The following is a 57,671-nucleotide window of genomic DNA, read 5'->3' on the forward strand; positions in this document are numbered from 1 at the left end:
GTACCGAAACAACTGGACCAAAGATCTCCTCACGGGCCGACCGGTGATCATCGTCGATCGGGTGAAGCACGGTGGGTGCAAACCAGAAGCCGGGACCGGTCGGTGCCGAACCACGGAAGAGCACCGGTGCGTCGTCGACGTAGCTCTGGACGGTCGCAGCATGTCCTGCCGAGATCAGTGGACCCATCTGCGTGTTGTCCGAAAGTGGGTCGCCGACAATGATGTTTGCGACAACTTTCTCCAGCTTTTCCAGAAACGCGTCCAGTGCCGACCGTTCGACGAAAACCCGCGAACGGGCGCAGCAGTCCTGGCCCGAGTTGCCGAAGACAGCACCCGTGAGGCCCTCGGCCGCCGCGTCGAGATCGGCGTCGGCGAATACCAGTGCCGCGGACTTGCCGCCCAGTTCCAGCGTGACGCGCTTGATGCCGTCGGCGGCCCGCCGTGCGATGTCCTTGCCGACGTCGGTCGATCCGGTGAACGCGATCTTGCCGACGCCGGGATGCTCGACCAGCTGGCTGCCGATCGTGCGTCCCGGGCCGACGACGACGTTGAACAGGTCGGAAGGCAGCCCGGCTTCGACGGCGAGCTGTGCGAGCCGCAGCGAGGTGAGCGGCGTGAGCTCAGCCGGCTTGAGCACCACGGCGTTGCCGGCCGCCAACGCCGGCGCCACCTTCCAGGCGGCGATCGTCAGCGGATAATTCCATGGTGTGATCAGGCCGACCACACCGATGGGTTCGCGGAACGTCATGTCCACGCCGCCGGCGACCGGGATGGTTTGTCCGAGAAGACGTTCCGGCGCCGCCGCGTAGTAGCGGAATGTGGCGGCCACCCCGGAGATGGCGCCTCGTGCATCGCTGATGGGCATGCCGACGTTGCGGGCTTCCAGCTGGGCCAGGGCTTCGCGGTTGTTGTCGACCGCTGCGGCGATGGCCAGCAGAACCTCCGCGCGGAATTGGGGTGGCTGCGCGGCCCACTGCCGCTGTGCAACGGTTGCGCGGGCGATCACGTCTTCCAGCTCTGCGGGAGTGATCTGCTCGAGTGACTCGATGACCTGTTCGGTCGCGGGTTCGATTACGTCGATGACGGCCATGTCAGTGGTTTCCTCCGAGTGCGTGGGCAGCGTTGTCGATGAAATCGGTAAGGGCGTGCTGCAGTTCTGCGGCCTCGGGATGCCACTGCACACCAAGCACATACCGATGGTCGGGCCATTCGATTGCTTCGGGCAGTTGGTCGGGCAGCGATCGCGCCGTGACTACGGCACCACTGCCGAGCTGATCCACGCCCTGATGGTGGTGGGAGTTCACGGTTTGGATTCCACTGCCGCACAACATCGCCGCGTGGGTTCCGCAGTCCACCTCGACTTCGTGAAAGGTCTCGTGGTTGAGCTTCCCCTGGCTCGGCCGGTGTTCGGCGTAGCCGGCGTCGAGCAAGTGTTGATGCAGTGTCCCGCCTGCGGCGACATTGAGAATCTGCATGCCCCGGCACACACCCAACACCGGAACATCGCGCCGCAGGGCTTCCCGTGCCAGCGTCAACTCGAATTCATCGCGCAGTGGTTCGGTCGCTTCGGTGCGGCCGTTGTCTGTCGCTCCGTACGATGACGGCTCGACATCGACCCCGCCGATCAACAGCAATCCGTCGATGCGGTCGACGAGGAGGCCGGGGTTTGCGACAGCGCTGGTGTCGGGTATGAGGCCGAGCGGGATCCCGCCTGCGGCATGGATTTTGCTGAGATAGGTCGCCGGAATGATCGCCGCCTGCTGGGTCCAGAAGCCCCAGTTGGCGACCTCGAATGCCGTGCAGACTCCGATCACGGGTGCGGTCATGCCGGATCAGCCGATCTCGGCCGCGAACTTCGCCTCTGCCTCGGTGAGGCAGCGGTCGACGATCTCGATGGCGCGCTCGGCTTCACTGCGGGTCAGCACGAATGGCGGCGCGAGGTGCAGAACATCCCACACCCGGGTGACCAGACCCTCTTCCTGGGTACGCAGGGCGAGTTGCTTGATGAACGGATGCGCAGTGCCCCACGCCTCGCGGGTTTCCTTGCTCTTGACGAAATCGATTGCGCACAAGAGACCTTTGCCGCCGCGGACATCGCCCACGGTGGGGTGGCTGCGCAGTTCGTTTGCCAACTCGAAGAGGTAGTTTCCCATCTCGGCCGAGCGTTCGACCAGGTTCTCCCGTTCGAGGATCTCGATGTTCTTCAGCGCGGCGGCAGCGGCCACGGCATGGCCACCGAAGGTGATCAGGTGGCCGAGCGCGTGTCCGTCGGGACGGAAGTCGTCGAAGATCGACGACCGGACCGCCACAGCCGCGACCGGTGCGTAACCACTCGAAAGGCCCTTGGCCATGGTCATGATGTCGGGAACCACGCCGTAGTGCTCGGCGGCAAACACCTTGCCGGTGCGTCCCCAGCCGGTGATGACCTCGTCCATGATGAGTAGAACGCCGTACTTGTCGCAGATTTCGCGCAGCATCTGCCAGTACACCGGGCTGGGCAGGTGAGTGCCGTTGGCGACCGAGATCGGCTCACCGATCACCGCCGCGACGTGTTCGGGGCCCTGGATCAGGATCTCCTGCTCGACGTAGCGGGCGCACATGATGTCACCGGCCTCGCCATCGAGCCCGAAATCGTTGCGATAGTGGTTGGGGTTCGGCACCTTGCTCACTCCGGCCATGAACGGTCCGAAGTACTTCTCGCTGGCGCTGCCCGTCAAACTCGCCGCGCCGAAGGTGGTGCCGTGGTACGAGCCGCGGCGGGCAATGATCTTGTAGCGCTTGCCGAATCCGCGCATCACCTGCACCTGCTTGGCGATCTTCATTGCGCTCTCGACTGCCTCGGATCCGCCCGAGCACAGGAACACCCGGTCGAGGTCGCCCGGGGTGAGTGAGGCGATTTTCTCGGCGAGCTTGATCGCCGCGGGATTGGCGGCGTTGGATGCGGCGGTGTAGGCGATCTTCCCGGCTTGTTCGGCCATGGCTTCGCCGATCTCGGTGCGGCCGTGGCCTGCCGCGACCACGAACAGCCCGGCGAGCCCATCGATGTACTCCCTGCCGTGGACGTCGATCAATGTCGAGCCGTGGCCTTCCACGAAGACTCGGAGCCCGCCTTCGATCAGTTCGTTCCATTCCAGGTCGTTGCTGTGCAGCCACAGGTGGTCCAGCGCAGTGGATTCCAGGTCATGCCGAGTCTCAAGTGATGTCATAATCTGTTCCTTTCCTTGGGGTTTCAGTCCGTTTACCAGCCGCGTTCGGCGAGTCTGTGCGGTTGGGGGATGTCGTCGACGTTGATGCCGACCATGGCCTCGCCCAGGCCGCGGGAGACCTTGGCCAGCACGTCGGGGTCGTCGTGGAACGTGGTGGCCTTGACGATCGCCGCGGCCCGCTGCGCCGGGTTGCCCGACTTGAAGATCCCGGAGCCGACGAACACACCCTCGGCGCCGAGCTGCATCATCATCGCCGCATCCGCAGGCGTGGCGATGCCACCGGCGGTGAACAACGTGACCGGCAACTTGCCCGCCTTGGCCACCTCCACCACCAACTCGTACGGGGCCTGCAACTCCTTGGCCGCCACGAACAGCTCGTCGGTGCTCATCGAGGTGAGCCGGCGGATCTCGCCACCGATCTTGCGCATATGCGTCGTGGCGTTGGAGACGTCCCCGGTGCCGGCTTCACCCTTGGACCGGATCATCGCCGCGCCCTCGGTGATCCGCCGCAGCGCCTCACCCAGATTGGTCGCCCCGCACACGAACGGCACGGTGAAGCGCCACTTGTCGATGTGGTTGGTGTAATCGGCCGGGGTGAGCACCTCGGACTCATCGATGTAGTCCACCCCCAGGGCCTGCAGGATCTGCGCCTCCACGAAATGCCCGATCCGCGCCTTGGCCATCACCGGGATGGTGACCGCGGAAATGATGCCCTCGATCATGTCGGGATCGCTCATGCGCGACACCCCACCCTGGGCCCGGATATCGGCAGGCACCCGCTCCAACGCCATCACCGCCACCGCACCGGCGGCCTCCGCGATCTTCGCCTGCTCGGGGGTGACGACGTCCATGATGACGCCGCCCTTGAGCATCTCAGCCATCCCGCGCTTCACGCGCGCGGTACCCACATCGCCCGGCGGGGAGGCTAGCGACTCACAATTGGAGTGGGACACGCTCCATTTTCTACTCTCAATGATGGTCGCCCGTCAAGATGTGGCCGTGGAAACCTCGGCAACGCGTGAACCTGTTGATATGCAAGGGAGTTTGTCCATGCGGCAGCCGCGTATGGCGCCTCGGGTATTGCCAAGTCCACGAACCTTCTGATAAAAAGGCGCTCACCTAACTCCATTTAAGGATGCTGCGATGCCGATCCACACAGTCCTTGGCCCGATTGAACCGTCCGAGTTGGGCGAGACCAGCATGCACGAGCACCTGCTGATCGACGGCCGTGTCTGGTACGAGCCAGCACGTGAACCTGTGCCGGACCCACCGGCGGTCAGTCTTGAAAGCTTGGGCTTCGTGCACTGGAACCTGGTCAGCCTCGAGGACAATCTTCTGATCGACGACGTCGATCTTGTTGTGCGCGAGCTCGATTACCTCTCCGCCGTGCCGAACGCCGGTATCGTCGACCTCACCAACGTCGGCCTCGGCCGTCGGATCGAAGACCTCGCGACAATATCCAAACGCGCAGGCGTCCACGTGATGAGCGGGTGTGGCTTCTACATCCACAACTCACATCCCGACTACGTCGGAGAGTCCACCGTGGACCAACTTGCCGAACTCCTGATCATGGAGCTTCGCGAGGGCGTGGATGGCACCGGGATCAAGGCGGCGCTCATCGGCGAGATCGGTACCAGTTCACCGGTGACCGACCGGGAAAAGAAGGTGCTCACGGCAGCCGGAATAGCCGCGGTGGAGACGCAGGCATCGGTGAGCATTCATCTTGAGCCGCGTGGCGCGGAGGCGCTGAACGTCCTGGAAATCCTGCTGGCTCAGGGTATGTCGACCGATCGGGTGATCATGGGTCACCTCGATGAACACCTCGACCGCGGGTACCACGCCGATGTTGCGCAGTCGGGAGTGGCCATGGCCTTCGACACATTCGGCTCGGATTTCTATTTCAGCGGATTGTTCAAAGATCCGACCGACCTCGAACGCATCGATCACCTCCTGCCCCTGTTGCACGAAGGTCACGCCGGGCAGATCGTGCTGGCATGTGACGTATGGACCAAAGCGAATCTCAAGAACTACGGCGGTTATGGATACGACCACCTGCATCGCCGCATCTTGCCGCTACTGCGTGACGAACACGGGGTCGACGACGACACCATCGCGCAAATGATGGTCGAAAATCCCCGCCGATTGCTTGATCGGCCTTGAGCCCGTCGATTCAGAGGAAAATCAGTTGTCCACAATGTATGCCGAGTCGGTGACCGCCGACGTCGTGAACGGCCTTCCGGCCGACGCACATTCAGTAGTTCCGTTGTTCCCGGATATCCACGGAAACCTTCGTGGCAAGCTCGTGGAGCCCAGAGTGATCAGCACGGCCGAGGCGCTCAACGAGGGAATTCCGACAACCGATCTGCTGCTGGCGGTCGATCCCCTCGATGAGCCGATCACCACGCTGGCCACCATGGGTCTCAGGGGTGGAGCAAAAGACCTGCTGCTGCGTCCCGATCTCAGCACGCTGCGTCCGATGCCGTGGTTCCCGGCCGCATATCTGCTGCTGGGTGATCTCTACGAAACCGGTGGTGCGCCGTGTGCGGTCAGTCCTCGTCAGGTTCTGCGTAACGCACTCGGTGCGCTGTCCAGCCATGGACTGCAGATGAAGGCGGCCTTCGAATTCGAGTTCCGATTGTTCCGGGAAGGGACGTGGGAGCCCGCGACTGTGGGCTTGAGTTACAGTCCGCTCACCCTGTCTCACGTTACCGAGTTCATCGGCACCCTCAGGCGATACGCCGACGACCTGCGGCTTGGTTTGTCGGTGGTGCACAGCGAGGGCGCGCCGGGGCTCATCGAGGTCAACGTCGATCCACAGGACGGTTTGGCTGCTGCCGACACTGCGGCGCTGCTGCGACTCGCTGCAACAGAGGCCGCTCGCCGACACGGCCTTTGCGCGAACTTCATGGCGAAACCTGTCGCTCACGAGGAGGGTTCGAGCGCGCATGTGCACTTCTCGATGTGGGACGAAGGCGGAGAGAACGCATTGGGTTCGGCTGCACGGAACCCGGACGACGAATTCTACCGGCGCGCAGCGTGGGGGATGCTCACTCATCTTCCGGCGCTGAGCCTCATCTACAACCCCACGATCAATTCCTACAAACGGCTTGTGCCGGGCTTTTTCGCTCCGGTCAGCGCGGCGTGCGGGCCCGACGACCGTTCCTTTGCCTTGCGCGCGTTGTTGAAGACCCCGACGTCGAGCAGATTTGAACTGCGTCGTCCCGGCGCTGACTGTAACCCTTACCTGACCTTGGCGGCCATCGCGGCGTCGGTGCATCTGGGCTTGACCGACCAATCTGTGCCGGACCGGAGTCACATCGACCGGCACGACGGTGCCCTGCCCGCCAACCTCGCGGGTGCGATCAGCGAATTCCGCAGGCGGGATGAGCGTTTGGACACTGTTCTCGGTGCAGAGTTCTGTGCACATTACCTGCAGACGCGTGAATGGGAGCTGCACGCGTGGCAGAACGCTGTCAGCGAATGGGAGCGGCAGCGCTATGCCTGACCGCTTGTCGAAGAAAACATCGGAGGTCACGCCGAAAGCCGAGCGTTATGAGCAGGAACTGAGTCGCAGCCTCGGTCTGTGGGGCAATGTCGCGTTGTGCGTCGCTGCCATCACGCCTGCGGTTGGCGTCTTCGCCATCGCTCCGATCCTGCTCAACATGGCGGGGACCGGCGCGGTCTGGGCGTTGGTGATCGCCGGCATCTTGGGGCTGTCGATGGCTGCGTGTTACGGGGAGCTGGGCAGCGCCTATCCCATAGCCGGTGGTGATTATTCCATCGTCTCGCGTACGCTCGGCAACGCGGCAGGATTCGTGTCCCTGGTCTTCACCGGACCGGTGTGTGCCTTCCTGATTCCTGCGGTGGTCGCTCTGACCATCGCCACCTACCTCAACGTCGTCATCCCGTTGGATGCTCGTTGGGTCGGCGCGGCGGTGATCGCTGTCGGTACCGTGGTCGCCATCCTCGGCGTCCGGTTGAGCGCCCGTCTGGTGGGTCTGTTGCTTGCGGTCGAACTGCTTGTCGTCGTGTTCGTCACTGCGCTTGGATTCGTCAAGACTCAGCACTCACTGGCAGAGGTGCTGACGCCTACCGTGTTCGGCCCCGACGGTGCTCAGGCTTTGGCGGTCGGTGCTCTTCTCGCGGCAGTGGCTGTTGCTGCCTTTACATACAACGGTTTTCAAGGCGCTCTGTTGTTCTCCGAGGAAACATCGGGTGGCGGCCGCAATATTGCTCGCTCCGTGTTCATCTCGTTGGCCGTCGCAGTGTCTTTCGGTGTCATACCTGTCCTCGGTGGGCTCCTGGGTGCCCGGTCGCTTGCCGAATTCACCATGTCACCCACACCGTGGCAGCAGTTCCTCACCGATACCGGAGGCGCATCGTTCAATACGATTGTCAGCCTTGGGATCGCGCTTGCGGTGACGAACGGGGTCATGGCGCTGACCCCGTACTTCGCCCGCGTGATCTACAGCTCGGGCCGCGACATGATGTGGCCCGCGCCGATCAGCCGGGCTCTTGCCAAGGTGCACCCGCGATTCGAAACACCCTGGTTGGCAACGCTTGTGATCGGCGTGGCAGGCGTGATCTTGATACTCACGACGGATGTCGAAGCCATGGCGACTGTCATCGGTACGGTTATCGCCCTGGAGATGATCCTGGTAGCGCTGTCATCGATCGTCAGCAGGGTTCGTTTCCCCGGGTTGATCCGTCCATATCGGATGCCGCTGTGGCCGGCGGCGCCGGTGTCCGCGATCGCGCTGGCCATCGTGGTTCTTGTCGAGCAGTCGTACACGGATCAGCTCACAGCGCTCGTCATAGTCGTGACGTCTCTGTTGTATTACGCCTGCTATCTGCGGCCCCGCAAGGCCACCCACATGAAGATGCTCGATCCGGCCGAGTCTGATTAGGGAGTCGATCGATGATGTCGGGCGGTGTCGGCTGGGTAGCATTGTGCGATGAGCCATCGGAGGCGAGCGGGTCAGCTGAGAGCATGAGTCTGCTGATCAGTGGGATATCGAGCGGGGCGGTTTCCCTGCCCCCGTCCCATGTGGACGTAAATCGGTACGTGGCCGACCTCGTTCGCAGGGAGATCCGCCTTGGCCTGCTACCGCCCGGCTCGGCGCTGCCCTCCGAGCGTGACTTTGCCGAGATGCTCGGTGTGGGCCGAACTCCTGTTCAACTGGCTTTCCGCCAGCTGCACTCAGAAGGGCTCATCGAGCGCCGTCGTGGCCGCAACGGCGGCGCGTTCGTTCGCGGTGCGGGCGAAGACGAATCGCGGTTTCACGACGTGATCATGGAAGCCATCGAGAACCGCGACGAGATACGGCTGGCGATGGAGTACCGCTGCCTCGTGGAGCCCGCAGTGTCACGGCTGGCAAGTGAAAGACGCACCGCGACAGAGCTCAACGAGTTGGAGGCCGCGCATGCGTTGCTGAAGGAGGCGTCTGACGATGCGTCCTTCATGAGAAGTGACGCCGTCTTTCACCTCACCCTGGCTCACATCACCGCGAACCCGTTCTTGATTCGCGGCATCGAAGAGTCCCGACAGTGTTGCCATCCCGCGCTGGCCCTCCTGCCCGAAGGCGGCACATTCCACGAGGCCACCATCGTGGAGCATCAGGAGGTTTTGGAGGCAGTGCATGCGCGGAAACCCGATGAAGCCGAGCGCGCGATGAGCGCCCATGTTCAACGCAGCATGTGGAGCGTGCAGAAGTTGCTCGCGACGCTCAAGGATCGGCACGCCGAGTCTTCGGTGGGCTGATGACTGCTCTCGGTGTTACTCGCCGGAGTAACCGGCGAAGTAATCGATGAGCATTCTCCTGGCCTCCGCGATGGTGGCCGGATCGCCTTCGGCGTGGTCGGTGAACGCCAGCTGGAACAGACGTTCCACGGCGTGCATGGCAACTCTGCACTGCAACTCGGTCAGTGAGTCGAACAGTGGTGTGTGCCTTCGGAACTCGGCCAGCACAATGGCGGCGAAATCGTTTATCGCCAGGTGATCCAGCTGTCTCACGCGGTGGGTCAAGTTTTGGCGGACCCACAGCTCTCGGATCAATGGAATGCGGTGCTCGGCGGTGTAGAAGTCGATGACGGCATCGACGATCTCGATCCATCGGTTGCCGGGCCGGCTGCGAAGTGCTTTCTCGAAGGCGGCAGCCGACTGTTGGATGCGCTGGTATGAGAGTTCGTCGAGCACCCGCTCCGGCGTCTCGAAGAATGCGTAGAACGAACCGCGGCTGATGCCCGACCGGTCCAGCAGCAGGGTGGGGGATCCGACGACGGCTTCATAGCCGACCTCTTCGACCAGTTCGGCCGCCGTGTCGAGAATCCGCTGGATCATCGCCCTGGACCGTTCCTGAAGCGGCCGCTTTCGTAGTCCGCCGGCAAGTTCGTGGTGCCAGGCGGTGCTGACCGCCGGACTCACGGACTGTGTCACGTGTTCCCCCGTTCTTGGCTTTCGCGCGCCGGAGTGGCGCTTGTAACGCGAGTGTAACTGGGTCGCGATCTCAGTCGTGTTACCGGTGAGTGGGCAGGGTGTCGCTACTGGAAACTACTGGTGCCCAATTGCCTCAAAAGCGGCCGCACATCTATGGACATGTGGAGGCGACGGGCCTATATTCGACAGATACGCGACTCTAGTCGCGTCTCTAGTCTAAAACTTGGATCGGCTTTCTTCTGCCGCTCTCCCTGAGGTGAATCAAATGTATGACGCCACCCTTGCTGCCGCCCCCGCGGCAAACCTGATCCGTCCGACAATCGCGGTCGTCGGCAGCGGGCCTTCGGGCTGCTACGTCGCTCAGTTCCTGGCCAAACAGTGGCCCGATGCCGAGATTGCCATCTTTGAATCGCTGCCGGCCCCGTACGGCCTCATCCGCTACGGCGTCGCCGCCGACCATCAGGGCGCGAAAGGGGTGGCGCGGCAGTTCGATCGGATGTTCACCAAGGGCGGGGTGCGGTTCGTCGGCAACGTGTCGGTCGGGCGCGATATCGAATTCGATCAGTTGGCGAGCAACTTCGACATCGTTGTCCTTGCTACCGGCCTGCCGGAGGACCGGAAGTTGGACATCCCCCAGGAGTCGGCGACCCGTGTGATCGGTGCGGGAGCTCTTATACGGGCGCTCAACGGTTTTCCGGCCCGGACGCTACTCCGACACCAGGCCGGTGCGCACGTGCCACTGGGCCGCCGCTTGGCGGTCGTCGGGATGGGAAACGTAGCCGTCGACGTGGTGCGGTTGCTGTCGAAAAATCATGACGGCTTCGTCGGATCCGACATCGACGACGAGATGCTGAGGGAACTGCGTCCGGAGCCGCCCGAGTCCATCGACGTCATCAGCCGATCGGCGGTGACCGAGGCCAAATGCGACCTCGCGATGCTGCGCGAGGTTGTGTCGTTGAGCCACGTCGAGATCGTGGTAACCGGGCTTCGCGACAACGACGGCGGACCGATCGCAGATCTGTTGCGCCCGTACACGTATGCAACATCTGCAACGGCGCCGGATCTCGGCGCCCAGCATACGCGATTGCGACTGCACTTCGGCGTCGCGCCTGAACGTATCGAGAACAGCCACGGCTGCACGCTCCTACGAGCCCGGAGGCAGTACGGTGACCGCCAACCGGTGACCTTCGCCGCCGACACGGTGATCACCGCAGTCGGATTCACCGGGGGACCATCAGACGACCGGTCCTGTCCGTCGTCGGCCTGGTCTGGTCCGCATGTCTACCGCGTCGGCTGGCTGCGTCGCGGACCGAAAGGGACGATCCCGGAGAACCGCAAGGATGCGCAGCAGGTTGTCGACGCCATCGTCAACGACGTGTCCTCCGGGCGAATCGCCCTGGGCAGACCGGGTTTCGATGCCGTTGCTCCGCGGCTCGACGGTCAGGTGGTCAACTTCGCCGGCTGGCAACGCATCGAAATGCACGAGCGGCAGGCGGCCCACACAGACCGCTGCCGCCGCAAGATCATCGACATCGACACCATGCTCTCCATCGCGACTTCCGGCGAGAAGTCGGCCACCACAACGTAAATCGAGTCAATTCTCAGACATTCAGCAGAAAGGCTGGCAAGTGGACACAGTGACGATCCTCTATGGTACGGAATCGGGCAACTCCGAAATGGTCGCCGATGACGTCTGTACCGCCCTGGAGCGCACCGGCATCAAGAGCGAGGTCTTCGACATGGAGACCTACGATGTCGCCGATCTCGGTGCGCAGAAGCTGGTCATCGTCGTCTCCTCGACATACGGCGAGGGCGATCTGCCTCAAACGGCGTTGCCCTTCTTCGATGCGCTCAACGAGCTTCGACCTGACCTCTCGTCGATGCGGTTCGCCGCATTCGGCCTGGGCGACAGCACCTACGAGACGTATAACCGTGGTATCGCACGGTTGGTCGCTGCCTTCACAGATCTCGGTGCCACCCAGGTAGGAGAGACGGGGCACCACGACGCAGACAGCGGACTCGATGCATCTGAGGTCGCCGCCACCTGGCTGACCACAATCTTCGCTGCCGCAACCGCCTAGACCACGGAGCCCACACACTCAACGTCCACACCGACCCAAGGACCCACATGTCATCTGACGCCGCCGCTGCCAGCCCGCGCATCACAACTGCCCAACCCGACTCAGGCACCGAACTCTCCGGGCGTATGGGAGCCACCTCCCTCATGCTCACCGTGCTGGCGTTCTCCGCGCCGATCGCCGCCGTCGCCGGTTTCATCCCGTTCTGCATTCAATTCGGTGGTCCCGGCGCGAGTTTCATCTTCGCCGTCGCGACAGTTAGCCTGCTGCTGTTCGCCGTCGGCTATGTCACCATGACCAAACACCTGCCCAGACCGGGATCGTTCTACGCATTCATCACCGCCGGCTTGGGCAAGGTCACCGGCCTCGGCTCGGCCTTCTTGGCGGTCGTGTCCTACGTTCTCATGCTCGGCGGCTGTTTCCCCTTCATCGGCATGACTCTGACTGAACTGATCAGCAGCATGGGCGGACCCGAGACACCGTGGTGGCTGTGGACGATCATCGCCTGGACCATCGTCAGCGTCCTCTGTTACTTCCACATCGAGTTGTCGGCCAAAATCCTCAGTGTTGCCATGGTTTTGGAGGTCACCATCGTCGTGATCTTCAACGTCGCCGTACTGGTGCATGGCGGCGGACCGCAAGGATTTGCCCTCGCGCCGCTCAACCCCGCCTCCCTGTCGCAGGGCGACGTCGGCATCGGACTGCTCTTCGCCATCATGATCTTCCTCGGCTTTGAGGCCACCGCAGTATTCCGCGACGAAGTCCGAGATCCGGATACGACCATTCCGCGTGCCACCTACGGCGCGGTTGCCTTCGTCGGTGTCCTCTACACCGTGTCCTGCTACCTACTCACCACCGCCTACGGATCCAACGCAGTCCAGGCCGCCACCGACGACCCGAAGATGATGTTCCCCAGCGCCATCGGTCACCTCGCGGCCGGGTTCTTCACGCAGCTGACCTTCATGATGATCATCACCTCCGAGTTGGCGGCAGCGATCTCCGTGCACAACGTGGCATCCCGCTACTTCTACAACCTCGGCCGCGACAAAGCGCTGCCCGCCTTCTTCGCTCACGTCCACCTGCGACACCACTCGCCGGCCCGGGCCTCGGTCGCCGTGGCAATCGTGGTCGCCGCACTGTTGATCATCCTCGGCATCACCCACCCCGAGGGTGAAGGACTCGATGCGCAACTGTTCGGCCTCGCCACCGTCGGCATCCTGACCCTGATGGCACTGGTCAGCTTCGCAGTCATCGTGTGGTTCAGCCGCAAGGGGATCCCCGCCGACGCCAACGTCTTCAAGTGCTACGTCGCACCCGGCCTGGCCACCATCACGCTCGGTGGCACCGTGGTCCTCAGCGTGCTGCACTTCGACCTCGTCGTCGGCGGAGAACCCGGCCAGAACCTCGGACTGCTCATCGTGCTGGCCGCCTCGCTGGTGATCGGAGCCGGCTTGGCCCTCTACTTCCGTTCCGCCAAGCCTCGCATCTTCGCCGGGCTCGGCCGGGCCGACACCGGAGAAGCCGAGGCGCCCGACGCCGTCATTCCCACCCGCATGTGATCACGAAACATCAAGGAATCCATCATATTTGAAAGGAATTCGGCATGACAGTGACCGAGACGCGGTCAGCGAGTGACTGCCCGGCCACCCGGGACTACCTCCCGTGGAAGGACCCGGCGCTTCGCGTCGACCCGTACCCGTTCTACGCCCGGGCGCAGGCTGAGGCACCGGTCTCGCGGGATGAGGACGGCACCTTCGTGCTTACCAAGTTCGAGGATCTCATGCACTACGGCCGACTCCCGTCCGTTGTCATCGCGCCCGAATGGGAGAAAGCCGGTGCCTGGAGAGTCCTCAAGGACATGGCCCTGGGCCACGACGAGCCCGACCATACCCGGCTGCGCCGGCTGACCAGCAAATGGCTGACCCCCAAGCAGATCCGGGAATGGGTCAAGATCACGGCCTCGGTCACCGACGAGATCCTCGATCGCATCGGTGAGGACGGTCTCGTCGACGGCTCCGATCTCGCGGTCGAGGCGACCCACATCACGGTATGCCGGCTACTGCAGGTACCCGAAGACGAGATCGAATCGGTCCGGCGAGAGATGCGCAACGCCATGCCGGTCCTCAGCGCCGTACCCGATGCCAGCGACTTCGAGGCCTGTGAACGAGCGCACGAATATCTACGGGCGCGCACGGCCTTCCTGATCGAGTACAGCCGGGCGAATCCGGGGAGCGGGTTGCTCGACTATCTGCTGGATCTGCAGGACAGCGGCGAGATGACCGAGGCCGAAGTCTTTGCCACGACACTGTTCTTCTACTTCGTCGGCCACATGGACGCCAGTTACCTGATCTCGTCCGGCCTGCATCTCTTCACCCGCAGGCAGGACATCTTCGACGCGTTCCGCGCCGAACCCGATGTGCGGCAGGCCATCGTCACCGAGCTCGTCCGCTTCGATGCGCCCGAACCGGTGATCACCCGAACTACGACCGAGGACTTGGTCATCCGCGGAGTCCACGTCCCCGCGGGCAGCGTTCTGCGTTTGGTGATGGGCGCGGCCAACCGCGATCCGGATGTCTTCGACAATCCGCACGAGTTCGACTTCAGGCGGCCCCCGGAACAGTCGCGCAATCTGACGTTCAGCTTCGGTAGCCACAGCTGCCAGGGCCGGCTGCTGGCCGAAGCCGAGGTCCGGGTGGTGTGGGAACGCATCGCCGCGCGCTACTCCCGTGTCGAACTCGCCGCGCCGCCCGTCATCAAGAACACCGACGCGTCGCGGCACTACCACACCCTGCCACTTCGTCTGCACCCGTAGTGGATTCACATCAACAAGGAAGGCAATCAATGACCACGCCAAGCACTGCATCGGAGACCGCGGTAATCCTGAGTGACGCGAGCTCGGTCGAACTCGAGGACTGGGGCCCGCTGCCCGAGGCGACCGGCGCCCCGATGGCCACAGCGGGAAAGAAACTGTGGACCGGCGAGGGTATCCGAGAAGTCGGCATCTGGCAGTGCGCCCCCGGGCCGTCGCGGTGGGTGTTCGAGACCAACGAGACCATCACCATGCTCGCCGGCAGGATGACCGTCACCGAAGACGGCGGAGACCCCTATGAGGTGAAGGCCGGGGACAACGCGGTGTTCGCCAAGGGCTGGACCGGTACGTGGGACATCCATGACACGGTTTTGAAGGTGTACACGGTCTTCTGACCGACCGGGAGCGGACACAGGCTCGCACAAAGCACAGCTGTTGCGTGCGAGTCTGTGTGCGCTTGCCCAGTGAACGTCAGCGGTCTCGCCGGCGCCACCACCAGACGAGCCCGATCGCCGCGAAAACCGCGACCACGGCAGCCGCCGGCACTGCGGGTGTGGATTTGGCGGCTTCGGTCGCCGCGTGCGCGCGTTCGACGACGGCCTCCTTGGTTTCGGCCGCCTTGTCCTGAGCGCGGCCCTTGACATCCAATTTGTCGGACATGGCCGCGACTGTGTCGCTGAGCTCGCTGCGCGTTTTGGCGATGTCGGATTGCAGTTCATCGATTCCGGCGTCTGGACCCGGTTCCTGGGGCAGTCGATCAGCGTGTGCCATGCCGCGCCTCCTTGATGTCGTCGAAGTCGTGCTTGATGCTGTCGGCCGATGTGGCTGCCGGCGGCGGCACCTGTTGGACTTGTCTGCGGCTGATCAACGCCGCCACGCCGGCGGCAATGAACAGCACGGCGGCGACGATGATCGCGGCAGCCCACACAGGCAACACCAGCGCGATCGCTGCGACCACAGCGGCGATTGCCGTCATGAGACCGAGCACCGCAAGCAAGCCCGCGGCGCTGATCAGTCCGGCGCCGATTCCGGCGTGCCGTGCGGACTCCTGGAATTCGCGCTGGGCCAGCCGTATTTCGTCGCGCACAAGCCGCGTCGTCTGCTCCTGTAACTGGCCGACAAGCTGAGGTATGGACGCTTCGCTGACGGGTTTCTGTTGGGTGGTCATTCGCTGGACCCTTCTGCAGGCGTTCTACTACTCCACAGCAGTGCCCGACAGCGCGCCGCCCGAAACGTGTGTTTGCGTCCGTTCTGGGTATTCACGGGGTCAGCCCCCAATGGAGGAGGATCCGTGAGCCGTATGTCGAAGGTGCTGTACCTGCCGCTGTCGATCGCGACGAGTGTGGCGGGTGGCCTGCTGGCGAGCGCGTTGTTCAGCCAGGTGTGGAAGCGTATCGACGAACCCAACCGAGAACCGCCCGACCCCAAGGATCTCGATCGCCCGGCGTCCAAGGCGCTGACGGCCGCGGCCATACAAGGCTTGGTGTTCGGTTTGGTGCGAGCCGCCGTCGACCGGGCCGGCGCCAAGGGCTATCACGCGCTGACCCACGAATCCCCGGTGTGAGGCTAACTGCGTGAGTACAACCCGTTGAGCGCCCAGATCGTCAGGTACGCCAGGCCGAAGAACGCGGCCACGGCCATCGCCACGCCGGTCGACTGGACGTAGGACAAGGGTGAGCGCACCCACTCGAACGTCGCCGCCACGACCGCGTCGGGACGGGTCACCAGATCCCATGAGTTCCACCGCTGAAACCGGCCGATCACGACGCCGACGGCACACAGACCGACCGACAGCACGGCAACCAGCCAACCCCAGATGCCGCCGAAGGTGCGTTCGATTCGCTTGTGCACCAACAGTAGTGACACGACGCCGAGCAGGATCCCGGTCCATGCGGCGAAGCCGTATTGCAATACGTGCCGCCACAATTCGTAGCCCTCGCCGAGGTGCACGAGATCGGTGACCAGGTAAGGCGCGTTGGGCAGGAATGCCAACCATCCGACTCCGAGCGGCAGTAACCACAGGCGGCGCTCCACGAGATCGAACGCCACCGCGAAGATCATCGGAATCCAGGCCAGCACCAGGTTCCACACCAGGAACTTGGTGGGGTAGGACATCGGGGCGGCGGGATCAGTGATCCCAAGAGCGAGGGTCAGCGCCGTCGTCGCCATCAGAGCGACGACCAGCAGGATGCCACGGGCTTCGGTCACCGCACCAGTTTGCCGGATTACGGGCACGAGGGCCTTGTTCGCCGGAGCGTCGCTAAAAGGTGCCGTACAGGCCCCCGTCGGCGTAGACGACTTGGCCGGTGATGTAGGTGTTCTCGCGGCTGGCGAGCCACGCAACCGGCCGAGCGATCTCATCCGGGGTGGCGGCCCGGCCCAGCGGTAGACGGCCGCTGGCGACGTAGCCGTCGGTGAACCACGGTTGTGCCAGGCGCTCGTCGGTGCACATGGCCGTGCGGACGAAGCCCGGGGCTACCGCGTTGACGAGCACACCGCGCCGCGACCATTCCGTGGCCATGGTGCGGGTTGCGTTGTCGAGACCGGCCTTTGATGCGTCATAGGGCAGGCAGCCGATTGCGCCGGCGCGGCCGTGGATTGACGTGATGTTCACGATGCGGCCGTATCCACGCTCAAGCATATGGCGCCCCACGGCAATTGAGAGCTCGATGGGGGCGACGAGGTTGACGGCGAGAACCCGCTCGATTTCGGGACGTCTGAGGTCCTCTGCGGGGGTATCGACGCTCACGCCTGCGCAGTTGACGAGCACGTCGGGCGCCTTGCCGCACACTGCCTCGGCATCGGCCACGAGCTTGTCCATGTGTGCAGTGACCAGGTCTGCGGTGATCAGATGGTCTTCGATCCCGGACGCAGTGCCGGCGCTGTCAACGCCGACCACCGTCATTCCGCGGCTTTTGAGTTCCGTGACGATGGCAGAACCGATTCCACCGGATGCTCCTGTGACAAGGGCGACATCGGGCACTGGGTTATAATAATCACTGCAGACCATACACTCATAATATCTGTTGGCTGGCATGAGGCCGGTCCGGAGGGGCGAATGTCGATTTCCTGGGACGATGAAGCCATAGAGCAGGAACGGCTGCACGAGCGTGTGGCGCGCAGGATGGCCCGCGACATCGTGTCCGGCCGACTGCAAGAGGGCGACATCGTGCCTCCTGCAGAGCTGATCGCGCAAAAGTTCGCAGTGTCACGTACGGTCGGCCGTGAAGTACTGCAGGCGTTGTCCGCCGCCGGGCTGATTGACGTCAAACACGGACGCAAATCGACGGTCGCGCCCGCCAAAGAATGGCGCTTTCTGGAAGACCTTGTACAGCAGGCGATCTCACGCGAGCAACTGGCAGGCTCGTTGGCTGCGGATCTTTACGAGGTCCGCCGTTTGGTCGAGATCGCGGCCACCGAGATGTGCGCTACGCGCGCAAGCGACGAGCAGCTCGACCACATCCTGAGTCTCGCGCAGCGCATGCATGACGAGGCCGAAGACGACGAGGACGAGCCGCTGGACCTACGCCGCAGGGTCACTGAGGATCTGGAGTTCCACGGCGCCATCGCTGAAGGTTCCGGAAACTTGGTCTTGGCCCGGCTTGTCGCCGACGTCCGACGCGAACTGGTTCCCACCTGGGCTGTGGACCAACTGGACCTGAGTGAAGTTCGCGACGTACACGACGCGCACCTGACCATCGCGAAGGCGTTACGAGATAGGGACGTGGCGGCGGCGCGCAGTGAGATGGCGCGGCATTTGGATTGGTCGATCGGGACGACGCTTCGTCGCGCACTGAGCGAGGAGCAACTCGAAACGGTCGACGACCGGTGGCGGCCGGATTGGCGGACGACGAAAAAGCCCCGGCAACGCTAGATCTGAGAGACCTTGTTGCCGGGGCCGGTGAAGTGCAGTGTCGCTACGGGGCCAGTGCGATGGCGTCGATCTCGACGAGGATGTCACCGAGGCGCGAACCGACCGTGGTACGCGCCGGACGATGAGTGCCGAATCGCTCACCGAAAACCGAATCGAATTCCGCCCAATCCCGTTCGACGTCCTCGAGGTGCACCGTGACCTTGACGATCCTGTCGAGGTCTGAACCGGCGGCTTGGAGCACGGCCTGCAAGTTGTCCAGGGTGTGTCGCGTCTGCTCACCGATGCCGGTGCCGATGACTTCTCCGGTCTGCGGGTCGACGGGGGCCATGCCTGCAGTGAAGACGAAACCTGATGCGACAACGGCCTGCCCGTACGCGCCGGCGGGGCGGGGTGCGAGCGTGGTGCTGATGATGTCCATCGATGATCCTTTCGTGGGGTTAGAAGTACGTGTGTACGTACCTGACAACTCGGTTATCAGCATCGATGACGGGCAGCGCCCGCCATTTGTCCATGGTGGTACAGGGATGTGAAAGACCCAGTGCGACAATCTCACCGACCGCCAGGTGGAAGTCGAGGGGTATCTCCAGGTAGGCGTGTTGATCGTTGAGTTCGGTGATGGTGCCCGCCGCGGTGCGCTCGGCGCCCGAATTGGGGTCGATGACGCGTAGCGGTATCGGCAGTCCCAGGTCGAAACCGATGTCACGACGTCCGGCATTGAGAATGGCCAGTTGGGCTTCGGGCCGCGAGATCACCTGGGCCCAGACCTCCAAAGCAGGCCGCAGGCCGGTGCTCCACGGGAAACTGGGCGAACTGGAGGCATAGAACTCGTGATCGTGCAAAAGGTAACACCCACTGCGCAGGACGGTCGTGACCGGTCGCGTCAGCGTCCAGGCATGGCCGAGTTCTTCGGCCACAAGGTCGAAGAACGTGCTTCCGCCGCAACTGACGACGAAGGAATCACGGTCGGCACCAAGCAAGCCGGCGGCATCCAGTTCTTCGGTAGTTGCGCGTAATCGGCGAAGATAGGCCGTGATCGCGGTTTCGACTTCAGTCGTCCGCTGCGCGCCGATCGTCCCTTCATATCCGGCGATGCCGGCAATGGACAGCCCCGCGTCGACCGCAGCCCGGGCGACCGCGTCTGCCGATTCGGCGTCACGCACGCCCGCTCGGCCACCCGGATGCCCGATTTCGATGAGCATCCCGGCCTGGCGTCCAATTCCGGCCAGATGTCGTCCCGCCACCTCGGCACCCCTGACCGAATCGATGAACAGGTAGAACTCGAACTCCGGGTCGTCTTCGAGCTGGCCGCGTAACCACCGCAGAAATTCGGTGTCGACTGACTCCGCGGCCAGTACGAGGCGGCGAGTTCCCCAGGACCGCGCAAGGCGGAGCTGTGACGGTGATCCGACAGTGAACCCCCACGCCCCGTGCGATGCCTGTAGTTGCGCCAGTTCCGGCGACATCGCTGTCTTCAGGTGCGGTGCGTGCTGGATCCCGAAGCGCTGGCAGACCTCGGCCATCAGCGCGGCGTTGTTCCGCAGCGCGGAGTCATGGATCACCGCGACAGGCCACATGAACCCGCTGGCCAGGGCGCTCACGGGCTCGGCACTGAGGTGAGAAGCCTTGTGGGGCAACCCTTTGAACACGGCGTCGACGTGTGCGACGTCGGCGCCGCTGGATAGTGGTGCGGACACAGGCTGCCTCATCTTCGATTAGTAGTCACAGTAGCTTTCACTATCATCATCATATAGTATCTCTTTACCGCACACCTTCGACCAAAGGAGTTCAGTTACATGGCCGACCGACTTGCGCTCGTCACCGGCGCCGCCTCAGGGATTGGCCGCGCCAGTGCGCAGGCCCTCGTCGAGGGAGGGTGGCAGGTGGCGTTGGCCGATCGCGACCCCGCCGTGGAACAGGTCGCCTCGGAATTGGGCGCCCAGGGAACGATTCTCGACGTACGAGACACCGCTTCTGTTGATGCTTGGGCGAATTCGCACCAGGATGCTGTCGCCCTGGTCAACTCTGCGGGAATTTGCGCCGGCGAGTACCTCATCGATTCCACCGATGAGGACTGGAACACCGTGATGGACATCAACCTGATGGGTTCGGTGCGTGTGCTGCGGGCCTTTGCCCGCAACCGCGTCGCTGCAGGCGGTGGCGGAGCGGCCATTCTGATCGCATCGAACAACGCATTCTGGCCGTGCCGCAGCATCAGTCAGTACTGCGCGTCGAAGGCGGCCGTGACGATGCTGGGAAAGACTGCGGCGTCCGAACTCGGCGAGCACCAAATCCGGGTCAACGTCGTGGCTCCCGGCGAGACCGACACTCCGATGACCCATGAGGCGCTCGAAGACGAGGACGAGATGCGGGAGATCGTCCGGCGTACGCCGCTCGGCCGCATCGGTTATCCCTCTGATATCGGGGCAGCCGTGCGCATGCTGCTTTCCCCCGACGCATCGTGGATCACCGGCCAGCTGATCTCGGTCGACGGCGGAATCAGCCTGCGTGGCGAGTCCGACCTCAACCCCGTTCACCAGGAAGGTTGAGTCGACCTGTGAACCAACGTGTTTCGCAAGCCGACAGTGAGACCACATTGCGCGCAGACGCGATGCTGAGCGAGTCGGGGTTGCCCGCCGAACTCGTTCCCGCACCAAGTCCACGACGCTTCGCCGACGGAGCCGATTTCCGCATCGAAATCCCATCAGTCGAGGGACCGCAGGTATTGCGAGCCCTCCTCGACGAAGCGGACCTGCGCGGCGTGACTGTCAACCGGGTGTCACAGGGCAGCGGGGCCATGACGTTGACTGTCGCCGAGCAGACCGAGATGGCACAGATCGGGGCAGATCGGGCCATAGAGGTGTGCCTGTTCGTCGGGCCCCGTGAGGAGTGGGGGATCGCGGCGATGTCACGTGCCGACGACGGAGGTGCCATGCACGGGTCGATTCGTGGTTTGAGGCAGCTGCGCTACGCCGTCGAGGATGTGTTCCGTTCGATCGAATGCGGCATTCGTAGTTTCTTGATCGCGGATCTCGGACTTCTCGAGGTCCTGGTCGGTGCCCAGCGAGCCGGCACCATCCCCGGCGATGTGGTGTGGAAAGGTTCGGTCCTGTGTGCGCCGTCTAATCCCGCGTCTCTGGTGCTGCTGGAGCGGTTGGGCGCCACGACGGTGAATCTGCCGACGGACATGTCGATCCACGAACTCGCCGAGATGCGTGCTGTCACAACGGCCCCGCTCGATCTGTATGTGGAGGCCCCCGACCCGATGGGCGGAGTCGTGCGCGGTGAGCAACTCGCCGACCTGGTCCGCATCACCAGGCCCCTGTACGCGAAATTCGGTCTCCGAAATTCGGCCGGGCTGTACCCGAGTGGATTACACATCGTCGACCAGGCATCCGTCATCGCCCGCGAGAAAGTGCGTCGAGCCGCTGTGGCACTGGAGTGGGCGGACCGTTGTGGTGGCGGTTTCGCGCAAACCGTCGGTGCTGCCGCCGACCTTGGCATTCCCGTGCGGTGACCGTGGCGCTCAAACACTCCACCCCACAGGCCAATCCACCGTGGCAGGTTGCGGTGCCGGCGCGGGCGGAGCTGGGGGAGCATCCGCTGTGGGACAGTCGGTGGCACCGACTGTTCTGGACCGACTGCGCGGCAGGCACGGTGCACTGCAGCAATCTGCCACAAGACACCGTCGTGTGGTCTGCGCCGGATGGCGCGCCCATCGGGGTCGCGTTGCTTCGTGCCTGCGGAGGCCTGGCAATCGCGACAAGCGACCACATCGTGTTGCTCGGCAGCGATGGCCGGGCCGACCGCGATCCGATCGAACTGCCGATCGACACCGCGGCCGTCAGGTTCAACGACGGCTCGTGCGATCCTGCCGGGCGGCTACTCGTCGGCACAACCGGTGGCCATGCCGACGGATTGGGAGAGTTGTTCTCTGTCGACGCCAACGGTACGGTGCGCCGTCTGCTCGACGGTCTCACCGAAGCAAACGGCATCGGTTGGTCGCCCGACGGCCGAAGCATGTACTTCGTCGATTCGGGTGAACCCGTGATGTACGTCTTCGACTACGACGTAGTCGGTGGCCGTCTCGGAGAACGCAAGGAGTTCACGCGGATTGACCCCACGCTCGGCTACCTCGATGGGCTCACGGTCGATGAGGCGGGTGACGTGTGGGTTGCCATCTGGGACGGGGGCCGGTTGCACAAGTACACGCCGGACGGGCGCTTACGCGCCGTTATCGACGTTCCGGTCAGTCGTCCCACGTGCCCGGCGTTCGGGGGTCGCGACCTCGGAACGTTGTACGTCACCACAGCACGCGACGACGTCGGCGGGGAATCCCGGGCGGGCCAGGTGCTGGCGTGGCCAGGAGCCGGGCGCGGCATCGCGCCCTACCGGTTCGCAGGCTAGGGGCGCCGCACGTTGCATTACAGCGTTGATGAAAGGGAACATCCATGACATCAGATCGTGCCGGCCGGGGCCCGGGAACGACACACGCGAGTGGGCTCGTCGAGACATCACCAACGGAGCATGGTGAAGTCATGCAGCGGGCGGCGCAGGCCAGCCACGCCTGGGCAGCGACCCCGGGCTACCGCCGCGCAAGCGCACTCCGTGCCATCGCCGAAGCCCTCGATCGGCAGACAGATGACCTCGTCGAGATCGCTGAAGCCGAAACCTGGCTTGGCGCAACACGACTGACGGGTGAAGTCGCCAGAACTACGGCACAGTTGCGGATGTTCGCCGAGGTCATCGAGCACGGCGCTCATGTCGTTCAACCTGGCGTGACCGTCCCCGGCCGCACCGACGCCGAACCGACCGGGCCGGAACTCCGCCGCTGTCAGCTGCCCGTGGGGCCCGTCGCTGTGTATGCCGCCAGCAATTTCCCGTTCGCATTCAGTGTCGCTGGAGGGGATACCGCCTCGGCATTGGCGGCCGGCTGCCCGGTCATCGTCAAGGCTCACCCCGCGCATCCGGAGCTCTCGTGGCACACCGCGCGCATCATCGAGGACGCTTTGTCCACGGCGGGGGTTGGCCCCGGAGTCTTCGCACTGGTCTCCGGTATGGAGGAGGGAACACGGCTGGTGCAGGACCCGGTGATCCGTGCAGCGGCTTTCACCGGGTCGTCCGAGGGAGGTCGCGTGCTTGCCGATCTCGCCGCGGCCAGACCTGATCCGATCCCGTTCTATGGCGAGTTCGGCAGTGTCAACCCGGTTTTCGTCCTGCCCGGGGCCGTTGTCGACGTCCCAGGATTCGTCACGGAGTACCTTGACTCGCTGACTCTCGGCGGCGGTCAGTTCTGCACCAATCCGGGATTGCTCATCGTGCCTCGACAGCTCGACCTGCTGCCCGAGGTTGCACGGCAGGTCTCGCAGCGACCCGCTGCGGCGCTGCTGAGCGCCGGCATCCAGCAGGCATTCACGACCAAGGTCGATCGACTGCGGACCATCTCGGGCGTCACCGTTCATGAGTCGCGAGCGGCTGTTCCCGCGGCTGGATTCCACGTTCGCCCGGTTGTGCTCACCGCCGGCGGTCATACGGCCATGCGCGACCGTACGCTCATGGAGCAGGAAGTCTTCGGTCCCGCCGGGGTGATCGTCCAGTATGAGGACGCCGACGAACTGCTTGCGCTGTGCGCGGGATTGCAAGGCTGCCTTGTCACTTCGATCCACGGCGGTGGTGACTCCGCCCTCGTGCGTGAGGTGATCCGTGAGGCGTCCCGGCGCTCAGGGCGTGTCGTGTGGAATTCGTGGCCTACCGGGGTCGTGGTCGGTACCGGTCAACACCACGGCGGGCCATTCCCCGCCACCTCGAATGCATCGGTCACCTCCGTCGGACCCGACGCGATCATGCGCTTCCTACGGCCGATCGCCTTTCAGAATCTGCCTGTCGAGCTGTTGCCGTCTGAGGCGCAACGGTAGTGCCGGGGGCGAATATGCCGGCGGACGCGCAGTCGGCACTGGACAGCTTGGTCACTGCCCGAGTGATGTCGGAGACGGTGCCTGGCGCGGTCTACGTGGTGTTCACCGCAGATGGACCCGTGTTCAGCGGTTCAGCCGGTGTCGCCGGAGGCGACGGTCGTCGTCCATGCCCCGACACCGCCTTTCGTATCGCCTCGTGCACGAAGAGCTTTACCGCGGCGGCAGTTCTGCGCCTCCGTGACGCCGGGGTCCTCTCGCTCGACGACCCAGTTGCCAAGTTCATCGACATCGGGCCTTGTGAGCTGCCCGGCGCACAGAGCGCGCCTCAGACGGCGACTATCGGTGCGCTACTTGCCATGTCAGGCGGACTCGCCACCGACAATCCGTGGGCTGACCGCCAGGAGTCCATGTCTGAATACGAGTTCACCGCATTATGCCGACGCGGTTTCACACTCACCAGCGCCCCAGGGACCCGCTACGAGTACTCCAATCTGGGGTACGCACTGCTGGGTCGAGTCATCAGGCAGGCCAGCGGGGCGAGTTACCGCGAGTACGTGACCGACAGTCTGCTCCGGCCACTGGGGCTGTCGCACAGTGCGTTCGACGCAGCGCAGTGCACCGCACCGGGCGGCGTCACCGTGGGCTTCCACCGGGTAGGCGACCAATGGCGGCCGGCTGCCGTCAGCACCCCCGGCGCGTTCTCGTCGATCGGCGGGCTGTACATGACCGCCAACGAGCTCGCCGCGTGGTGCAGCTGGCTGGCAGCCGGATACCCGTGGGGTGCGATCGGTGATGACGTCTTGGCCGCGAGCAGCCGCCGGGAAATGCAGCAGCTTCATCAACTCGACCCGGTACGCGTACAAGGCCAAGTGCGGGCCGGCGGTTATGGCTACGGGCTCGAAGTCGAACTACACGACTGCGGAGTCGTGGTCTCGCACCGCGGGGGTTACCCGGGATTCAGCGCCCAGATGGCGTGGCACCCTGAGACGCAACTCGGAGTCGTCATTCTGGAGAACGCGTCGTATGCGCAAACGCCGGCGGTCACGGCGCTGCGGCATGTGCTGGCCGCCGCGGGGTTGCCGACCCGCTCGGCGCTCTGGCCCGCGACGATTGCGGCCCGTGACGAAGTGGAACGCCTCTTGGCCCGGTGGGACGACGCCGTAGCGGACCGACTCTTTGCCGACAACGTCGACCTGGATCTGCCGCGACAGCATCGTCGTGCCGAGATCGTCAGCGCTGCAATGCGTATCGGGTTCTGCGAGGAGTGCAGACATCGACCCCTTGCGTCATGCGAGCCCACCAGTACGTCACCCGCGAATCTGGAGTGGACAGTAACCGGACAGCGTGGCGAGTTGCGCTGCGCGATAACCCTCACTTCTGTCAATCCACCCAAGGTGCAGTCGATCACGTTGTCGTCGAAAGGATCTGACTGCCAACAGGATCGAGACGGCGGTAGGTGACGACTCGGTGGGCTTCGCTATCAACGGTATGAGTGGATGGACAGGATGAGAACATGCAATTGAGACGTGTATCCGCACGGTTTGTCGCGATCGTCGCCGCGAGTGGTGCAGTGCTCTCCGGCTGCGGTGGGGGCCACCAGCAGGGCGCGCAGAACGCCGGTACCGCCGACACCACCGGTGCTCTCCCGGCGGTCATCCCCGACACCGTTCGCATCGGTGTCGGAGCGTCGACCGTGTCGATCGACCCCGATCGCGCGACGCAGGAAGTCGATGTGATGGCACTCGCGATGATATCCGGCACGCTGCTGACTCAGAGCGGCGGAAAAGCTCAGCCGGGCCTGGCAAGTGGCTGCGAATTCGACAAGTCGCAGCTGCACTACACCTGCACACTGCGAGACGGGCTGAAGTTCTCCGACGGAAGCGCGCTCACCAGTGCTGATGTCGTCGCGTCCTTCGAGCGTGCCCTTCACGATCCCGCCAACGCGAACGCCGGCATCATCGACTCGTTGGAATCGGTGGCGGCCCCGAGTCCTACCAAGGCCGTATTCACCTTGCGGCAGCCGACCGCGAGCTTTCCCCTGGCTCTGACAGAAGCCCCAGTCGGGATCTTCCCGGCCGCGGCTGCGACCAATCCGCAATTCTGGCACCAGCCCGTATCGGCCGGACCTTACAGGCTGGTGTCCAACACCCCCAACGAAGTGGTGTTCACGAAGAACGGCAACTATCCCGCGGAGTTGCAGCCGGTGGTGCCCAACATCGAATTCAAGGTCATCGTCGACACCAATACTCGCCTGGCACAGCTGAATACGGGACAAATCGACATCGCGAATCAGCTGTCGGCGCCGTTGGCCAAGCAAGTGAAGCCGCCCGCCAAGACGTTCGCCACGCCACAGTACGGTGGCGTCTACCTGTACCTGAACAACCTCAGCAAGCCGCTCGACGATCCCAAGGTGCGGCAGGCTATTTCGGCTGCGATCGATCGCAACCAAATCAACGACATCGCCTATCTCGGCCAGAACAAGGTGCTCGGCAGCTTCCTGCCGTCGTCGATGGAGGGGCATGACACGGCCGCTTCCACCGGTCGAGACATCGAGAAGGCAAAGGCGTTGCTGCGGGGGACGGCCTGTCAAGACGGGTGCGAACTCAGCATCATGGTTCGATCGGGTTTCGCGCCTTACGACGCCATCGCCACCATCATCCAACAGAACCTCGCCGACGTCGGCATCAAGGTCTCGACGCAACTGGTAGATCAGGCGACCGCCGATACGAACGAACAGAACGGCAATTTTCAGATGGAGGTCGGCAACCTGTTCGATCTCGTGAACGCACCGGAATTGGTGATGCTGCCAATCGGTTTGACGCGTGAGGGCGGCATCAATTCGCTCTATTCCTCCTACGCGTCGCCCGAGATGAACACACTGGTGAGTCAACTGTCGGCGGCGGCGGACCCGGCTGCGCGCGCCGACGTCCTCGCCAAGGTCAACGCGCTGTTCGCGCGCGACCTACCGTTCGTCCCACTCGTCGATCAAGCCAACATCTGGGCATCATCGATATCGCCACGGATCGTGGCGTTCACCCCGGCCGGGGTGTATCAGGTCGGCACCGCCAAAACCGGGCCTGGGCAATAGGTTCCGGTCCCAGGAGCTGGATCCCCTGCCCATGTCCGCAGTGTCACGTCACGCTGCGGAGGGTGCGAGGCCGACGCTCGAGCTCTACGGGTTATCAAGTGCGCCAAAGACTTTCGTTGACACTGCGAGTGTGCTGTAGTTCACTACTAGAGATAGTATCAGTTGATGACGGGATGTGTTTATGACTGACGGTCAACGGCGTCGTGGTCCGCGGATCTTGGCGTGGCCGATTGTCGTGTGCGTGGCAACGCTGGTTGCCGCCTGCGGTGGCGCTGCGCCAAGCCAGGACTCGGCGTCCACGACGGCCAGTGTCGACGGCGCCCTACCGGCCGACGTTCCCTCAGCGGTGTCGATAGGTGTCGGGGCGCCGCTGGGCACCCTGGACCCCAACCGTGCTGTCGCCGACGTCGATGTCATGGCGCTGTCTCTGATCGCCGGCACGCTCGTCGAGCAATCCCCGGATGGTGGGGTCAGGCCATCGCTGGCCAAAGAGTGCACACTCGCAGGCGACGGGCTGTCCTATGCATGCGAGCTGCGGCCGGGCTTGAAGTTCTCCGACGGTAGCCCACTGACGAGCACTGACGTTGTCGCGACGTTCAGCAGGGCACTGGCTGATGAGGCGAATGCCAACGCCGGACTCATCGCCCCGCTGTCGCGTGTGACGACGGTCGGCGAGTCCACGGTCGTGTTTCACCTCAAGTACCCGGCGGCCAGTTTTCCGCTGGCCTTGTCCGAACCGCTGCTGGGCATCTACCCGGCGGGGCGGATGGACACGCCTGGCTTCTTCGTCAATCCCGTATCTGCGGGTGCATACCGTCTGGATCGCGGCGGTAACTCGGAGATCGCGTTCGCCAAGAACGCCGAGTACCCGCGTGAGTTGGCTCCGGTGATCGACAGGGTCATGTTCCGCGTCGTTGTCGATGCCAACACGCGTCTGATGCAGCTGCAGACCGGGCAGCTCGACATCGCCCACCAACTGCCTGCAAACCTGGCTACTCAGGTGACTCAACCCGCCGAGGCCTATGTCGCAAGCCGCTACGGCAGCGTCTTCCTGGAAATGAACAACAGGTCTGGGCCGTTGCGAAACGTAAAGGTACGGAAGGCCATTTCGGCGGCCATCAATCGCGACCAGATCAACGACATCGCTTACCTGGGGCGAAACAAACCGCTCGGCGGGTTCCTGCCCTCCAGCATGGAAGGCCATGATCCGAACGCGGCTACCGCACAAGACCTTCCAAAAGCGAGGGAACTCCTTCGCGGCACGGAATGTGAGGATGGCTGCACGTTGGAGATCATGCAGAAGTCCGGGTTCCCTCCATATGACACCGTCGCCCAGATCATCCAACAAAATCTGGCGGCGATCGGAATCAAGGTGAACATCAACACAATCGACGCATCGACCCTGGCTGCCAATGAGCAGAACGGCAACTTCCAGTTGCAGTCCAATGATCTGTGGGATGTCGTCAACTCGCCGGAGTTGGTCATGCTGCGGTACGGGCTCACTCCCAAGGGCGGCATCAATTCGCTGTGGTCTGGCTACGATTCGCCGACGATGACCAGGTTGATCGACGACTTGTCCGCCACGTCCGACCCGGTTCAGCGCAAAGCCCTCCTCGATCAGATCAACGTGACCTTTCAGCAGGATCTGCCATACGTACCGTTGACCGACTTCGCCACCACGTGGGCGTCGCGAATCTCACCGCGCTTGGTGGCTTTGACGCCCAGTGGCGTCTACCGGGTTGGTACCAGCCAGCGGGGTCCGGGACTGTGAGCGTGACGGTGGAGGCCCCAGACAGCCCTTCGGGCGATCTCGAAGGCCGAGCGGGCAGGCGCGCCGGTCGCGCCAGAAGTATCGCGATGGCCGTGGGTAAACGGCTCTTCGACTCGGTCATCGTGACCATGATCGTCGTGATCCTGAGCTTCATGCTGGTACACCTCGTCCCGGGCGACCCGGCCCGAACAATTCTGGGATTTCACGCTTCACCGGACAAGGTCGCGGCGTTGCACAAGTCCCTGGGACTCGACCAACCACTGTTCGCTCAATTCCTGAGATATATCGGTGATGTCGTCCGTGGGAATTTCGGCGAGTCCGTCGCGCATCCGGGACAGTCGGTGGAGAGCCTGCTCTTACCTCCGTTGGGGGTCACCCTCTCGGTCATCGCGGTCACTGTGGTGGTCTCCGTTGTTGTCGGATCATTCAGTGGACTTGTTGCGGCACTGTCGAAGTCAGCGCTGCTCCGCAACGGGCTGGAAGTGGTGTCGACCGCGTCGCTGGCAACTCCGCCGTTCCTGCTCGGGCTTGCCATGCTGTTGTTCGTCGCCGTGCGATGGGGCATGGCGCCCGCCGGCGGGTGGGCCGGAAGTTGGCCTGCCAACGCTCAGTACGCCTGGCTGCCGGCACTGGCACTGAGTGCGTATCTAGGCGCGCTCGTGCATCGCGCCGTTTGGACCAGTGCTCGGCAGGTGATCAATGAGGACTTCATCGAAGCCGCTGTCCTGCGCGGGCACAGCGCGCTTCGCGTGTCGCTCCGCCACGTGCTGCCGAACAGTTTGATGCCCACCATCTCGGTGGTCGGCATGAACATCGGCACCCTGATCGGGGGAGCGGCCGTGATCGAGGCTGTCTTCGACCTCCCCGGCATCGGGACACAATTGGTCAACGCGGTTTCGCAGCGCGACTATCCCACCATTCAAGGCGCCGCTGTCATCACCGCGCTCATCGTCCTGGTCGGCAACCTCATCGCAGACCTCTTACACGCCGTCGTCGATCCAAGGGCACGTTCATGACAGACCTGGCGCAGACCGCCAAAACCATTCGCATACCGCGTATTTCGCTACGCGTCAACCACGTCTTCCTTGCCGGGGCCAGCTTGCTGGGTGTCATCGTCGCGGTATGCACCGTCGGCCCACTGCTGATCACCACGTCGACCACGGATTTCGTCGGGGTGCCGCTGACAAGCCCCAGCCCGGCGCATCCGTTCGGCACCGACGCCTTCGGGCGTGACGTCTTCATCCGGACGTTGGCCGGTGGCAGGCTCGACCTCGGTGTGGCTTTCGTCGGCGTCGCCGTGCCTCTGTTCGTGGGCACACTGATCGGGATCGCATCAGGACTGGTGGCCGGGTCACTGCTCGACCGGGTAGTGATGCGCACGGTCGACGCAATCCTCGCATTTCCGTTCAACATCCTCATCCTGGCGCTGGCCGTCGTGATGGGCCAGTCCACGACTTTCTGGTTCCTGCCGGCGGGCGTCCCGGGAATCCTGGTGGCACTGTTCTTGACCAGTTGGAGCGTGTACGCACGCATCGCACGTGGTGAGACGTTGTCCATCCGCCGGCGTGACTTCTTGGTGGCCGCTCAGGTGAGCGGTTTGAGTTGGTGGACCGTCGTACGCCGTCACATCTACCCCAACGTCCTGCCCGCTACTTTGACCTACGCGCTGTCCGACGCCGTCCTTGTCATCGGCGTTATCGCTGCCCTGCCATTCCTCGGGGCAGGGGTGCAACCACCGACACCGGAGTGGGGCAGCATCATCTACGACGGCCGCTCGGTGCTCAGCGACGCGCCGTGGGTTTGTTTGGGTCCGGGCACCTTCATCGTGCTGACCGGTATTGCCGTTCGCTTGATGGGCCAGGGATCCCGTGTCCTTTCCGAGGACGCGAAATGACCGTTCGTGCGTCGGCCACTCTGGAGAATCCAATGCCCAACATTCCCGTCGACGCAGGCAGCGGCGTATTGCTGTCCGCTCGCGAATTGGTGATCACCGCTGGCAATTTGCCCATCGTGGACTCTGTGAGTTTCACCGTCGCGCCGGGGGAACGACTCGGCATCGTCGGCGAGACAGGGTCGGGGAAGTCGATCACGTGCCGGGCTGTTCTCGGCGCGTTGCGGCGCAAGGGGATGACGGCGTCGGGCGAACTTCGCTACCGGGACAAGGACTTACTGGCGCTCGACGATCGGAGCTGGCGGCAGATTCGTGGCCGTGAGATCGGCTTCATCCCGCAGAGCTCGCTGAACTCGCTCAACCCGGTCATGCGGGTGGGCCAACAGCTGATCGAGACTGTGCGACTCTTCGGTGTCGCAAAGAGCGATGCACACCAGCGTGCGGAAGAGCTGATGGCCGCGGTCCAAATGCCGGATCCCAAAGGCGTACTCGCCAAGTACCCACACGAGTTGTCCGGAGGAATGCGGCAGCGCGTCATGATCGCGCTGGGCATCGCCGGCCAACCGCGTCTGCTCGTGGCCGACGAACCCACCACCGCCCTCGATGTAACAGTCCAGCGTAGATTGCTGGAATTGCTCACCGGGCTCTGCGAGTCGACTGGTATGGCGCTGATACTGGTGACCCACGATCTTGGCGTCGTCAGCGATGTCTGCGACAGCGTCCTGGTCATGTACGCCGGACAATCCATGGAAACCGGGTCTGCCGGAACGCTTTTCGGCCGCTCGCGCCATCCCTACACCGCCGCGCTGATGCAGGCCCGCCCGTCGATGGCCGACACTGCGGACTTCCGGTTGCGAGGGCTGCCCGGGCGTCCGCCGGCCGTCGGCGCCTGGCCGTCAGGTTGTCGATTCGCCGACCGATGCCAGTTCTCCACCCATCGATGCACACGCGAGCTGCCCGCCATCGTCGAGATCGAATCAGGACACCATGTCCGCTGTGTCCTTCCCGGGGAGGGTATGGATGTCTGAACAACTCGTTGACGTCGCCGAGGTGACCGCCGGATATCGGCCTGACGAACTCACTCTCCACGGCGTTTCTCTGACCATCGGGGCGGGCGAGTCGGTAGGACTGGTCGGTGAAAGCGGCAGTGGAAAAACGACTTTGGCGAAAGTCATCATGGGTCTGGTGGCCATCCGCTCGGGTTCCATGCGTATCTGCGGTCGAGAGTGGGGTAAGCGACCCGCCCGCGATCCGATGCGGCGAAGGGTGCAGATGGTCTTTCAGGATCCGTACGGGTCGCTCAATCCGAAGCTCACCGCGGAGGAGGTCGTTGCGGACTCGTTTCATCGCTGGAACCAGGGTTCACACCGCAGTGCGCTAGAACAAGCCCGCCGCCTGCTCGATGAGGTGGGGCTGCCGACTCGAGCGTTGCAATCGCGAACAGCACGACTCAGCGGTGGGCAATGCCAACGCGTCGGCATCGCCCGGGCCCTGGCATGCGGACCGGACCTCCTCGTGGCCGACGAACCGACTTCGTCCCTTGATGTTTCGGTGCAAGCACAGATTCTCAATCTGATGCGCACGTTGCAGGAGGAGCGGGGCTTGTCGCTGCTGCTCATCAGCCACGACCTGGCTGTTGTCCGGTACATGACCGAACGGGCAGCGGTCATGTACCGCGGCCGAATCGTCGAACAGGGCTCAAGTGACAAGCTTTTCACTCAACCAGAGCACCCGTACACCGCGCTGTTGGTCGATTCCATACCGGGCAGTGGTCTGAGTGGACGACGTGCTTGCGAGAGTTGAGCGCGATACGGCATTGCGCTCACATTGGGCCATGAACAAGAGCGCCCCCGGGGAATTCCCCGGGGGCGCTCTCGTGTGTACGGCCTGTTAGAACGCCGCTTCTTCCAGCTCCATCACATCGTTGTCGAGGGTCTCGACAACCTGGCGGGTGCTGGTGAGCAGCGGCAGCATGTTCTTGGCGAAGAACGACGCCGCGGCGATCTTGCCGTCGAGGTACGCCTTCTCGTCGCCGGTCACGCCTGCGTCGAGCTTTTCGATGGCCACCGCGGCCTGGCGCAGCAGCAGCCAGCCCAGCAGCAGGTCACCAACCGACAGCAGGAAGCGGACCGAGCCGAGGCCGACCTTGTAGATGCTCTTGGCGTCCTCCTGCGCGGCCATCAGGTAGCCGGTCAGGCTGGCGGCCATGCCCTGCACATCCTCGAGCGCGGTGGCCAGCAGCGCGCGCTCGGTCTTGAGCCGGCCGTTGCCCGACTCGTTCTTGATGAACTGCTCGACCTCGCCGGCCACGAACGCCAGCGCCTGGCCCTTGTCGCGGACGATCTTGCGGAAGAAGAAGTCCTGCGCCTGGATGGCCGTGGTGCCCTCGTACAGCGAGTCGATCTTCGCGTCGCGGATGTACTGCTCGATCGGGTAGTCCTGCAGGAAGCCGGAGCCGCCCAGGGTCTGCAGGCTCTCGGTCAGCTTGGCGTAGGCCTGCTCGGAGCCGAAGCCCTTGACCACCGGCAGCAGCAGGTCGTTGACCTTGTGTGCCAGCTCGCCGTCGACGCCGTGCAGCGCCTTGGCGACGTCCTTGTCCTGGAAGGTCGCGGTGTACAGGTACAGCGCGCGCATGCCCTCGGCGTAGGCCTTCTGGGTCATCAGGCTGCGACGCACGTCGGGGTGGTGGGTGATGGTGACGCGCGGAGCGGTCTTGTCCATCATCTGGGTCAGGTCAGCACCCTGCACGCGCTCCTTGGCGTACTCGAGGGCGTTGAGGTAACCGGTCGAGAGGGTCGCGATGGCCTTGGTGCCCACCATCATTCGGGCCTGCTCGATGACGTCGAACATCTGCGCGATGCCGTTGTGCACCTCGCCGACCAGCCAGCCCTTGGCAGGCTTGTCGTGTTGGCCGAAGGTCAGCTCACAGGTGGCCGAGACCTTCAGGCCCATCTTGTGCTCGACGTTGGTGACGTAGACCCCGTTGCGCTCGCCCAGTTCGCCGGTCTCGAAGTCGAAGAGGAACTTCGGCACGAAGAACAGCGACAGGCCCTTGGTGCCCGGTCCGGCGCCCTCAGGGCGGGCCAGCACCAAGTGGAAGATGTTCTCGAACAGGTCATCGGAGTCGGCGGAGGTGATGAACCGCTTCACGCCGTCGATGTGCCACGAGCCGTCGTCCTGCTTGACGGCCTTGGTGCGTCCGGCACCCACGTCCGAACCGGCGTCGGGCTCGGTGAGCACCATGGTGGCGCCCCAGCCGCGCTCGGAGGCCAGCACGGCCCACTTCTTCTGCTCTTCGGTCGCGTTGTCGTAGAAGATCTGCGCGAAGGCCGCGCCGCCGGCGTACATCCACACGGCGGGGTTGGCACCGAGGATGTGCTCATTGAGCGCCCACAGCAGCGCCTTGGGGGCGGGCACGCCGCCCAGCTCCTCGTAGAGGCCGACCTTGTCCCAGCCGCCGTCGATGGCTGCGCGGACGGACTTCTTGAAGGACTCGGGCAGCGTCACCGTGTGGGTCTTGGGGTCGAACACCGGCGGGTTGCGGTCGCCGTCGGCGAACGAATCGCCGATCGGTCCCTCGGCCAGGCGAGCCATCTCGCTGAGCATCTCGCGGGCGGTATCGGCGTCCAGATCGGCGTAGTCGCCCGTGCCGAGCGCCTTGTCCAAACCGAAGACATCGAACAGGTTGAATACCTGGTCACGGACATTGCTCTTGTAGTGGCTCACATTTCCTCCTCGATGAGAATGCCACTTGCGGTTGGGTACTCGGATTAAGTTACCCACCAGTAACTGCACCCAACTATACCGTTCGGTAACTTCAACGCAAAGCCTTCGCGAGCAATTTCCGCCGTCTAACCAACCCAACGGTTGATCGATCTTGACGTATGCGCCGCGAAAGCGCCGTGACCTGCGGTTACGTGAGAATGTGAACCTCGTCACGAGACGACTGTCTACGGTGATCGCATGCAGCGAATCGCAGTGTGGGGCACAGGAAACATGGGGTCTACAGCCATCCGATCGACAGTGGCGTTTCCGGGTCTGGAACTGGCGGCCGTGGTCACCTCCACGCCTGACAAGGCTGGTCGCGACGCCGCGAGCTTCGCCGGGCTCGACGCGCCGACCGGAGTCGCCGCCACCACCGACGTCGACGCCGCGCTCGAAACCAGCGACGCCGTGGCCTACATGGCCTCGGGCGATATCCGGCCCGAGGAGGCGATCACCGATATCGAGCGCTGCCTGCGTGCTGGCAAACATGTGGTGACGCCGTCGCTGTACTCGTTGTACGACCCCAGGTCGGCGCCGCCGGAGTGGGTGGACCGTTTGACCGCGGCCGCCGAGGAAGGGGGCGCCGCGCTGCTGGTGTCGGGCGTGGATCCCGGTTGGGGCAACGACGCGCTCGCGGTGATCGCAGCGGGCCTGTGCACGCGGATCAAGACCATCCGCTGCCAGGAGATCTTCGACTACTCGACCTATGACCAGCCGCATTCGGTGCGCGTACTGTGCGGCTTCGGCGGTTCGATGGATGAGGTGCCGATGATGCTGCTGCCGTCTATTCCCACCATGGTGTGGGGCGGCAACGTCCGGCTCATCGGCCGCGGTTTGGGCCTGGAGATCGACGAGATCACCGAAGAACTCGAACGGCGCCCACTCGATGCCGACGTCGACAACGGCATGGGGCGTTTCGAGAAGGGCACCCAGGGCGCGTTCCGGCTCCAGGTCATCGGATGGGCGGACGGTGTCCAACGTGTCGTCGTCGAACACGTCACCCGCATCGACCCGTCCTGCGCACCGGACTGGCCTCGGCCCGACGAGGGCGCGGGCGATCACCGCGTGATCATCGACGGCGATCCCCAGCTGACCATCGTGGTGCGCGCCGACGTGCCGGGCGGCACACGAGCCGACGGCGGCAACACCACGGCCGCCAACCGCCTGCTCGGCGCCATCGCCTGGCTGGCGACCCAGAAGCCCGGGATCTACGACGGGCTCGACGTACCGCTGCGCTCAGCGCTACCGGCAGAGGCCGAGAACGCCCGCTGGGCCTGACGCCTGCCGAGCACTTTTTCTGCCGAGCACTTTCCCTGCCGAGAAGACATCGCGGTACGCCAAAACCGGCGTGTCGGGTACCGCGGTGTCTGCTCGCGGGGATTACTGCGGCGCCTCCGGTGTCTAGGGTGCCTCCGCGGGCTCCGGTGTCTCCGGCTGGGGTGCCTCCGGCTCCGGGGTGTCGGCCGACTCCGCGTCGGGCAGCTGGCTCACGAGGTACTCGGCGAGCCCGCCGATGGTCGGGTAGTCGAACACCGCCGTCGCGTTGAGCGTGAACTTGCCGCCGAACTGGCTGTGCAATCGGTTGCGCAGCTCGATCGCCATGAGCGAGTCCGTGCCGAGGTCCAGGAACCGGCTGCTCGCCGCGGGCGGCTGTGCCAGGCGCAGGAAGTTCTGCACCTCTTTCTGCAGGAATTCGGTCACGAAGCCGGCCCGCTGCGGCACCGGGATCTCGAGCAGCTGCTTGAGAACCTCGCTGTCGCCGACGACTTCACCGGCGGCGCTCGGCAACACCAGATCGAGGATCGGGGGCCGCTGACTGCCCAGCACCTTGGCCGCACGCTGCCAGTTGGCCTTGATCACGGTGGCCTGGCCGGTGCCGTTGGCGACGACCTCGGCGAGGGCGGCCAGCGCCGCCGACGGCTCCAGCGGAATCAGGCCCTGGGCACTGATATTCGCCGTCGCCGCCTCCGACGAAGCCATGCCACCTTGGGCCCACGGACCGAAGTTGATACCCGTGGCCGGCAGCCCCTGGGCTCGACGCTGCGCCACCAGGCCGTCGAGCAACGCGTTGGCGGTCGCGTAATTGGACTGCCCGGGGGAGCCGAAGAGGCTGGAGACCGACGACGACACGATGAAGAAGTCCAGATCGTCGTCCTTGGTCAAGCGGTCCAGGTGGCCGGCGCCAAAGGCCTTGGGTGCCAACGTGGTCCGGAACCGCTCCACGCTCTGCTGTCCGAGCAGCGCATCATCGAGCACACCCGCCAGATGCGCCACCCCGGCCAGCGGTGGCAGCTCCGCACGGATCTTCTCCAAGAGCGTCGTCACCTCGGCTTCATCGCCGACATCGGCCGCGAAGACGTGGATGCGGGTCTTGTAGCGCTCGGTGATCTCCTCGATCGCGCGTTGCGCGTCCGCATCGGGCGCACGCCTGCTGGTCAACACGATGTCACCGGCGCCCAGCTGGGCCAGGTAGGCGGCCGTGTGCAGACCGATCGCACCGAGTCCGCCGGTGATCAGGTAGCTGCGATCCGGCTTCGGCTGCAAGGGATTCGGTATCTGCACCACGATCTTGCCGATGTGCCGAGCCTGCTGCATGCGTCGGAACGCGGCCCGCGCCTCGGTCAACGGGTAGACCTCGGCGGGCAGCGGTTTCCACTGGGCCGCCGACGAGCGCTTGTGCGAGGAGCCGTCAGCTGGGACCAGTCCGTCCGAAATTTCAACGAGCAGATCGCGGATGCGGTCCGGTTCGGTGAACATCACGGTGTCCAGCGCCACGATTTCGTAGGCGATGTCGGGACGGGCCTCTGCCATCTGCTCATGCGACCAGATGTCGCGCTTGGCGATCTCGGCGAAACGGCCGCCCTTGGCCGTGGCCTTGAGTGTCGCCTCGATGAACCCTTCGCTGGTCAGGGAGTTGAGCACCACGTCCACGCCCTCACCGTCGGTATCCGCCAGGATCTGATCGGCGAAATCCGTTGTGCGGGAATCGTAGACGTGCTTGACACCCAGCTTCCGCAGCGTCGCGCGCTTGAACGTGCTGGCCGTGGCGAACACCTCGGCCCCGCACTGCTGGGCCATCTGGATTGCCGCCAACCCGACGCCGCCGCTGGCCGCGTGGATCAGCACCTTGTCGCCGGGCTTGAGCTGCGCCCAGTCGAACGCGAGCCGGACCGTCAGCGCCGCGGCGGGAATCGTCGCGGCCTGCACCGCGCTGACCCCGTCGGGGATCGGCGCCAGGAACTGGGCGGGCACGTTGAAGCGGCTGGAGAAGGCGCCCTGCATGGAGCCGTAGACACGTTGGCCCACCGCTACTCCGGTGACGCCGTCGCCCAATTGCGTGACGACGCCGGCGAAGTCACCGCCGATCGGTCCAGGATCGCCCGGGTACAGGCCCAGCACGTTGAGCACATCCCGGAAGTTGAGACCGGCGGCCTCCACCCGGACCTGCACGTAACCCTCGTCGGGTGCCGGCACCTCTTTCTCGGTGATCCGCAGGTTGTCGATCGCACCACGTTCGGTGGGCGCCAGCACGTAATCCCCACCGCGCGGCACCGTGAGATGACCGCTGCGTGCCCACGGCAACAGCCGGGACGCCAGCAGTTTGCCTTGGCGCACAGCCAGTTCCGGCTCGTCGACGGGCCCGGACAACAGCTTGGCCAGCGCCTGTACCGCCTCGCCGGAGCCGTCGGAATCCACGAGCTTGGCGTGCAGCGCCGGTTCCTCGTTGATGGTGGTGCGCCCGAAACCCCACAGCGCGGCCTGAACCGGGTCGACAGGTTCACCGGACTCGGTGGCCACGGCCCGCTCGGTGACGATCCACAGACCGCCGGGCAGTCTGACCTGACCGCCCTGCACGGTGTGCACGGCGCTGAGCAGATTGGCGATCTCGTTTTCGAGCCGCGCCTGCGCCTCGGTGGTCGACTCACCTGCGCCCGCAGCGCTGCTGCGCCAGACGACTCCGGAGAACCCCATGCCGCGTTCGTGTGCCTGCGCCAGCACCTCACCCAAGAGTTCGGGATTGGTGTTGCGGTCCAACGGGATGCAGCCCGGCAGCTTGGCGGCCAGTTCGTCGAATCCGGCGATCAGCCAGGTGCCGCTGAGCTTGGGGGCCTCATCGTCGGACGGCGGCAGGGGCACCTCGTGCCAGCCGAGCGTGTAGAGCAGCCGCGTCGCGTCACCACCGAGGCCTCGCAGCAGCGCCTCGCGAGGTGCCCGCTTGACGGTGAACTCACGAATCCCGCCGAGGTGACGGCCATCCCGATCGAGGTACTCGAGATCGAACACCTGGGTCTCGGCGTCGAGGGCGCTCTCGTGCCACCGCGCACGGCAGTAGAACCGCCGCGGCATCTTCTCCTTCAGCGTCACCTGCCCGTACCGCAGGGGAAGGAAGAGGTCGTTCACGCCTTGTTCGGCCGCGAGAAGCGCCGGGAACGCGGGGAATGCGACGCCGGTGCACAGATCCATCAGCACCGGGTGCATCGGTTCGGTGCCGAGCTGTTCGGCGAGCTCCTCACCGACGAGGATGTCGCCGATCGCCTCACCTTCACCGAGCCACAGCGACTTGAGTGAACCCGACCAGTTCGGGCCCCACATCAGTTCGAGGTCGGCGAAGGTTTCGAACAGCTCCTGGGGCCGCAGCCGGTTCATGCGCTCGATCACTTCGTCGACCGGATCCTCGTCGGCCGCCGGTTCGTCGGTGCTCTCGGAGACGCCGCTGACCACGGTGCCTTCGGCGTTCAGCGACCAGTCGGCATCGCTGACGCCGTACGGACGGCTGTGCACCTGGAACGTCCACTCATTGCCGCCGCCGGCCGGGTGCAACGTCAGCTGCACTTCGCGGGAACTCTTCTCGGGCAGGATGATCGGCTCGTAGAAGAAGACGTCCTTCGCGTACGCAGGCGTGCCGACCGCGGCCAGCGCCATCGCCGCATACGTCGCGCCGGGCACGACGACGGTGCCGTAGATGACGTGATCGGCAAGCCACGGCTGGGATTTGACCGAGATCCTGCTGGTGTACACCGAATCGCCGGACGCGAGATCCTTTGCGCTGCCCAGGATTCCGGACCCCACCGACCCGCCGCCGCCTTCCACGGCGATCGCTGCGGACTTGGGCCAGAACCGGCGGTGCTGGAACGGATAGGTGGGCAGTTCCAGCCGGCGCCGGGGACGCGCGGAATGCAGCGCCGCGAAATTCGGCCGATGGCCTCCGACGTAGGCCGCGGCCAGCGCGTCGGCGATCTGCCGGCGGTCGGGGACACCCTTGCGCAGCGAGACGATCGCCCGCGGCGCGGCCAGGTGCTCCGGCCATACCTGCACCGCGGCCCCGGTCAGCACCGGCTGGGGGCCGATCTCCATCAGCACCGAGCAGCCCAACGCCGCTACGGTGCGGACACTTTCGGCGAATTGCACCGGCTGACGCGAATGCCGCCGCCAGTACTGGGCGTCGAGCGGCGTCTGGGCCGTGATCACGGCACCGGTGCGGTTGCAGACCAGCGGCAAGGTCGGGGCAGAGAACTTCACCTGAGCGGCGAACGACTCGAACTCGTCGAGTACCGGGTCCAACAATTCCGAGTGGAACGCGTGGCTGGTCTCCAGCCACGTGCAACGGATGCCGTCCTCTTCGAATCGGTTGACCGCTTGTTGCAGATCCTCGCCAGGACCCGAGAGCACGGTATTGGGCCCGTTGTAGGCACCGACCGACACGCGCGGGAATTCATTGGCGATCTGTTCGACCTGCTTGGGGTCGGTGAACACCGCCACCATGCGCCCACCTGCGGGCAGACTGCCGAACAGCCGACCGCGGTGGGCGATCAGCCGCACACCGTCTTCGAGGCTGAACGCTCCCGCCACACATGCCGCGGCGTACTGACCCACACTGTGACCCAGCACGACGTCCGGTTCGATGCCCCATGACTGCCACAGCCGTGCCAAGCCCATCTCGACGGCGAACAGCGCAGGCTGGGCAAACGAGGTGTGCCGCAACCGTTCTCCGGCTTCGGCGTCCGTAGCGAACATGACGTCCAGCAGCGGGTGCGGCAGGATGTCGGCCACCGCGTCCGCGCACTGTTTCACGGTTTCGGCGAAAACCGGTTCGGCGTCGAACAATTCGCGCGCCATACCCGGGTACTGGCTGCCCTGCCCGGTGAACAGCCACGCCGTCGTCGGACGGTTGGTGTGCTCGCCACGGAGCACACCGGGCCGGGTGCGGTTCTCCGCCAGGTCCTCCAGGCCCAAGCGGGCGTCGTCGACCGATTCCACGACCAGGGCGGCGCGGTGTTCGAAGTGCGAGCGACCCGTCCCCGCGGTCAGGCACACGTCGGCCAGATCGGCATCGGGATGCGCGGCCAACCACGATCCGTACCGCTGGGCCAGTGCCACCAGGGCTTCCGGTGACCGGGCGGACAGCGCGAGGACGTTGACCGCTTGATCGCTGGTTTCCGGACCTGCTGGTTCCTCGCTCGCGGGAGCCGTCGGAGCGGGTGCCTCTTCGATGAGCACGTGCGCGTTGGTGCCGGTGAACCCGAACGAGCTCACCCCGGCGCGCCGCGGCCGGCCGTTGGTCTGCCACGGGGTTGCCTTGTCAACCACTCGCACCGGAAGCGCATCCCATGGGATGTGTGGGGACGGATTCTCGAAGTGCAGGCTCTGCGGGAGCGTCTCGTGCTGCAGGGACAACACGACCTTGATCAGACCCGCTGCGCCCGAGGCGGATTCGGTGTGACCGATGTTGGTCTTCACCGAGCCCATCAGCAGTGGCCGGTCCGCGTCCCGCGATGCGCCATAGGCGGCGGCTGCCGCCTGCACCTCGATAGGATCGCCCAGTGGGGTGCCCGTACCGTGCGCCTCAAGGTAGTCGACGTCGCCGCCGGTCCACCCCGCGCGGGCGAGTGCCGTCCCGATGAGCCGTTGCTGCGCACCACCATTGGGCACCGTCAAACCACTGGACGCGCCGTCCTGGTTCACCGCGCTGCTGGGAATGACGGCACAGATTCGGTCGCCGTCACGTTGGGCATCGCTGAGTCGCTTGAGCACGAGAATGCCGCAGCCCTCGCTGCGCACGTAGCCGTCCGCGGACGCGTCGAAGGTCTTGCAGCGTCCGACGGGGGAGAGCATCCGGGCGCGGGAGGCGGCGACGACCGTCACCGGAGAAAGCAGGACGTTGACCCCGCCGGCCAACGCCAGGTCACAGTCCCCGGAATGCAAGGCCTGGCAGGCCTGATGGATCGCGACCAACGCCGAGCTGCATGCGGTGTCGACGGCCATGGCCGGGCCTTCGAAGCCCAACGCGAAGGCGACGCGACCGGAGATGGCGTTGAGCGCATTGCCGGTGATGAAGTACGGCTCGATCTTGTCGATCGACTCCGAGGACAGCAGATGGGCGTACTCGTTGGCGGCCACGCCCGCGAAGATGCCGGTGCGGCTGCCGCGCAACGCCGCGGGCGAATATCCGGCTCGCTCCAGGCCTTCCCACACCGTCTCCAGCATCAGCCGCTGCTGCGGCTCGATCCAGACCGCCTCGCGCGGAGAGATACCGAAGAACTCGGGGTCGAATCCGTCGATGCCGTCGAGGAATCCGCCGAAGCGCGTGTAGGTCTTGCCCGCGGTTTCCGGATCGGGATCGTAGAACTCGTCGATGTCGAAGCGGTCCTCGGGAATCTCGCGGATGGCGTCGACGCCGCCGGAGAGCAGGTCCCAGAAGGCCTCCGGGTTGGGAGCGCCGGGGAAACGGCACGATACCGCGACGATGGCGATCGGCTCGTCGGTGCTCGTCGTCACCGAGGCCGGTTTGGCTGCCGGCTTGGCCTGCTCGCTGAGCCCCAGCACGTCGCCGAGCAGGTAGTCGGCCACGTCGGAGATTCGCGGGTAATCCATCACCAGGGTGATCGGGATCTCCGCGCCCACACCCTGTTCCATGCGGCGGCGCAGTTCGACAGCCATGAGCGAATCCATGCCGAGGTCGAAGAATCCGGCGTCTTCGCGGATCTCGGAGGCGTCCACGCGCGTCACCTCTGCCACCGCGTCGCGCAGGTAGTCGGTGAGCAACTTCTTGCGCTGCTGAACCGGGGCGTTTGTCAGCCGTTCGACCAGCTGGGTCTTGCCCGTGCCGGACGGCGCAGCGGACAGCTCGGTGGGGACCTCACGCTCCAACTCAGCCAGGAATGCCCGGCGGCCGGCCTGCTGGTACAGCGGCAGGAAGCGGGCCCAATCGACCCGTGCCACAACGCCTTGCGCGGAACCCGACGCGACCACATCGGCCAGCCCTGCCAGCGCATCAGCGGGCGAGAGCGTCCGGATCCCGCGCTGTTCGAGGCGTTTGCGGGCCTCCGCGTCGGCCATGCCCGCTGCCCAGGGACCGAAGTTGACGCTGACGCCGCCCTGCTCGCGAAGACGCCAGACCAGGCCGTCGAGGAATGCGTTGGCCGCGCTGTAGGCCGTCTGACCGAATCCGCCCCACACCGCGGCTATCGAGGAGGTGGTGATGAAGAAGTCGAGCTTGTCGTCAGCTACCGCCTCGCTCAGATGCCATGCGCCCCAGACCTTGCCGGCGAACACGCGGTCCACTTCGGCATCGTCCAGCTCGCTGAGCGGCGTGGTGCCGATCTCGCCTGCGGCGTGCACGATGCCCGCCAGCGCAGGTAGTTCGGCGCGCACACCGGCCAGCAGCCGGGCGACGTCGTGCGCGTCCGCGACGTCGGCGGTGACGACGCGAATGTCGCAGCCATGCTGGGTGCGCAATCCGTCGATGCGCTGCGCTGCGGTGTCGCTGGGCTCACGCCGGCTGGTCAGTACAAGATGCCTGGCGCCGTGCGCGGCCAGGTACCCGGCGATCTCCAGCCCGATCGAGCCGAGCCCGCCGGTGACCAGATAGGTTGCGTCATCGCGCAATTCGAGTGGAGTTCCGCTCGGCAGGTCGTCCTTGCGGACCAGCCGGGGAACGTAGACGGTCTGATCGCGCAGTGCGACCTGGTCTTCCCGGACGGCCGCGTCGGACGCCGTGGTGATCCGGCTGAGCAAGCCGGCCCATTCGTCGGCGGAACCGGTAGAGAGGTCGGCCAGCCCGCCCCACACCTGGGGCAGTTCGAGTGCGGCCGCGCGACCGAACCCCCACAGGGCGGTCTGCTCCGGCGCCACGGTGTCGGCGTCGGCGACGTGCTGTGCGCCGCGCGTGACCAGCCAGATCGGGGCCCGCAGATCGGCGGTGACCGCGGCGCGGAAGAGTCGCCGGGTGCCGGCCAGCACCTGGTGTTGCATCCGCAGCAGTGACCGCATCGAGGGCGCACCGCTCGTGTTGAGGGCGGCGATGTGCACGATGCGTAGCGGCGAATCGTCAGTCGCGGCGGCGCGCAACGCATCCGCGAGCTGTGCCTCCTCGGCATCCGATGCCGGCAACCCGAGGATGCGAGGCTGCTGACCGCGCGCGGTCAGCGCGTCGACGAGCGGTTTGACCGCGTCGGACTCATCGCCGATCAGAATCCAGGAACCCGTCCCGGCCTCCGCGCCGGAGAGCGGGGTAACCGCCTTCTCCCAGCGGAATTCGTAGCGGTCGTCGGCGATGGATTGGGTCGAGCGTTGCTGATTGTGTTGGGCGGCAAGCTTTGCCAGGACACTCAAGGTCTGCTGGTCGCCGCCGGAGCCGTCGAGTAGGGCCGCGAGCTCCTCGATCCGGCCGTCCTCGAGCAGCCGCACGGCCTGCGTGCGTGCGGCGACATGCTGTTGCTGGCTGGGCTGATCCCGGTTGTCGCGGTACCAGTACTGGCGGTGTTCGAACGGGTAGGTGGGCAGGTCGAGCTTGCGCGCGTCCGGCGACCGGAAAGCGGCGAACGTGGGCAGGTGACCCAAAACGTATGCGTCGGCGACCGCTTCGGTGATCTGCCGGTGGTCGGCGGTGTTGGGCCGCAGCGAGGCGATCACCCGCGGTGCGGTGGCCGGATCCGGCCAGGCCCCCAGCGCGGTGGCGGTGAGCACGGGCCGGGGGCCGATCTCGAGCAACACCTTGCAGTTCATGTCGGCGAGAGTGCGCACGCTCTTGGCGAACTCCACCGGCTGCCGCGCGTGGCGACGCCAATACGCGCCATCGAGCTTGACGCTGCGGCCGAGTGCGGCGCCGGTGCGGTTGTCGATCAGAATCCGTTGCGGCGCTTTGTACGTGAACCGGTTCGCGCACGCCTCGAACTCATCGAGAATCGGGTCGAGCAGTGCCGAGTGGAATGCGTGGCTGGTTTCCAGCCAGTCGCACCGGATGCCGTCTGCCGTCAACCGCGCGACCGCCTGCTCCAGTTCGCCTGCAGGACCGGACAATACGGTGTTGGTGCCGTTATAGGCGGCGACCGACAGCGTCGGGAATTCGTCGGTGAGGCTCTCGACCCGCTCGGCCGCTGTGAAGACCGCCACCATCCGGCCACCCGTGGGCAGGCTGCCGAACAGGCGACCCCGTTCGGCCATCAGCTTCGCGCCGTCCTCCAGGCTGAACACGCCGGCCACACAGGCCGCCGAGTACTGGCCGACGCTGTGGCCCAGCACCACGTCGGGCTCGAAGCCCCACGACTGCCACAGCCGAGCCAGCCCCATCTCCACAGCGAACAGGGCGGGCTGCGCGTAGGACGTCTCGCGCAAGCGCTCATCGGCGGCGTCTGGACCATCGAGGTCGAATATCACGTCCAGCAAAGGCTTTTCGAGAACGTCGGCGATCGCCTCCGCGCAGCGGTTCAGCGTTTCGGCGAAAACCGGCTCGGTGTCGAACAATTCGCGGGCCATCCCCGGGTACTGGCTGCCCTGGCCGGTGAACAGCCACGCCGTTTTCGGCGCTTCGTGGGATTCCCCGCGGACCAAACCCGGGGCCGGGCGGTCGTCGGCGAGGGCGCCGAGCAGCTCGAGGGCGGCGTCCTTCGAATTGACCACCAACGCGGCGCGGTGTTCCAGATGCGCTCGGCCCACGCCGGCGGTGAAGCAGACGTCGGCCAGCGTGGCTTCGGGGTGGGCGCTCCACCAGGTGCGGTATTGGTCGGCGAGCTGCACCAGCGCCGCCGGGGTTCGCGCCGAGAGCGGAAGGATGCTGAAGCGCCCGGTCGCGGGCTGCTCGGCCGGTGCCGGCCAGACTTGTTCGGGAGCTTCTTCGAGGATGACGTGGGCGTTGGTGCCTGCGAAGCCGAACGAGCTGACCCCTGCGACGCGGGGCTTGCCGTTGCGCTCCCACGGCATGGTCTCTTTGACCACCTCGACTGCCAACCGGTCCCACGGGATGTGCGGTGACGGGTTCTCGAAGTGGAGATGTTTGGGCAGTGTCGCGTGCTCCAGCGACAGGATGACCTTGATGACGCCGGCGATTCCCGCGGCGGCCTCCAGGTGCCCGATGTTGGTCTTCGCCGAGCCGATCAGCAGCGGTGCGTCAGGATCGCGCCCGGCGCCGAGCACGGCACCGGCGGCCTGGGCTTCGATCGGATCGCCCAGCGATGTCCCGGTGCCGTGGGCTTCCAGGTATCCGACGTCGCGGGGTTCGAGGTTCGCCCGTTTCAACGCGTCGGAGATCACGCGCTGCTGTGCGACACCGTTGGGCACCGTCAGCCCGCCCGACGCGCCGTCCTGGTTGATGGCGCTACCGCGGATCACGGCCCGGATGCGGTCACCGTCGCGGATCGCGTCCTCGAGACGCTTGATGACGATGACGCCGCAGCCCTCGCCGCGCACATAGCCGTCGGCCGCCGCGTCGAAGGTCTTGCACCGACCGTCGGGCGCGAGCATGTGTGCACTGGAGAACGTGATCATCGTGGCGGGCGTGAGCAGGACGTTCGCGCCACCGGCCAGGGCCAGGTCGCACTCGCCCAGACGCAGCGCCTGGCAGGCCTGATGGATCGCCACCAACGACGAGCTGCACGCCGTGTCGACGGCGACCGAGGGGCCCTGCAGGCCCAACCGGTAGCTGATCCGCCCGGCGGCCGCCGCGTTCGACGTGCCGATGGCCATGTAGGCCTCGATCTCGGGGTACGTCAACTCGTCGGATGCCATGCCCAGGTAGTCGTGCGTCGCCAGACCGACGAACACCCCGGTGTTGCTTTCGGCAAGAGATGTGGGCGCGATGCCGGCATGTTCGATCGCCCGCCACGCCGTCTCGAGCAGGAGTCGATGCTGCGGGTCCATCAACCTGACCTCGCGCGTCGACATGCCGAAGAACGGCGCGTCGAACCCGGTGACGTCGTCGACGAAACCGGCCCGGCGGGTCACCACCTTGCCGGGCGTACTCGGGTCCGGATCGAAGAATTCGTCGACGTCCCAGCGGTCCTTGGGCACTTCCGACACTGCGTCACGGCCGTCGCGCAACACGTCCCAGAACGCCTCGGCATCAGGTGCCCCCGGGAAGCGCGCCGCGTAGCCGACAACGGCGAAACGGGAGTGCGGTTCGATCGGACGCTCGACGGATTCCATGCCGTTGTCCTCCTTGCATCGGCGGTCAGAATGACACTCCGCGCGCTCCCCCATAGCGCCTGAAGATCAACTCGACGCACACTATATGCGTGCGTACCTTGGGCGTGCTTGGTTCGCTGTCCTGACAGGAACCTGTGCTGGACGCCTCCGGTAGAACCGAGGGTATGTTGTTGCCGCGACGGGGCATGGTGGCCCCGCAACCGGCTTAGCAAGGAGTCCTGAGAGGGGACGAGCTTTTGCGCATCGGGAAGATAACTGTTGGCGCACTTGATGAATGGTCGTTGAGTTCGGGCTCGGTCACCTCGTGGCACCCGACTGCCGCGGCTCAGGAAAAAGCCAAACAGGCGCCCGTGAGTTCGGTTCCGGTTAGCTACATGCAGCGCCAACATCTTCGTAACTATCACGACCGCACCGCGGCGGGTTTGAACTTCTCGCGGCAGATCATCGCCAGCTGTGAGGTGGCCGGCCAATGCGATATCGCGGCCATGGACCACGCCGTCAATACCTATCTACGGCGGCACGACACATTCCGCAGTTGGTTCGAACGGACCGGTGACGGCGACTTCATCCGGCACGCCCTGCAGGACCCGGCCGACATCGAATTCGTGCCCGTCGATCAGGGGCACATGACGGCCGACGAAATACGTGCCCACGTTGTGGACATCCCCAATCCGTTGGAATGGGGCTGCTTCACATTCGGGATAGTCCAGAACGAAACTCACTTCACGTTCTTTGCGGCCATGGATCACGTTCACGGGGACGCGACGTTGATCGGCACCACGATGATGGAAGCCAACGGCATGTATTCCGCGATGAGCGGGAGCGGCCAGGCCCTCGCGCTGCCCGACGCCGGTAGCTTCGATGACTTCTGTGTCCGCGAGGGCGAATACACCTCGGCGTTGACGGTGGATTCGCCCGGCGTGCGCGCCTGGATCGACTTCGCCGCGAACAACAGCGACGGCTTCCCCGAATTTCCGCTGCCGCTGGGAAACCCGGACGAGTCGATGAGCAGCGCCTGGAGTTCCGAGATTCTGATGAGCCCGGCTCAGACGGAACGCTTCGACTCGGCCTGTGCCGGAGCAGGCGCGCGTTTCGTCGGCGGCTTGTTTGCCTGCCTGGCTCTGGTGGAGCACGAATTCACGGGTGCGCTCACCTACTACGGGCTGACCCCGAGGGATTCTCGTACCGCCGGCGACAATTTCATGACGCAGGGCTGGTTCACGGGCTTGATTCCGATCACCGTGCCGGTGGCGGCGACGTCTTTCAGCGAGGCCGCGTGGGCAGCGCAGGCCTCATTCGACTCGGGGCTTGACATGGCCCGTGTTCCGTATTACCGCGTTTTGGAGTTGGCCCCGTGGTTGAACTGGCCACGCCCGAACTTTCCGGTGTCGAACTTTTTGCACGGTGGTGCCGCGCCGCTCAACGCGATCCTCGCGGCCGGCGACTTGGGGCTTGCGAACAATATCGGGATGTACCCCGACAATCGGTTTTCCTACCAATTGACGATCTACATATTCCGGTACGGGGAAGGCACGGTCATGGCGATCATGCACCCCGACAATGCGGTCGCCAAGAAATCGGTGACGCGCTACATGCAAGCGATGAAGTCGGTCGCCGGACGGGTTGCTGACAGCGGGCACTGGGGACGCGTCGCGTAGCGAAACGGTGCGGACGCGAGGAGCAGAAATGGCCGGGTCATTGATTTTCCGGTGGGCTCCGACTCCGGGATGAAGGTGAGGGCAACATGCGACGGATAGCCGACCTGGTGGTGCGGTGGCCATGGGCGGTGATCGGGGTCTGGGTGGCGCTGCTGATCGCCCTGCCGCTGGCCTTCCCGTCGCTGAGCGCCATGGCGGAGAAGCATCCGCTGGCCATCCTGCCCAACGACGCGCCGTCGAGCGTGACCGCGCAGAAGATGACCCAGGCGTTTCACGAACCGGGCAACGACGACCTTCTGTTGGTGGCGCTGATCAACGAGAAAGGACTCGGACCCGCCGACGAGGCGACCTACCGCAAGCTGGTCGACGCGCTACGCGACGACCAGGCCGACGTGGTCAGCGTCCAGGACTTCATCGCCACGCCGCAGCTGCGGAAGTTCATGACCAGCGAGGACAAGACGACCTGGGTCTTGCCGGTGGGGCTGGCCGGTGAGCTGGGCACGCCCCGGGCGTTCGACTCGTTCAACCGGGTCTCCGAGATCGTCGCCCGCAGCACAGCGGGCAGCACCACGGAGGTCCACGTCACGGGCCCCGCGGCCACCGCCGCCGACCTCACCGTCGCAGGTCAAAAGGATCGCCTGCCGATCGAACTGGCGATCGCCATCCTGGTCCTCGCGGTGCTGTTGGTGGTCTACCGCAGCGCGGTCACCATGCTGCTGCCCTTGGTGACCATCGGATCATCGCTGGTGATCGCCCAAGCGCTGGTCGCGGGCTACTCCCAGCTGACGGGTTCGGGTGTGTCCAACCAGTCCATCGTCTTCCTCAGCGCGATCATGGCCGGCGCCGGAACGGACTACGCCGTCTTTCTCATCAGCCGCTATCACGACTATCTGCGCTCGGGCTCGGATTCGGACCAGGCGGTCAACAAGGCGATCATCTCGATCGGGAAGGTGATCGCCGCATCCGCCACCACGGTGGGCCTCACCTTCCTGCTTCTGAGCTTCTCCAAGATGGGCGTGTTCAGAACGGTCGGAGTGGCGTCGGCCATCGGCATCGGTGTCGCGTTCCTCGCCGGCATGACGTTGTTGCCTGCGATCCTGGTGCTCGCCGGGCCCCGTGGCTGGGTGAAGCCGCGGCGCGAGTTGACGGCTCGGTTCTGGCGGCGGTCCGGTATCCGGATCGTGCGTAGGCCGGTCGCGCACCTTGCCGCCAGCCTGCTCGTCTTGGCCCTCCTGGCCGGCTGCGCGATCTTCGCGCGGTACAACTACGACGACCGCAAGGTGGTATCGCCCTCGGCGTCGAGCTCCATCGGATACGCCGCGGTCGAACGCCATTTCCCCATCGCCCAGTCCATTCCCGAGTACATCCTCGTCCAGTCGCCGCACGATCTGCGTACCCCGCGGGCGCTGGCGGACCTGGAGCAGATGGCGTCCCGCGTCGCCCAGTTGCCCGACGTCGGCATGGTCAGCGGCATCACCCGGCCGCTCGGCGACGTGCCGCCGGAATTCCGTGCCACCTACCAGGCCGGCCTCGTCGGCGACCGGCTGGCAAACGGATCCGATCAGATCGACCAGCGCAGCGGCGACCTCAACCGACTGAACAACGGCGCCAAGACCCTCGCAGACAGCCTCGCCGACGTGCGTGCCCAGATCACGCAGATCGCGCCCAGTATTCAGAGCCTCGTCGACACCATGTCGTCGGTGCGCACGGAGTACGGTGGCGACAAGCTGGTCAAGGATGTCGACACCGCGGCCAAGCTGGTGCAGAGCATCAACGCGCTGTCCAATTCCATGGGGTACAACCTCTCGGCCGTCAAGAACATCTTCGGATGGATCGACCCGGTTCTGCAGGCGCTGAACGGTAACGCGGTGTGCGATGCCAATCCGTCGTGCAGCGAAACCCGCGCCCAGTTCCAGAAATTGAGCGACTCGCGCGGCGACGGCAATCTCGACCAGATCAACGATCTCGCGCACCAACTCCAGGGCGTCGACGACAAGCAGACCCTGACCGCGACGGTGAACAAGCTCAACGCCGCCCTGGTCAATGTCTCCAAGGCCGTCAAGACGCTGGGTCTGGACAAGCCCGGCGGTCCGCAGGCCGGCATGAGGCAGCTGCAGCAGGGTGCCGACCGGCTCGCCGGCGGCAGCCGTGAGGTGGCCGGTGGGGTCGACGAACTCGTCAAGCAGGTCAAGGTGATCGCCGACGGACTCAACCAGGCCTCGGCGTTCCTGATGACGATGCGGACCAATGCCGCCGACCCATCACAGGCCGGGTTCAACATCCCGGCCGAAGTGCTGGGCCTGCCGGACTTCAAGAAGGCTTCCGCGGCGTACGTCTCGCCGGACGGCCGCTCGGCGCGGTACCTGGTGCAAACCAAGCTCAACCCGTTCAGCTCCGAAGCGATGGATCAGGTCAACCAGATCCAGGACATCGCCCGGGGCGCCCAGCCGAACACCGCGCTGGCTGACGCGACCATAACGATGGGCGGGTTCCCCGCCGCATTGCGCGACACCCGTGACTACTACCAGCAGGACATCCGCTACATCATCATCGCGACGCTCATCGTCGTGCTGGTGACGCTGACGTTGCTGTTGCGGTCGGTCGTCGCGCCGCTCTACCTCGTCGGGTCGGTGGTGGTCTCGTATTTCGCGGCTATGGGTATCAGCGTGCTGTTCTTCCAGTACCTGTTACACCAGCCATTGCATTGGAGTGTGCCGCCACTGGCGTTCGTTGTGCTGGTCGCGGTCGGCGCCGACTACAACATGCTGCTGGTGTCGCGGCTGCGTGACGAGTCTTTGCACAGCGTGCGCTACGGCGTCATTCGCACGTTGAGTTCGACGGGCGGCGTGATCACCGCGGCGGGCCTCATCTTCGCGGCTTCGATGGCGGGGCTGTTGTTCTCCAGCATCGGCATAGTGGTGCAGGGGGGCTTCGTGATCGGTGTGGGAATCCTGCTGGACACCTTCGTGGTGCGCACCATCACGGTGCCCGCCATTGCGACTTTGGTGGGGCGGGCGAATTTCTGGCCGTCGCAGGCGGTTGCCGCCAAGTTGCGGCTGCGGACGTGAGGAGCAAGAAGTTGCTGGGAACGTGAGCAGCAAATTCTCAGCAGTGTCAGGTCGGGCATGCAGACATGATGTGTGTGAAACTACGAACCGGAGCGGGGCGATAGGAGTGGAGATGAAGAAACTCCTTGCTGGACTTGCACTGCTGGTGACCACCAGCGTCACCGGATCCTTCGGCATCGTCGGCAGTGCGCGGGCCGACGACGCGCCGGTGCCCAGACCTCCCGTTCCGGGGAATCCGGATCCCGGAACCGCATACGCGTTGGGCGGTGCCCACGTGCTCGGCATTCCCTACGACGAGTACATCCGGATGACGGGCGAGCAGTGGTTTCCCGGGATGAAGCGCGTGAAGGTCGACTACCCGGCAGGGCAGGTGCAGGGCCACACCCTGGAACGTCTCTTCCCCGGTATCGGCCCGATCGGCGAGAAGATCTACCCCGGTCTCGGCCTGGACGGCCCCAGCATCGGTGAATCGGTAGATGAGGGGGAGGGAAACCTCGACGCCGCCATCCGCACGGGCGGCAAGGGAACGGCGATGGGGTTGTCCGAGGGCGCGCTCGTGCTCAACGCCGTGAAGGCGCGACTGGCCAACGATCCGACCGCGCCGCCGCCGGACCAGTTGACCTTCGCGACGTTCGGCGACCCGATCGCAAAGCATCCGTTCGGTGAGAGTTTCCTGACGCAGAACTTCCCCGTCGGCAGCGTCGTACCGTTCATGGACTACCGCATACCGGCTCCGGTGGAGAGCCAGTACCACACCGACCAGTTCATCTCCGCCTACGACAGCATCGCCGACTGGCCGGATCGGCCCGACAACTGGATGAGCGTCATCAACGCGATCGCCGGGCTGGCCACCGGTCACACCGCGATCGCGTTCACCAATCCCAGCAACGTCCCGCCGCAGAACATCAGGACGACGGTCAACTCCAAGGGCGCGACGACCACGACGTACCTGGTCCCCGAGGAACACCTGCCGTTGGTGTTGCCCTTCAAGTACCTGGGGTATGACCAGAACACGCTGAACCAGCTGGACAGGATCCTGCAGCCCATGGTGGATGCGGGTTATTCGCGTAACGACGATCCGGCGACCGCTCCGGTCACGGTGGACCCGGTGCACGGCTTCGACCCCGCGAAAGTCACCGCACCGGCCAACGAGGCCACCTTCGGTGGGGGCGCCGATCCCATGTCGGAGATCGTCAACGGCGCGATGTCCGTGCTGAACCCCAAGAGCGCAGGCTGACGGCGCTACCGAACACGACGGATTCGACTAGTTATGGACGTGATGTGATGTCGACCCAATCATCCATTCTCTCGATGCTGCATGGGCGTGCCAGCCTGCGTCCCGACGATGTGGCCTTCACGTTCACCGACTACGACCACGACCCGGCTGGTGTGGAGCACAGCCTCACGTGGGCGCAGTTGTCGCGTCGAACCGTGAATGTGGCCCGCGAGATCCGCCTCCACGGCGAGGTCGGCGATCGGGCGGTGATCCTGGCCCCACAGGGCCTCGAGTACATCCTGGCTTTTCTGGGGGCGATGCAGGCCGGTCTCATCGCGGTTCCGTTGCCGTTGCCGCATCGCGGCTCCAGCCATGACCGCGTGAGTGCGGTCGTGGCCGATACGCACCCTGCGGTGGTTCTCACGACGGCTGCCGTCGCGCAGGATGTCGGCGACTACGTCGATCAGTCGGTCATGGAGACCGCGCCGAAGATCGTCGCGATCGATGCGCTGAACCTGGATGCCGACGGCGAACCGAGCATCGAGACGGCTGAGTTCCCCAGCACGGCCTACCTGCAGTACAGCTCCGGCTCGACGCGGCTACCGACCGGAGTGATGATCTCGCATCGCAACCTTCAGGCGAATTTCGAGCAGCTGATGCGCGGCTTGTTCTCGGACGCGAATGCCAAGGCCACGCCAGTACGGACGATCGTGTCGTGGTTGCCCTTCTACCACGACATGGGATTGGTCCTCGGTGTCTGCGCGCCCATCCTCGGTGGTTATCGCGCGGTCCTGACGAGTCCCGTGGCTTTCCTGGAGAAACCGTCGCGATGGGTGCGGGCACTCGCCCAGAGTCCCGGTGCCTTCTCCGCCGCGCCCAACTTTGCGTTCGACCTGGCGGCCCGCAAGACCAAGGACGCCGACCTCGCGGGACTCGACCTCGGCGGAGTGCTCGGCATCATCAACGGCGCGGAGCGGGTGGAGCCGGCAACCCTGGAACGCTTTACAGATCGGTTCGCCCACTTCAACTTTCGGGATCACATGCTGCGGCCTTCGTACGGGCTGGCGGAGGCGACGGTCTACGTGACCAGCGGGGTCTGGAGCGAGTCGGCGGAGGTCGCCGCGTTCGACGTCGACGAGCTGTCGGCTGGCCGCGTGCGGCGCTGCGCACGTGAGGAGCTGGGCACCGGCGGCGCAGCAGGAACCAGCTCAGCGCTCGTCAGATACCAGCTGCCGCAGTCGCCGGTGCTGCGGATCGTCGACGTCGAAACGCACCAGGAATGCGCGCAGGACGTGGTCGGCGAGATCTGGGTGCACGGCGACAACGTCGCGACCGGTTACTGGAACCGGTCACCCGAGGAGCAACAGTGCTTCGGCGCCACCCTCGTCGACCCATCGCCGGGCACGCCCGCCGGGCGCTGGCTGAAAACCGGTGATCTGGGCTTCGTCTCGGGTGGCGAGCTGTTCATCGTCGGCCGCATCAAGGATCTGCTGATCATCCGCGGGCGCAACCACTATCCCGAGGACATCGAGGCGACGGTCCAGCAGATCACCGGCGGTCGGGTCGCGGCGATATCGGTTCCGGTGAACAGCACCGAGAAGCTCGTCACCGTCATCGAAGTCAAGAAGCGAGGGGAGTCGACGGTCGAGGCCGGGCAGTGGCTCACCGCCATCAAGAGCGACGTCACCTCCGCGATCTCCAATGCCCACGGGCTCAATGTCGGGGATCTCGTGCTGGTCCCGCCCGGATCGATCCCCACGACGACGAGCGGCAAGATCAGGCGGGCCGCGTGTGCGGAGCAGTATCGGCAGGACGAGTTCATCCGCCTGGATGCTTGAGCCGGTCGGGCGCTCGCTACAGCCCGGTGTACCCCGCGACCAGCAGGACACAGCCGACCGTGGCCAGTAGGGCCGCGACCTCGAAGCGGTGCCTGGCCCGCAGCCACTCGTGCAGCGTCGACAGGGCTGCCCGGGTGCGGTCAGGCGCGACCAGGTAGCAGATCAGCGGGATCTCGACGAGCCCGAACGCCACCACGTTGAACAGCAGCAGAGCGCCGACCTGCGTGGCGGCTGCCGCACCCGACGCGACGATGAGCGTCAGCGCGGCGAGATAGTCCACCGATGGCAGTGCGATGCCGAGGCCCGCGACGCCGGCTGTCCACAGTGAATGACCGTTGAGCAGTTGTCGGGTGCGCAGCGCGAGCTGGCCTGGCTCCCGGTCGGCTTTCGGCCCCACCAGGCCGGAGCCCACGGCTGCGGCGACCACCAGCACGATCGCCCCTGCCACCATCTGTGCTCTCGGCAGGGTGAAGTGGGCTGACCCCATGGCAGGCCGCAGAACGAAGAGCACCACCATGCCGACCGCGGTGCCCATCGCGAAACCACCGGTGAGGAATGTGAGCAGTTGCAGCAGCGGTCGGGGCCGGTTGAGCATCAGGACCGTCATCCCGATCCGGAACGGCTCCAGGCTGACCGCGGCGGCCATTACCAGCAGCGGCGTGATCCACATGTCGACTGGGTAGTGTCCGTCTATACGCCCGGACGAACGTGTTCACGCAGCACGGACAGGTTCGACGTGTTGGGCATGGCGTCAGGCTACTCAAACCGGCGCGCGACGGCGCGGTCTAGTTCGGTTCACGGCGAGCCTGACGGTGGCCGCCGTCGGCGACCGCGTGTGAAGATGGAGATGATATGAGCGCAACAGAATTGAGCCCGACGTCTCTGCGTGAAGCATTCGGCCATTTCCCCACCGGCGTCGTGGCTATCGCCGCCGAGGTGGAGGGCATTCGTGTGGGCCTGGCTGCCAGCACGTTCGTCCCGGTGTCGCTGGACCCTCCGCTGGTGTCCTTCTGCGTGCAGAACAGCTCCACCACCTGGCCCAAGCTCAAGGATCTTCCGGCGCTGGGCATCAGCGTGCTCGGTGAGTCGCACGACGACGCGGTGCGCTCACTGGCAGCCAAGACCGGCGACCGGTTCGCGGGCCTGGAGACGGAATCACGCGACTCGGGTGCGGTGTTCATCCACGGCACCAGCGTGTGGCTGGAGAGCACCATCGCCCAGCTGGTGCCCGCGGGCGATCACACCATCGTTCTGCTACGGGTCAATGAAATCACCGTGCACGCTGACATCTCACCGATTGTCTTCCACCGCAGCACATTTCACCGGCTCGGCGACTGAGGTTCAGGGGCGCTCGGAAAGTTCCCTGCGGTAGCCGTCGATGCGCTGCTCCAGTTCGGCGGCGTCGTCGGGGCGCCCTTCCTTGCGGGCCAGTTCCGCGCGGGCCGAAAGCTCACGGATTGCCGTGCGGATGTCGTTGACGCTGTGGGTGTGTCCCATTGTCATCGGCTGCCTTTCGTCGCTGATTGGCTGCTTACGCCGAGCCTACGCGTTGAGCCTGCGGTGAGGGCAGCCTCTACTCGGACATTCGCACCTCGCCCGCAGGATCAACGCACGATGCTCGTCACCGCTTGAACAGCTTGTTGCCCAGCCACACGATCGGGTCGTACTTGCGGTCCACGACGCGTTCCTTCATCGGGATCAGCGCGTTGTCGGTGATCTTGATGTTCTCGGGGCACACCTCGGTGCAGCACTTGGTGATGTTGCAGTAGCCCAGCCCGAACTCGTCCTGGGCCATGTCGCGGCGGTCCACGGTATCCAGCGGGTGCATGTCCAGTTCGGCGATGCGCATGTGGAACCGGGGTCCTGCGAAGTTCTGCTTGTTCTCCTCGTGGTCGCGCACCACGTGACAGACGTTCTGGCACAGGAAGCACTCGATGCACTTGCGGAATTCCTGGCTGCGGTTCACGTCTTCCTGCTGCATCCGGTATTCCCCGGGCTGCAGGCCTTTCGGCGGCGTGAACGACGGGATCTGGCGGGCCTTCTCGTAGTTGAACGACACATCGGTGACCAGGTCACGCATCACGGGGAAGGTGCGCAGCGGCGTCACCGTGACGGTCTCGGCCGGGTCGAACGTCGACATCCGGGTCATGCACATCAGCCGCGGGCGGCCGTTGATCTCGGCCGAGCAGGATCCGCACTTGCCGGCCTTGCAGTTCCATCGCACGGCCAGATCCGGGGTCTGCGTGGCCTGCAGCCGGTGAATGATGTCGAGCACCACCTCGCCGTCATTGACCTCGACGGTGTAGTCCTGCAGATCACCGCCCGTATCGTCTCCGCGCCAGACCCGCAGGTTCGCGTTGTACGCCGCCATCTCAGCCCTTCCGATCGGGGTGCTCGGCCAGTTCTTGCTCGGTGTAGTACTTCTCCAGCTCGGACAGCTCGAACGTGGCCAGCAGGTCTGCCCGCATGGGCAGCTGCGATTCGGGCGTCACCGTCACGTCCGGCACCACCTGGTCATCACCGACCGCGCGGCACACCAGCAGGGTGTTGCGCCAGTTGGCGTCCATCTCCGGATAGTCGTCGCGGGTGTGCCCGCCCCTGCTCTCGGTGCGGGCCAGCGCGGCTTTGGCGACGCACTCAC

Annotated in this window: 45 protein-coding genes (2 of these 45 cut by a window edge); 28 read left to right on the forward strand and 17 right to left on the reverse strand. The window is 65.0% G+C overall.

The genetic code is table 11. From position 1 onward, the window contains the following. The 4 genes in view from RMCB_RS34515 to pdxS are tightly spaced (at most 32 nt apart) and all read right to left on the reverse strand, a layout consistent with a single transcriptional unit that may run on beyond the window. Positions 1 to 1,090, reverse strand: partial view of an aldehyde dehydrogenase family protein gene (locus RMCB_RS34515; RefSeq protein WP_062832343.1) — the 5' portion only. Its footprint begins 275 nt before the window's first position; 1,090 of the gene's 1,365 nt are visible here — the first part of the coding sequence; it begins with the start codon at positions 1,088 to 1,090; the stop codon falls past the left edge of the window. A gap of 1 nt (position 1,091) precedes the next feature. Further along, positions 1,092 to 1,826, reverse strand: a complete 735-nt coding sequence (locus tag RMCB_RS34520; protein ID WP_062832344.1) for a gamma-glutamyl-gamma-aminobutyrate hydrolase family protein — start codon at positions 1,824 to 1,826, stop codon at positions 1,092 to 1,094. Positions 1,827 to 1,832: 6 nt separating this feature from the next. Continuing rightward, the gene (locus RMCB_RS34525) at positions 1,833 to 3,206 is read right to left on the reverse strand and encodes an aminotransferase family protein (protein WP_062832345.1); all 1,374 of its coding nucleotides are present in this window, start codon (positions 3,204 to 3,206) and stop codon (positions 1,833 to 1,835) included. Between the two features lie 32 nt (positions 3,207 to 3,238). Continuing rightward, the gene (pdxS, locus tag RMCB_RS34530) at positions 3,239 to 4,159 is read right to left on the reverse strand and encodes a pyridoxal 5'-phosphate synthase lyase subunit PdxS (protein ID WP_072278601.1); all 921 of its coding nucleotides are present in this window, start codon (positions 4,157 to 4,159) and stop codon (positions 3,239 to 3,241) included. A 190-nt stretch (positions 4,160 to 4,349) separates the two neighbouring features. On the opposite strand from pdxS, the gene RMCB_RS34535 reads away from it, so the two are divergent. The 4 genes from RMCB_RS34535 (at position 4,350) to RMCB_RS34550 (ending at position 8,967) form a co-directional block, all read left to right on the forward strand. After that, entirely contained in the window at positions 4,350 to 5,366 is a 1,017-nt protein-coding gene (locus RMCB_RS34535; protein WP_072278602.1) for a phosphotriesterase family protein, read from the forward strand. 34 nt (positions 5,367 to 5,400) lie between these two features. After that, complete coding sequence (locus RMCB_RS34540; protein ID WP_062832348.1) at positions 5,401 to 6,711, forward strand: glutamine synthetase family protein; 1,311 nt, start codon at positions 5,401 to 5,403, stop codon at positions 6,709 to 6,711. Further along, on the forward strand, positions 6,704 to 8,113 hold the full coding sequence (locus tag RMCB_RS34545; RefSeq protein ID WP_062832349.1) for an APC family permease: 1,410 nt from the start codon (positions 6,704 to 6,706) through the stop codon (positions 8,111 to 8,113). The genes RMCB_RS34540 and RMCB_RS34545 overlap by 8 nt, the downstream gene beginning before the upstream one ends. A gap of 83 nt (positions 8,114 to 8,196) precedes the next feature. Then, entirely contained in the window at positions 8,197 to 8,967 is a 771-nt protein-coding gene (locus RMCB_RS34550) for a FadR/GntR family transcriptional regulator (protein WP_165606369.1), read from the forward strand. Positions 8,968 to 8,982: 15 nt separating this feature from the next. Here the strand turns inward: RMCB_RS34550 and RMCB_RS34555 are convergent, their stop codons facing one another. Further along, positions 8,983 to 9,642: a TetR/AcrR family transcriptional regulator gene (locus tag RMCB_RS34555; protein WP_234792358.1), complete on the reverse strand. Its 660-nt coding sequence runs from the start codon at positions 9,640 to 9,642 to the stop codon at positions 8,983 to 8,985. Positions 9,643 to 9,907: 265 nt separating this feature from the next. Here RMCB_RS34555 and RMCB_RS34560 point away from each other — a divergent pair, with 265 nt between their 5' ends. Genes RMCB_RS34560 through RMCB_RS34580 form a run of 5 tightly spaced genes read left to right on the forward strand, consistent with a single transcriptional unit; the run spans position 9,908 to position 14,924 of the window. Then, complete coding sequence (locus tag RMCB_RS34560) at positions 9,908 to 11,230, forward strand: FAD-dependent oxidoreductase (protein ID WP_062832351.1); 1,323 nt, start codon at positions 9,908 to 9,910, stop codon at positions 11,228 to 11,230. Between the two features lie 40 nt (positions 11,231 to 11,270). After that, the gene (locus RMCB_RS34565) at positions 11,271 to 11,723 is read left to right on the forward strand and encodes a flavodoxin domain-containing protein (RefSeq protein ID WP_072278603.1); all 453 of its coding nucleotides are present in this window, start codon (positions 11,271 to 11,273) and stop codon (positions 11,721 to 11,723) included. Positions 11,724 to 11,770: 47 nt separating this feature from the next. After that, on the forward strand, positions 11,771 to 13,279 hold the full coding sequence (locus RMCB_RS34570; RefSeq protein WP_062832352.1) for an APC family permease: 1,509 nt from the start codon (positions 11,771 to 11,773) through the stop codon (positions 13,277 to 13,279). Between the two features lie 44 nt (positions 13,280 to 13,323). Beyond that, on the forward strand, positions 13,324 to 14,532 hold the full coding sequence (locus tag RMCB_RS34575) for a cytochrome P450 (protein WP_062832353.1): 1,209 nt from the start codon (positions 13,324 to 13,326) through the stop codon (positions 14,530 to 14,532). Between the two features lie 29 nt (positions 14,533 to 14,561). Further along, on the forward strand, positions 14,562 to 14,924 hold the full coding sequence (locus RMCB_RS34580) for a cupin domain-containing protein (RefSeq protein ID WP_062832354.1): 363 nt from the start codon (positions 14,562 to 14,564) through the stop codon (positions 14,922 to 14,924). Between the two features lie 76 nt (positions 14,925 to 15,000). Here the strand turns inward: RMCB_RS34580 and RMCB_RS34585 are convergent, their stop codons facing one another. Together RMCB_RS34585 and RMCB_RS34590 are read right to left on the reverse strand one after the other, a co-directional pair. After that, positions 15,001 to 15,300 carry a DUF3618 domain-containing protein gene (locus RMCB_RS34585; protein WP_062832355.1) on the reverse strand — a complete coding sequence of 100 codons (300 nt, stop codon included), beginning with the start codon at positions 15,298 to 15,300 and terminating at the stop codon, positions 15,001 to 15,003. After that, positions 15,287 to 15,697, reverse strand: a complete 411-nt coding sequence (locus tag RMCB_RS34590) for a phage holin family protein (protein ID WP_062832356.1) — start codon at positions 15,695 to 15,697, stop codon at positions 15,287 to 15,289. Before RMCB_RS34590 ends, RMCB_RS34585 begins: the two co-directional genes overlap by 14 nt. Positions 15,698 to 15,820: 123 nt before the next feature. On the opposite strand from RMCB_RS34590, the gene RMCB_RS34595 reads away from it, so the two are divergent. Then, complete coding sequence (locus RMCB_RS34595; protein WP_062832357.1) at positions 15,821 to 16,093, forward strand: DUF4235 domain-containing protein; 273 nt, start codon at positions 15,821 to 15,823, stop codon at positions 16,091 to 16,093. 2 nt (positions 16,094 to 16,095) lie between these two features. Here the strand turns inward: RMCB_RS34595 and RMCB_RS34600 are convergent, their stop codons facing one another. Then, the gene (locus RMCB_RS34600) at positions 16,096 to 16,737 is read right to left on the reverse strand and encodes a DUF1361 domain-containing protein (protein WP_062832358.1); all 642 of its coding nucleotides are present in this window, start codon (positions 16,735 to 16,737) and stop codon (positions 16,096 to 16,098) included. Between the two features lie 52 nt (positions 16,738 to 16,789). Further along, a complete protein-coding gene (locus RMCB_RS34605) occupies positions 16,790 to 17,473 on the reverse strand; it encodes an SDR family NAD(P)-dependent oxidoreductase (RefSeq protein WP_234792368.1) in 684 nt (227 codons plus the stop codon). Between RMCB_RS34605 and RMCB_RS34610 the strand changes: the two genes are divergently transcribed. Continuing rightward, entirely contained in the window at positions 17,381 to 18,403 is a 1,023-nt protein-coding gene (locus RMCB_RS34610; protein WP_234792359.1) for a FadR/GntR family transcriptional regulator, read from the forward strand. The two genes, RMCB_RS34605 and RMCB_RS34610, sit on opposite strands and share 93 nt — an antisense overlap. Positions 18,404 to 18,446: 43 nt before the next feature. On the opposite strand, the gene RMCB_RS34615 is transcribed toward RMCB_RS34610, so the two are convergent. Then, complete coding sequence (locus RMCB_RS34615; protein WP_029371628.1) at positions 18,447 to 18,821, reverse strand: Rid family detoxifying hydrolase; 375 nt, start codon at positions 18,819 to 18,821, stop codon at positions 18,447 to 18,449. A 19-nt stretch (positions 18,822 to 18,840) separates the two neighbouring features. Beyond that, a complete protein-coding gene (locus RMCB_RS34620; RefSeq protein ID WP_062832361.1) occupies positions 18,841 to 20,097 on the reverse strand; it encodes an alanine racemase in 1,257 nt (418 codons plus the stop codon). Between the two features lie 99 nt (positions 20,098 to 20,196). On the opposite strand from RMCB_RS34620, the gene RMCB_RS34625 reads away from it, so the two are divergent. The 11 genes from RMCB_RS34625 to RMCB_RS34675 all read left to right on the forward strand — a co-directional run bounded on the left by RMCB_RS34625 (position 20,197) and on the right by RMCB_RS34675 (position 32,868). Further along, positions 20,197 to 20,949, forward strand: coding sequence for an SDR family NAD(P)-dependent oxidoreductase (locus RMCB_RS34625; protein WP_062832362.1), 753 nt, complete (start codon positions 20,197 to 20,199; stop codon positions 20,947 to 20,949). Positions 20,950 to 20,957: 8 nt separating this feature from the next. Further along, positions 20,958 to 21,917: a hypothetical protein gene (locus RMCB_RS34630; RefSeq protein ID WP_201028394.1), complete on the forward strand. Its 960-nt coding sequence runs from the start codon at positions 20,958 to 20,960 to the stop codon at positions 21,915 to 21,917. 2 nt (positions 21,918 to 21,919) lie between these two features. Then, a complete protein-coding gene (locus RMCB_RS34635; RefSeq protein ID WP_063979711.1) occupies positions 21,920 to 22,807 on the forward strand; it encodes an SMP-30/gluconolactonase/LRE family protein in 888 nt (295 codons plus the stop codon). 44 nt (positions 22,808 to 22,851) lie between these two features. Continuing rightward, on the forward strand, positions 22,852 to 24,315 hold the full coding sequence (locus RMCB_RS34640) for an aldehyde dehydrogenase family protein (RefSeq protein ID WP_062832364.1): 1,464 nt from the start codon (positions 22,852 to 22,854) through the stop codon (positions 24,313 to 24,315). A 14-nt stretch (positions 24,316 to 24,329) separates the two neighbouring features. Then, a complete protein-coding gene (locus RMCB_RS34645; protein WP_062832365.1) occupies positions 24,330 to 25,775 on the forward strand; it encodes a serine hydrolase domain-containing protein in 1,446 nt (481 codons plus the stop codon). Between the two features lie 233 nt (positions 25,776 to 26,008). Next, the gene (locus tag RMCB_RS34650; RefSeq protein ID WP_165606372.1) at positions 26,009 to 27,403 is read left to right on the forward strand and encodes an ABC transporter substrate-binding protein; all 1,395 of its coding nucleotides are present in this window, start codon (positions 26,009 to 26,011) and stop codon (positions 27,401 to 27,403) included. Between the two features lie 241 nt (positions 27,404 to 27,644). Continuing rightward, a complete protein-coding gene (locus tag RMCB_RS34655) occupies positions 27,645 to 29,174 on the forward strand; it encodes an ABC transporter substrate-binding protein (protein WP_165606373.1) in 1,530 nt (509 codons plus the stop codon). Positions 29,175 to 29,260: 86 nt separating this feature from the next. Continuing rightward, positions 29,261 to 30,190, forward strand: a complete 930-nt coding sequence (locus RMCB_RS34660) for an ABC transporter permease (protein ID WP_029371619.1) — start codon at positions 29,261 to 29,263, stop codon at positions 30,188 to 30,190. Next, positions 30,187 to 31,068, forward strand: coding sequence for an ABC transporter permease (locus RMCB_RS34665; protein ID WP_062832368.1), 882 nt, complete (start codon positions 30,187 to 30,189; stop codon positions 31,066 to 31,068). Before RMCB_RS34660 ends, RMCB_RS34665 begins: the two co-directional genes overlap by 4 nt. Next, positions 31,065 to 32,093, forward strand: a complete 1,029-nt coding sequence (locus RMCB_RS34670) for an ABC transporter ATP-binding protein (protein ID WP_084388696.1) — start codon at positions 31,065 to 31,067, stop codon at positions 32,091 to 32,093. The genes RMCB_RS34665 and RMCB_RS34670 overlap by 4 nt, the downstream gene beginning before the upstream one ends. Before the next feature lie 22 nt (positions 32,094 to 32,115). Beyond that, positions 32,116 to 32,868, forward strand: coding sequence for an ABC transporter ATP-binding protein (locus tag RMCB_RS34675; protein WP_072278611.1), 753 nt, complete (start codon positions 32,116 to 32,118; stop codon positions 32,866 to 32,868). 87 nt (positions 32,869 to 32,955) lie between these two features. Here RMCB_RS34675 and RMCB_RS34680 read toward each other — a convergent pair whose 3' ends face one another. Next, positions 32,956 to 34,791 carry an acyl-CoA dehydrogenase gene (locus RMCB_RS34680; RefSeq protein WP_062832371.1) on the reverse strand — a complete coding sequence of 612 codons (1,836 nt, stop codon included), beginning with the start codon at positions 34,789 to 34,791 and terminating at the stop codon, positions 32,956 to 32,958. A 237-nt stretch (positions 34,792 to 35,028) separates the two neighbouring features. Between RMCB_RS34680 and RMCB_RS34685 the strand changes: the two genes are divergently transcribed. Next, a complete protein-coding gene (locus RMCB_RS34685; RefSeq protein ID WP_062832372.1) occupies positions 35,029 to 36,108 on the forward strand; it encodes an NAD(P)H-dependent amine dehydrogenase family protein in 1,080 nt (359 codons plus the stop codon). A gap of 123 nt (positions 36,109 to 36,231) precedes the next feature. On the opposite strand, the gene RMCB_RS34690 is transcribed toward RMCB_RS34685, so the two are convergent. Next, positions 36,232 to 47,250 carry a type I polyketide synthase gene (locus RMCB_RS34690; RefSeq protein ID WP_062832373.1) on the reverse strand — a complete coding sequence of 3,673 codons (11,019 nt, stop codon included), beginning with the start codon at positions 47,248 to 47,250 and terminating at the stop codon, positions 36,232 to 36,234. Positions 47,251 to 47,486: 236 nt separating this feature from the next. On the opposite strand from RMCB_RS34690, the gene RMCB_RS34695 reads away from it, so the two are divergent. The 4 genes from RMCB_RS34695 to RMCB_RS34710 all read left to right on the forward strand — a co-directional run bounded on the left by RMCB_RS34695 (position 47,487) and on the right by RMCB_RS34710 (position 55,030). Beyond that, positions 47,487 to 48,908 carry a condensation domain-containing protein gene (locus tag RMCB_RS34695; protein WP_062832374.1) on the forward strand — a complete coding sequence of 474 codons (1,422 nt, stop codon included), beginning with the start codon at positions 47,487 to 47,489 and terminating at the stop codon, positions 48,906 to 48,908. 86 nt (positions 48,909 to 48,994) lie between these two features. Next, positions 48,995 to 51,976 (forward strand): MMPL/RND family transporter, encoded by a 2,982-nt coding sequence (locus RMCB_RS34700; protein WP_062832375.1) that lies wholly within the window; start codon positions 48,995 to 48,997, stop codon positions 51,974 to 51,976. Between the two features lie 112 nt (positions 51,977 to 52,088). Next, positions 52,089 to 53,213, forward strand: a complete 1,125-nt coding sequence (gene pe / locus RMCB_RS34705) for an acyltransferase PE (RefSeq protein WP_072278604.1) — start codon at positions 52,089 to 52,091, stop codon at positions 53,211 to 53,213. 47 nt (positions 53,214 to 53,260) lie between these two features. Then, positions 53,261 to 55,030, forward strand: a complete 1,770-nt coding sequence (locus tag RMCB_RS34710) for an AMP-binding protein (RefSeq protein ID WP_072278605.1) — start codon at positions 53,261 to 53,263, stop codon at positions 55,028 to 55,030. Positions 55,031 to 55,046: 16 nt separating this feature from the next. Here the strand turns inward: RMCB_RS34710 and RMCB_RS34715 are convergent, their stop codons facing one another. Next, on the reverse strand, positions 55,047 to 55,700 hold the full coding sequence (locus tag RMCB_RS34715) for a GAP family protein (RefSeq protein ID WP_062832376.1): 654 nt from the start codon (positions 55,698 to 55,700) through the stop codon (positions 55,047 to 55,049). Between the two features lie 182 nt (positions 55,701 to 55,882). On the opposite strand from RMCB_RS34715, the gene RMCB_RS34720 reads away from it, so the two are divergent. Next, positions 55,883 to 56,368: a flavin reductase family protein gene (locus tag RMCB_RS34720; protein ID WP_062832377.1), complete on the forward strand. Its 486-nt coding sequence runs from the start codon at positions 55,883 to 55,885 to the stop codon at positions 56,366 to 56,368. Positions 56,369 to 56,371: 3 nt separating this feature from the next. On the opposite strand, the gene RMCB_RS36215 is transcribed toward RMCB_RS34720, so the two are convergent. From RMCB_RS36215 to RMCB_RS34730, 3 genes are all read right to left on the reverse strand, one after another. After that, positions 56,372 to 56,533 carry a hypothetical protein gene (locus tag RMCB_RS36215; protein WP_165606374.1) on the reverse strand — a complete coding sequence of 54 codons (162 nt, stop codon included), beginning with the start codon at positions 56,531 to 56,533 and terminating at the stop codon, positions 56,372 to 56,374. A 118-nt stretch (positions 56,534 to 56,651) separates the two neighbouring features. Next, entirely contained in the window at positions 56,652 to 57,401 is a 750-nt protein-coding gene (locus RMCB_RS34725; RefSeq protein WP_062832378.1) for a succinate dehydrogenase/fumarate reductase iron-sulfur subunit, read from the reverse strand. Position 57,402: 1 nt separating this feature from the next. Beyond that, positions 57,403 to 57,671, reverse strand: the end of a protein-coding gene (locus RMCB_RS34730; RefSeq protein WP_062832379.1) for a fumarate reductase/succinate dehydrogenase flavoprotein subunit. The gene runs 1,639 nt beyond the window's last position; the window shows 269 of its 1,908 coding nt (coding positions 1,640-1,908); its start codon lies off the right edge, out of view; its stop codon occupies positions 57,403 to 57,405.

This window comes from Mycolicibacterium brisbanense (genome assembly GCF_001570425.1).
Classification (GTDB): domain Bacteria; phylum Actinomycetota; class Actinomycetes; order Mycobacteriales; family Mycobacteriaceae; genus Mycobacterium; species Mycobacterium brisbanense.

Excerpts from the sequence above, each read along its gene's own strand:
- RMCB_RS34520 (WP_062832344.1), bottom strand. The coding sequence starts at position 1,826 with ATGACCGCACCCGTGATCGGAGTCTGCACGGCATTCGAGGTCGCCAAC.
- RMCB_RS34525 (WP_062832345.1), bottom strand. The coding sequence starts at position 3,206 with ATGACATCACTTGAGACTCGGCATGACCTGGAATCCACTGCGCTGGAC.
- RMCB_RS34535 (WP_072278602.1), top strand. The coding sequence starts at position 4,350 with ATGCCGATCCACACAGTCCTTGGCCCGATTGAACCGTCCGAGTTGGGC.
- RMCB_RS34540 (WP_062832348.1), top strand. The coding sequence starts at position 5,401 with ATGTATGCCGAGTCGGTGACCGCCGACGTCGTGAACGGCCTTCCGGCC.
- RMCB_RS34545 (WP_062832349.1), top strand. The coding sequence starts at position 6,704 with ATGCCTGACCGCTTGTCGAAGAAAACATCGGAGGTCACGCCGAAAGCC.
- RMCB_RS34550 (WP_165606369.1), top strand. The coding sequence starts at position 8,197 with ATGAGTCTGCTGATCAGTGGGATATCGAGCGGGGCGGTTTCCCTGCCC.
- RMCB_RS34560 (WP_062832351.1), top strand. The coding sequence starts at position 9,908 with ATGTATGACGCCACCCTTGCTGCCGCCCCCGCGGCAAACCTGATCCGT.
- RMCB_RS34570 (WP_062832352.1), top strand. The coding sequence starts at position 11,771 with ATGTCATCTGACGCCGCCGCTGCCAGCCCGCGCATCACAACTGCCCAA.
- RMCB_RS34575 (WP_062832353.1), top strand. The coding sequence starts at position 13,324 with ATGACAGTGACCGAGACGCGGTCAGCGAGTGACTGCCCGGCCACCCGG.
- RMCB_RS34580 (WP_062832354.1), top strand. The coding sequence starts at position 14,562 with ATGACCACGCCAAGCACTGCATCGGAGACCGCGGTAATCCTGAGTGAC.
- RMCB_RS34585 (WP_062832355.1), bottom strand. The coding sequence starts at position 15,300 with ATGGCACACGCTGATCGACTGCCCCAGGAACCGGGTCCAGACGCCGGA.
- RMCB_RS34590 (WP_062832356.1), bottom strand. The coding sequence starts at position 15,697 with ATGACCACCCAACAGAAACCCGTCAGCGAAGCGTCCATACCTCAGCTT.
- RMCB_RS34610 (WP_234792359.1), top strand. The coding sequence starts at position 17,381 with ATGGTCTTCGATCCCGGACGCAGTGCCGGCGCTGTCAACGCCGACCAC.
- RMCB_RS34615 (WP_029371628.1), bottom strand. The coding sequence starts at position 18,821 with ATGGACATCATCAGCACCACGCTCGCACCCCGCCCCGCCGGCGCGTAC.
- RMCB_RS34625 (WP_062832362.1), top strand. The coding sequence starts at position 20,197 with ATGGCCGACCGACTTGCGCTCGTCACCGGCGCCGCCTCAGGGATTGGC.
- RMCB_RS34640 (WP_062832364.1), top strand. The coding sequence starts at position 22,852 with ATGACATCAGATCGTGCCGGCCGGGGCCCGGGAACGACACACGCGAGT.
- RMCB_RS34645 (WP_062832365.1), top strand. The coding sequence starts at position 24,330 with ATGCCGGCGGACGCGCAGTCGGCACTGGACAGCTTGGTCACTGCCCGA.
- RMCB_RS34660 (WP_029371619.1), top strand. The coding sequence starts at position 29,261 with ATGGCCGTGGGTAAACGGCTCTTCGACTCGGTCATCGTGACCATGATC.
- RMCB_RS34665 (WP_062832368.1), top strand. The coding sequence starts at position 30,187 with ATGACAGACCTGGCGCAGACCGCCAAAACCATTCGCATACCGCGTATT.
- RMCB_RS34670 (WP_084388696.1), top strand. The coding sequence starts at position 31,065 with ATGACCGTTCGTGCGTCGGCCACTCTGGAGAATCCAATGCCCAACATT.
- RMCB_RS34685 (WP_062832372.1), top strand. The coding sequence starts at position 35,029 with ATGCAGCGAATCGCAGTGTGGGGCACAGGAAACATGGGGTCTACAGCC.
- RMCB_RS34690 (WP_062832373.1), bottom strand. The coding sequence starts at position 47,250 with ATGGAATCCGTCGAGCGTCCGATCGAACCGCACTCCCGTTTCGCCGTT.
- RMCB_RS34700 (WP_062832375.1), top strand. The coding sequence starts at position 48,995 with ATGCGACGGATAGCCGACCTGGTGGTGCGGTGGCCATGGGCGGTGATC.
- pe (WP_072278604.1), top strand. The coding sequence starts at position 52,089 with ATGAAGAAACTCCTTGCTGGACTTGCACTGCTGGTGACCACCAGCGTC.
- RMCB_RS34710 (WP_072278605.1), top strand. The coding sequence starts at position 53,261 with ATGTCGACCCAATCATCCATTCTCTCGATGCTGCATGGGCGTGCCAGC.
- RMCB_RS34715 (WP_062832376.1), bottom strand. The coding sequence starts at position 55,700 with ATGTGGATCACGCCGCTGCTGGTAATGGCCGCCGCGGTCAGCCTGGAG.
- RMCB_RS34720 (WP_062832377.1), top strand. The coding sequence starts at position 55,883 with ATGAGCGCAACAGAATTGAGCCCGACGTCTCTGCGTGAAGCATTCGGC.
- RMCB_RS36215 (WP_165606374.1), bottom strand. The coding sequence starts at position 56,533 with ATGACAATGGGACACACCCACAGCGTCAACGACATCCGCACGGCAATC.
- RMCB_RS34725 (WP_062832378.1), bottom strand. The coding sequence starts at position 57,401 with ATGGCGGCGTACAACGCGAACCTGCGGGTCTGGCGCGGAGACGATACG.